General features: G+C 34.0%; 57 protein-coding genes and 1 tRNA gene (2 of these 58 only partly in view). 23 read left to right on the top strand and 35 right to left on the bottom strand.

Going from position 1 to position 57,671, the window contains the following annotated elements; all coding sequences use genetic code 11:
* The 6 genes from LPB248_RS09535 to LPB248_RS09510 all read left to right on the top strand — a co-directional run.
* Nucleotides 1–13, top strand: partial view of a TolC family protein gene (locus LPB248_RS09535; RefSeq protein ID WP_177211228.1) — the 3' end only. It extends 1,343 nt beyond the left edge of the window; 13 of the gene's 1,356 nt are visible here — the last part of the coding sequence; the start codon falls outside the window, past its left edge; its stop codon occupies nucleotides 11–13.
* Nucleotides 14–92: 79 nt separating this feature from the next.
* Entirely contained in the window at nucleotides 93–1,142 is a 1,050-nt protein-coding gene (locus LPB248_RS09530) for an HlyD family secretion protein (protein ID WP_073408093.1), read from the top strand.
* Between the two features lies 1 nt (nucleotide 1,143).
* Nucleotides 1,144–2,727: an MFS transporter gene (locus tag LPB248_RS09525; protein WP_177211227.1), complete on the top strand. Its 1,584-nt coding sequence runs from the start codon at nucleotides 1,144–1,146 to the stop codon at nucleotides 2,725–2,727.
* Nucleotides 2,728–2,994: 267 nt separating this feature from the next.
* Nucleotides 2,995–3,660: an HAD family hydrolase gene (locus tag LPB248_RS09520; protein ID WP_177211226.1), complete on the top strand. Its 666-nt coding sequence runs from the start codon at nucleotides 2,995–2,997 to the stop codon at nucleotides 3,658–3,660.
* 170 nt (nucleotides 3,661–3,830) lie between these two features.
* Nucleotides 3,831–4,421, top strand: coding sequence for a TetR/AcrR family transcriptional regulator (locus tag LPB248_RS09515; RefSeq protein WP_177211225.1), 591 nt, complete (start codon nucleotides 3,831–3,833; stop codon nucleotides 4,419–4,421).
* Between the two features lie 4 nt (nucleotides 4,422–4,425).
* Nucleotides 4,426–4,782 (top strand): GIY-YIG nuclease family protein, encoded by a 357-nt coding sequence (locus LPB248_RS09510; protein WP_177211224.1) that lies wholly within the window; start codon nucleotides 4,426–4,428, stop codon nucleotides 4,780–4,782.
* Between the two features lie 54 nt (nucleotides 4,783–4,836).
* On the opposite strand, the gene LPB248_RS09505 is transcribed toward LPB248_RS09510, so the two are convergent.
* Nucleotides 4,837–5,298 carry a YcxB family protein gene (locus LPB248_RS09505; protein WP_218279826.1) on the bottom strand — a complete coding sequence of 154 codons (462 nt, stop codon included), beginning with the start codon at nucleotides 5,296–5,298 and terminating at the stop codon, nucleotides 4,837–4,839.
* Nucleotides 5,299–5,368: 70 nt separating this feature from the next.
* Nucleotides 5,369–5,599, bottom strand: coding sequence for a helix-turn-helix domain-containing protein (locus tag LPB248_RS09500; RefSeq protein WP_177211222.1), 231 nt, complete (start codon nucleotides 5,597–5,599; stop codon nucleotides 5,369–5,371).
* Between the two features lie 87 nt (nucleotides 5,600–5,686).
* Here LPB248_RS09500 and LPB248_RS09495 point away from each other — a divergent pair, with 87 nt between their 5' ends.
* Nucleotides 5,687–5,926 (top strand): hypothetical protein, encoded by a 240-nt coding sequence (locus LPB248_RS09495; RefSeq protein ID WP_177211221.1) that lies wholly within the window; start codon nucleotides 5,687–5,689, stop codon nucleotides 5,924–5,926.
* A 322-nt stretch (nucleotides 5,927–6,248) separates the two neighbouring features.
* Here the strand turns inward: LPB248_RS09495 and LPB248_RS09490 are convergent, their stop codons facing one another.
* Both LPB248_RS09490 and LPB248_RS09485 read right to left on the bottom strand, forming a co-directional pair.
* Nucleotides 6,249–6,899 carry a hypothetical protein gene (locus tag LPB248_RS09490; protein ID WP_177211220.1) on the bottom strand — a complete coding sequence of 217 codons (651 nt, stop codon included), beginning with the start codon at nucleotides 6,897–6,899 and terminating at the stop codon, nucleotides 6,249–6,251.
* 144 nt (nucleotides 6,900–7,043) lie between these two features.
* Nucleotides 7,044–7,125: transfer RNA gene (locus LPB248_RS09485), tRNA-Leu, on the bottom strand.
* A 110-nt stretch (nucleotides 7,126–7,235) separates the two neighbouring features.
* On the opposite strand from LPB248_RS09485, the gene LPB248_RS09480 reads away from it, so the two are divergent.
* The 7 genes from LPB248_RS09480 (at nucleotide 7,236) to LPB248_RS09450 (ending at nucleotide 14,172) form a co-directional block, all read left to right on the top strand.
* Nucleotides 7,236–8,624: a dipeptidase gene (locus LPB248_RS09480; RefSeq protein WP_177211219.1), complete on the top strand. Its 1,389-nt coding sequence runs from the start codon at nucleotides 7,236–7,238 to the stop codon at nucleotides 8,622–8,624.
* A 219-nt stretch (nucleotides 8,625–8,843) separates the two neighbouring features.
* Nucleotides 8,844–9,275 carry a hypothetical protein gene (locus tag LPB248_RS09475; protein WP_177211218.1) on the top strand — a complete coding sequence of 144 codons (432 nt, stop codon included), beginning with the start codon at nucleotides 8,844–8,846 and terminating at the stop codon, nucleotides 9,273–9,275.
* A gap of 19 nt (nucleotides 9,276–9,294) precedes the next feature.
* On the top strand, nucleotides 9,295–10,260 hold the full coding sequence (locus LPB248_RS09470) for a DUF6624 domain-containing protein (protein ID WP_177211217.1): 966 nt from the start codon (nucleotides 9,295–9,297) through the stop codon (nucleotides 10,258–10,260).
* A gap of 115 nt (nucleotides 10,261–10,375) precedes the next feature.
* The gene (locus tag LPB248_RS09465; protein WP_177211216.1) at nucleotides 10,376–11,338 is read left to right on the top strand and encodes a DUF6624 domain-containing protein; all 963 of its coding nucleotides are present in this window, start codon (nucleotides 10,376–10,378) and stop codon (nucleotides 11,336–11,338) included.
* A complete protein-coding gene (locus LPB248_RS09460) occupies nucleotides 11,335–11,709 on the top strand; it encodes a BlaI/MecI/CopY family transcriptional regulator (RefSeq protein WP_111425991.1) in 375 nt (124 codons plus the stop codon). The genes LPB248_RS09465 and LPB248_RS09460 overlap by 4 nt, the downstream gene beginning before the upstream one ends.
* Nucleotides 11,706–12,905, top strand: a complete 1,200-nt coding sequence (locus tag LPB248_RS09455; protein WP_177211215.1) for a M56 family metallopeptidase — start codon at nucleotides 11,706–11,708, stop codon at nucleotides 12,903–12,905. Before LPB248_RS09460 ends, LPB248_RS09455 begins: the two co-directional genes overlap by 4 nt.
* A 52-nt stretch (nucleotides 12,906–12,957) precedes the next feature.
* Nucleotides 12,958–14,172 carry a M56 family metallopeptidase gene (locus LPB248_RS09450; protein WP_255462906.1) on the top strand — a complete coding sequence of 405 codons (1,215 nt, stop codon included), beginning with the start codon at nucleotides 12,958–12,960 and terminating at the stop codon, nucleotides 14,170–14,172.
* 166 nt (nucleotides 14,173–14,338) lie between these two features.
* On the opposite strand, the gene LPB248_RS09445 is transcribed toward LPB248_RS09450, so the two are convergent.
* Nucleotides 14,339–15,703 carry a saccharopine dehydrogenase family protein gene (locus LPB248_RS09445; protein WP_177211214.1) on the bottom strand — a complete coding sequence of 455 codons (1,365 nt, stop codon included), beginning with the start codon at nucleotides 15,701–15,703 and terminating at the stop codon, nucleotides 14,339–14,341.
* A gap of 187 nt (nucleotides 15,704–15,890) precedes the next feature.
* On the opposite strand from LPB248_RS09445, the gene LPB248_RS09440 reads away from it, so the two are divergent.
* A complete protein-coding gene (locus tag LPB248_RS09440) occupies nucleotides 15,891–16,277 on the top strand; it encodes a DUF423 domain-containing protein (RefSeq protein ID WP_177211213.1) in 387 nt (128 codons plus the stop codon).
* Between the two features lie 301 nt (nucleotides 16,278–16,578).
* Nucleotides 16,579–18,183, top strand: coding sequence for a phosphoenolpyruvate carboxykinase (ATP) (gene pckA, locus LPB248_RS09435; RefSeq protein ID WP_177211212.1), 1,605 nt, complete (start codon nucleotides 16,579–16,581; stop codon nucleotides 18,181–18,183).
* Between the two features lie 125 nt (nucleotides 18,184–18,308).
* Here the strand turns inward: pckA and LPB248_RS09430 are convergent, their stop codons facing one another.
* Together LPB248_RS09430 and LPB248_RS09425 are read right to left on the bottom strand one after the other, a co-directional pair.
* Nucleotides 18,309–19,367, bottom strand: coding sequence for a phytase (locus LPB248_RS09430; RefSeq protein WP_177211211.1), 1,059 nt, complete (start codon nucleotides 19,365–19,367; stop codon nucleotides 18,309–18,311).
* A 76-nt stretch (nucleotides 19,368–19,443) separates the two neighbouring features.
* On the bottom strand, nucleotides 19,444–22,254 hold the full coding sequence (locus LPB248_RS09425) for a TonB-dependent receptor (RefSeq protein WP_177211210.1): 2,811 nt from the start codon (nucleotides 22,252–22,254) through the stop codon (nucleotides 19,444–19,446).
* Between the two features lie 241 nt (nucleotides 22,255–22,495).
* Here LPB248_RS09425 and LPB248_RS09420 point away from each other — a divergent pair, with 241 nt between their 5' ends.
* Nucleotides 22,496–23,596, top strand: a complete 1,101-nt coding sequence (locus LPB248_RS09420) for a DUF4407 domain-containing protein (protein ID WP_177211209.1) — start codon at nucleotides 22,496–22,498, stop codon at nucleotides 23,594–23,596.
* A 135-nt stretch (nucleotides 23,597–23,731) separates the two neighbouring features.
* Here the strand turns inward: LPB248_RS09420 and LPB248_RS09415 are convergent, their stop codons facing one another.
* The 8 genes from LPB248_RS09415 to ruvC form a co-directional block, all read right to left on the bottom strand.
* On the bottom strand, nucleotides 23,732–24,445 hold the full coding sequence (locus LPB248_RS09415; RefSeq protein WP_177211208.1) for a PH domain-containing protein: 714 nt from the start codon (nucleotides 24,443–24,445) through the stop codon (nucleotides 23,732–23,734).
* A gap of 84 nt (nucleotides 24,446–24,529) precedes the next feature.
* Nucleotides 24,530–24,889 (bottom strand): MmcQ/YjbR family DNA-binding protein, encoded by a 360-nt coding sequence (locus LPB248_RS09410; RefSeq protein ID WP_177211207.1) that lies wholly within the window; start codon nucleotides 24,887–24,889, stop codon nucleotides 24,530–24,532.
* A gap of 6 nt (nucleotides 24,890–24,895) precedes the next feature.
* Nucleotides 24,896–25,246: a DUF4260 domain-containing protein gene (locus LPB248_RS09405; protein ID WP_177211206.1), complete on the bottom strand. Its 351-nt coding sequence runs from the start codon at nucleotides 25,244–25,246 to the stop codon at nucleotides 24,896–24,898.
* On the bottom strand, nucleotides 25,243–25,644 hold the full coding sequence (locus LPB248_RS09400; RefSeq protein ID WP_177211205.1) for a GNAT family N-acetyltransferase: 402 nt from the start codon (nucleotides 25,642–25,644) through the stop codon (nucleotides 25,243–25,245). The genes LPB248_RS09405 and LPB248_RS09400 overlap by 4 nt, the downstream gene beginning before the upstream one ends.
* Before the next feature lie 139 nt (nucleotides 25,645–25,783).
* Nucleotides 25,784–26,551, bottom strand: coding sequence for a cyclase family protein (locus LPB248_RS09395; RefSeq protein WP_177211204.1), 768 nt, complete (start codon nucleotides 26,549–26,551; stop codon nucleotides 25,784–25,786).
* A 51-nt stretch (nucleotides 26,552–26,602) separates the two neighbouring features.
* Entirely contained in the window at nucleotides 26,603–26,980 is a 378-nt protein-coding gene (locus LPB248_RS09390; protein WP_177211203.1) for a GxxExxY protein, read from the bottom strand.
* Nucleotides 26,981–27,099: 119 nt separating this feature from the next.
* Nucleotides 27,100–28,227, bottom strand: coding sequence for a radical SAM family heme chaperone HemW (gene hemW / locus LPB248_RS09385; RefSeq protein ID WP_177211202.1), 1,128 nt, complete (start codon nucleotides 28,225–28,227; stop codon nucleotides 27,100–27,102).
* A gap of 87 nt (nucleotides 28,228–28,314) precedes the next feature.
* A complete protein-coding gene (gene ruvC, locus LPB248_RS09380) occupies nucleotides 28,315–28,869 on the bottom strand; it encodes a crossover junction endodeoxyribonuclease RuvC (protein ID WP_111288456.1) in 555 nt (184 codons plus the stop codon).
* A 90-nt stretch (nucleotides 28,870–28,959) separates the two neighbouring features.
* Here ruvC and LPB248_RS09375 point away from each other — a divergent pair, with 90 nt between their 5' ends.
* Nucleotides 28,960–29,904, top strand: a complete 945-nt coding sequence (locus LPB248_RS09375; RefSeq protein ID WP_177211201.1) for a lysylphosphatidylglycerol synthase domain-containing protein — start codon at nucleotides 28,960–28,962, stop codon at nucleotides 29,902–29,904.
* Complete coding sequence (locus LPB248_RS09370) at nucleotides 29,901–31,004, top strand: glycosyltransferase family 2 protein (RefSeq protein ID WP_177211200.1); 1,104 nt, start codon at nucleotides 29,901–29,903, stop codon at nucleotides 31,002–31,004. The genes LPB248_RS09375 and LPB248_RS09370 overlap by 4 nt, the downstream gene beginning before the upstream one ends.
* A gap of 12 nt (nucleotides 31,005–31,016) precedes the next feature.
* Here LPB248_RS09370 and LPB248_RS09365 read toward each other — a convergent pair whose 3' ends face one another.
* Nucleotides 31,017–31,502: a hypothetical protein gene (locus LPB248_RS09365; protein WP_177211199.1), complete on the bottom strand. Its 486-nt coding sequence runs from the start codon at nucleotides 31,500–31,502 to the stop codon at nucleotides 31,017–31,019.
* Nucleotides 31,503–31,656: 154 nt separating this feature from the next.
* Between LPB248_RS09365 and LPB248_RS09360 the strand changes: the two genes are divergently transcribed.
* On the top strand, nucleotides 31,657–32,157 hold the full coding sequence (locus tag LPB248_RS09360) for a DUF456 domain-containing protein (protein ID WP_177211198.1): 501 nt from the start codon (nucleotides 31,657–31,659) through the stop codon (nucleotides 32,155–32,157).
* A gap of 283 nt (nucleotides 32,158–32,440) precedes the next feature.
* Complete coding sequence (locus LPB248_RS09355; RefSeq protein WP_008466405.1) at nucleotides 32,441–33,043, top strand: DUF937 domain-containing protein; 603 nt, start codon at nucleotides 32,441–32,443, stop codon at nucleotides 33,041–33,043.
* Nucleotides 33,044–33,107: 64 nt separating this feature from the next.
* Here LPB248_RS09355 and LPB248_RS09350 read toward each other — a convergent pair whose 3' ends face one another.
* The 5 genes from LPB248_RS09350 to LPB248_RS09330 form a co-directional block, all read right to left on the bottom strand.
* A complete protein-coding gene (locus LPB248_RS09350) occupies nucleotides 33,108–34,016 on the bottom strand; it encodes a pseudouridine synthase (RefSeq protein ID WP_177211197.1) in 909 nt (302 codons plus the stop codon).
* Nucleotides 34,017–34,217: 201 nt separating this feature from the next.
* Nucleotides 34,218–35,174 (bottom strand): geranylgeranylglycerol-phosphate geranylgeranyltransferase, encoded by a 957-nt coding sequence (locus LPB248_RS09345; protein WP_177211196.1) that lies wholly within the window; start codon nucleotides 35,172–35,174, stop codon nucleotides 34,218–34,220.
* Nucleotides 35,175–35,236: 62 nt separating this feature from the next.
* Complete coding sequence (locus LPB248_RS09340; protein WP_177211195.1) at nucleotides 35,237–35,827, bottom strand: DUF502 domain-containing protein; 591 nt, start codon at nucleotides 35,825–35,827, stop codon at nucleotides 35,237–35,239.
* 70 nt (nucleotides 35,828–35,897) lie between these two features.
* Entirely contained in the window at nucleotides 35,898–36,836 is a 939-nt protein-coding gene (locus LPB248_RS09335) for a mevalonate kinase (RefSeq protein WP_177211194.1), read from the bottom strand.
* Nucleotides 36,837–36,886: 50 nt separating this feature from the next.
* A complete protein-coding gene (locus tag LPB248_RS09330) occupies nucleotides 36,887–37,969 on the bottom strand; it encodes a diphosphomevalonate/mevalonate 3,5-bisphosphate decarboxylase family protein (RefSeq protein WP_177211193.1) in 1,083 nt (360 codons plus the stop codon).
* A 110-nt stretch (nucleotides 37,970–38,079) separates the two neighbouring features.
* On the opposite strand from LPB248_RS09330, the gene LPB248_RS09325 reads away from it, so the two are divergent.
* Nucleotides 38,080–38,556 carry a TspO/MBR family protein gene (locus LPB248_RS09325; RefSeq protein ID WP_177211192.1) on the top strand — a complete coding sequence of 159 codons (477 nt, stop codon included), beginning with the start codon at nucleotides 38,080–38,082 and terminating at the stop codon, nucleotides 38,554–38,556.
* Nucleotides 38,557–38,599: 43 nt separating this feature from the next.
* Here the strand turns inward: LPB248_RS09325 and LPB248_RS09320 are convergent, their stop codons facing one another.
* The 14 genes from LPB248_RS09320 to LPB248_RS09255 all read right to left on the bottom strand — a co-directional run bounded on the left by LPB248_RS09320 (nucleotide 38,600) and on the right by LPB248_RS09255 (nucleotide 55,734).
* Entirely contained in the window at nucleotides 38,600–39,322 is a 723-nt protein-coding gene (locus tag LPB248_RS09320) for a hypothetical protein (protein WP_177211191.1), read from the bottom strand.
* 10 nt (nucleotides 39,323–39,332) lie between these two features.
* Nucleotides 39,333–40,049: a hypothetical protein gene (locus LPB248_RS09315; protein ID WP_177211190.1), complete on the bottom strand. Its 717-nt coding sequence runs from the start codon at nucleotides 40,047–40,049 to the stop codon at nucleotides 39,333–39,335.
* Between the two features lie 85 nt (nucleotides 40,050–40,134).
* Nucleotides 40,135–40,800 (bottom strand): MBL fold metallo-hydrolase, encoded by a 666-nt coding sequence (locus LPB248_RS09310; protein WP_177211189.1) that lies wholly within the window; start codon nucleotides 40,798–40,800, stop codon nucleotides 40,135–40,137.
* A 61-nt stretch (nucleotides 40,801–40,861) separates the two neighbouring features.
* Nucleotides 40,862–41,434 carry a Crp/Fnr family transcriptional regulator gene (locus tag LPB248_RS09305; RefSeq protein WP_177211188.1) on the bottom strand — a complete coding sequence of 191 codons (573 nt, stop codon included), beginning with the start codon at nucleotides 41,432–41,434 and terminating at the stop codon, nucleotides 40,862–40,864.
* A gap of 3 nt (nucleotides 41,435–41,437) precedes the next feature.
* Nucleotides 41,438–42,085 carry an HAD family hydrolase gene (locus LPB248_RS09300; protein ID WP_177211187.1) on the bottom strand — a complete coding sequence of 216 codons (648 nt, stop codon included), beginning with the start codon at nucleotides 42,083–42,085 and terminating at the stop codon, nucleotides 41,438–41,440.
* A 6-nt stretch (nucleotides 42,086–42,091) separates the two neighbouring features.
* On the bottom strand, nucleotides 42,092–43,300 hold the full coding sequence (locus LPB248_RS09295) for an NAD(P)/FAD-dependent oxidoreductase (RefSeq protein WP_177211186.1): 1,209 nt from the start codon (nucleotides 43,298–43,300) through the stop codon (nucleotides 42,092–42,094).
* A gap of 77 nt (nucleotides 43,301–43,377) precedes the next feature.
* Entirely contained in the window at nucleotides 43,378–44,061 is a 684-nt protein-coding gene (locus tag LPB248_RS09290) for a glycerophosphodiester phosphodiesterase (protein WP_177211185.1), read from the bottom strand.
* Between the two features lie 183 nt (nucleotides 44,062–44,244).
* Nucleotides 44,245–45,906 (bottom strand): alpha-amylase family glycosyl hydrolase, encoded by a 1,662-nt coding sequence (locus LPB248_RS09285; protein WP_177211184.1) that lies wholly within the window; start codon nucleotides 45,904–45,906, stop codon nucleotides 44,245–44,247.
* Between the two features lie 126 nt (nucleotides 45,907–46,032).
* Nucleotides 46,033–47,898: a glycoside hydrolase family 13 protein gene (locus LPB248_RS09280; protein WP_255462904.1), complete on the bottom strand. Its 1,866-nt coding sequence runs from the start codon at nucleotides 47,896–47,898 to the stop codon at nucleotides 46,033–46,035.
* Between the two features lie 106 nt (nucleotides 47,899–48,004).
* Complete coding sequence (locus tag LPB248_RS09275; protein ID WP_177211183.1) at nucleotides 48,005–50,119, bottom strand: glycoside hydrolase family 97 protein; 2,115 nt, start codon at nucleotides 50,117–50,119, stop codon at nucleotides 48,005–48,007.
* Between the two features lie 26 nt (nucleotides 50,120–50,145).
* The gene (locus tag LPB248_RS09270; protein ID WP_177211182.1) at nucleotides 50,146–52,449 is read right to left on the bottom strand and encodes a glycoside hydrolase family 65 protein; all 2,304 of its coding nucleotides are present in this window, start codon (nucleotides 52,447–52,449) and stop codon (nucleotides 50,146–50,148) included.
* Nucleotides 52,450–52,494: 45 nt separating this feature from the next.
* Nucleotides 52,495–53,151 carry a beta-phosphoglucomutase gene (pgmB, locus tag LPB248_RS09265; RefSeq protein WP_177211181.1) on the bottom strand — a complete coding sequence of 219 codons (657 nt, stop codon included), beginning with the start codon at nucleotides 53,149–53,151 and terminating at the stop codon, nucleotides 52,495–52,497.
* 18 nt (nucleotides 53,152–53,169) lie between these two features.
* Nucleotides 53,170–54,525: an MFS transporter gene (locus LPB248_RS09260; protein ID WP_177211180.1), complete on the bottom strand. Its 1,356-nt coding sequence runs from the start codon at nucleotides 54,523–54,525 to the stop codon at nucleotides 53,170–53,172.
* Between the two features lie 177 nt (nucleotides 54,526–54,702).
* A complete protein-coding gene (locus LPB248_RS09255) occupies nucleotides 54,703–55,734 on the bottom strand; it encodes a LacI family DNA-binding transcriptional regulator (protein WP_177211179.1) in 1,032 nt (343 codons plus the stop codon).
* A gap of 236 nt (nucleotides 55,735–55,970) precedes the next feature.
* Between LPB248_RS09255 and LPB248_RS09250 the strand changes: the two genes are divergently transcribed.
* On the top strand, nucleotides 55,971–57,671 hold the 5' portion of the coding sequence (locus tag LPB248_RS09250) for a SusC/RagA family TonB-linked outer membrane protein (protein WP_177211178.1). It continues 1,269 nt past the right edge of the window; the window shows 1,701 of its 2,970 coding nt (coding positions 1–1,701); its start codon is at nucleotides 55,971–55,973; its stop codon lies beyond the right edge, outside the window.

Raw genomic sequence — 57,671 nt, 5'->3', positions numbered from 1 at the left:
TCCGCAGAGCTAGATGGTGAGAGATTAGGCTAAAGCCTTAGAAGAAAGATTAAAGAAGAAAGATTTTTAGAAAAGAACTAAGTTAAAGAGATATGGTTAAGATAAAAAATGAAACTAGAAGAAATAAAACGTTTCATATACTAATAACAATTATTGCGTGTGTGCTTGTTATAAGCGGTGTTATTTTAGGAATTTGGTTTTATGTGTTCAACAGAAATCACGAAGAAACCAATGACGCGCAAGTCGAACAATATGTAACGCCAATTATGTCGCGTATTACGGGTTATGTGCAGGAAGTTCGTTTTAACGAAAATCAGTTTGTGCATAAAGGAGATACTTTGGTTGTAATTGACAATCGTGAATATAAATCAAAATTGAATGTGGCTCTTGCCGATGTTCAAAACGCACAGCAAAACAGCGTTGTGGCGCAGAAAAATGCTATAAATACGGCAAGTGCAACAGCGATTAACGAAGCACAATTAGAAGCTGCAAAATCGAATCTTTGGAAAACTAAATTAGAATACGAAAGATACAAAGCTTTGGTAAGCGAAGAAGCAGCTACTTCTCAGCAATTAGAGAAAGTAAAAGCAGATTACGAATCGGCTCAGGCGCATTTTCAGGAAATGAAAAATAGAATTCATTCATCTGCTTTGAGTACTTCTGTTGCCGAAGCAAATGTGCCGACAACGCAAACCAATATTGCATCCAAACAAGCTGTTGCCGATAATGCTGCTTTATTTCTTTCGTACACCATAATTACAGCGCCTTATGACGGCTGGGTTGGAAAACGAACTTTACAGCCAGGACAATTAGTAAAAGAAGGTCAGTCTTTATTGTCAATTGTAAGTAAAGAAAAATGGATTACGGCCAATTTTAAAGAAACGCAATTGCAATATTTAACCGTTGGGCAAGATGTTGAAATTAAAGCCGATGCTTTAAGCGATAAAACTTTTGTAGGCACAATTGCATCTTTATCACCAGCGAGCGGGGCAAGATTTTCATTGCTTCCTCCAGATAATGCAACGGGTAACTTCGTAAAAATCGAACAAAGAATTCCGGTTAGAATTCAGTTGAAAGACAGCGACAAACAAGCCGACTTTTTAAGAGCGGGAATGAATATTACTGTGATCGCAGCACACTAAAATGGAAGATAAAAGTATTTTTAAATCATGGGTTCCAAAATGGGCAATCATTACGATTTTGTTTGTTTGTCTCTTGCATTCCATGATTTTATTGGGAGTTTATACGTCAAACGTAACGTATGCGGCAAGTTTTCTGGACATTGAGCCCGAAGATTTGCAGTACGCGATGTGCGTTACGTACGGAACTCTGCTGGCTACAATTCTTATAGAAAGCCGATTTTCGAGTTTTTTTCCTGCCAAAAATTACCTCATGGGCGTTTATTCCTTAATTGGAGTTACGATTGTGACGTCGGGTTATGTCGATAATTTTGCGGTTTTTCTATTACTGAGAGTTGCCGAAGGAATTTTAATGGCGCTTCCTGCCATTACCATCAGACAATTGCTCATTGAGCAGTTTGATTCTAAAAACGCCATCATAATTGGTTTTTCCTTTTATTATGGTTCTCTACTGCTGTCAACGCCTTTTATTATGAATATTGCGGTTTGGTTTCTGGATCATTATGATTGGAAATACATGCTGTATGTTTCGGGCGGACTGCAGGTTTTAAATGTCTTTTTAATCTTGGTTACTTTTCGTGGGCACCGAACAACAAAGAAAATCCCGTTGTATCAAATCGACTGGATGAGCTATTTTTTGGTTTTAACAGCTATTCTTTGCGGTGCCTACTTTTTTGTGTATGCCGAGAAAAAATATTGGTTCGAATCTTCTCAAATGGTTTTAATGCTTATTACGGCACTTATTACGGGAGGTTTGTTCATCTTCAAAGAGCTTTTGGTTAAAAGGCCAACTTTTAATTTTGAAGTTTTTAAATACGCCAATCTTCGAATTGGGTTTTTATTGTTTTTCCTGTTTTACATCAGCAGAGCAACGTTGAGTCTTTGCCATTCGGCGATGTATTCGATTTGGAATTGGGATCCGTCTCGAGTTGCGGGTGTGCAATACATTAACGGACTCGGAAATATTATCGGATTGGTTTTGGCGGCTTTTTTCTTGATGAAATCGCTTTCAACAAAAATCATTTTTCTGATTGGTTTTTCGCTAATTGCGTTGTATCACTTTTGGTTTACGTTTCTATTTGTGCCCGATGTGGCTTTGTCAGATATTATTGTTCCGTACTTTTTGCAGGGCATCGGAGTTGGATTGTTATTTGTTCCGTTGATTTTATTTACTACTTCTTCGGTTCCTGCAAATATGGCGGTTTCTTCTGGAATTGTCGGCGTTTCTGGACGTTTCTGGGGAAGTACGATTGGTTTTTGTGTCATGCAGAATGCAACCGTATTTTTAAACAAAAAACACTTTTTAAAACTAAGTCAGTTTGTAACTGGCGAAAATCCCGAAGCGCAGCAAAACATTGCAAACGCTACGCAGAGTTTTATTGCCAAAGGATATTCGGCAGATAATGCGAATGTTTTAGCCATGAAAAAGATTTTTGGAAGTATTGCCAAACAGTCGACTTTATTGGCAGATATGGAGATTTACACCATTGTAGGTTACGGTTTATTGGTTTTGATAATTCTTATTGCATGCAATCAGCATTTGAGACAGACGATGACTTTGGTTAAAAGTAAAATTTGGATTGGGTAAAGGTTTTGTTTCAGGTTTAATGTTTCAAGTTTTTGCCAATCTTTGTCATCCTGAGGAACGAAGGATCACACGCGGGATTCTGCAAAGATTGGCAACTTGCTTTAGGGAATTACTTTGTGGAGCTTCTAGTGTGATCCTTCGTTCCTCAGGATGACAAACAGTAACTTGAAAAACTCTGAGAATCTCTGTGAAAATCCTTTGCGAATCTCTGTGTAATAACCGCTTTATTGTCCTAACTTGCATCCGTTAAAAACAACAAACAAAATTATGAGCCAGCAATGTGTAATTTTTGATATGGATGGCGTGATTTCGCATACAAATCCGCATCATGTAATCGCTTTTGAAAAGTTTTTCGATAAATATAATATTCCGTACACGAAAGAAGAATTTGAAGAACATATGTACGGAAAACACAATAGTTATATCATGACGCATTTCTTCAAACGTCCGATTGCGGGAGAAGAACTGATAAAATTAGAAGACGAAAAAGAAGGAATGTTTCGTGAGATCTACAAAGACAAAGTCGAAGCGATTCCGCATTATATGGACTTTCTAAACGAATTAAAATCTCGTGGTTTCAAAACAGCCGTTGCAACATCGGCGCCTCGTGCGAACTTGGATTTGATTGCAAACGCTTTGAAGCTGGGTGAAAAAATGGATTCGATGATGTCTTCAGAAGACGTTACATTTCATAAACCAAATCCTGAAGTATATCTAAAATCGGCAGAAAGAGTTGGAGTTTCTCCGTCTGATTGTGTGGTTTTCGAAGATTCTTTTTCGGGAATTACTGCAGGATTAAATGCCGGAATGAAAGTCGTAGGCGTCTTGAGCACGCATACAAAAGAAGAACTTCCGCCATGCGATTTTTATATTAATGATTATAGTGAGATTAATGTCGATAAGATAATTGAGATATTAAATTCCAAAAAATAAATTCCTCCCGATAGCTATCGGGACCAAAAATACCATACGCGAAACCTTTGTCGAAGTTTTAAACTTTGACAAAGGTTTTTTTTATGGTAAAAACATTGCAATTGTGCCAATTATTTTTACTTTTGTTCAAAATATGAACACTGTTCATATTTTATAATTATGTTTACAATATGAGCAGAAAAGAAATACAAGAGCAGAGAATGAAAGATTATTTCATTCAGGCTACAAAAGAAATTTTAAAAGGAGAAGGCATTCAGGCTTTAAGTGTAAGAAGTATAGCCGAAAAGGCGGGATATTCGTTTGCTACACTTTACAATTATTTTAAAGATGTAAAAGAACTTATTTTTTTTTGTGTGAAAGATTTTCAGCAGGAATGCCAGGAATATGTTGAAGATAAAACTAAAGATACAGAAAGAGGCGAAAAGAAAATTATTGCGACTGCGATTTCTTACGCCGATTATTTTGTACAATATCCAAGTGTTTTTGAAATCTTTTTTATCGAAAAACTTCCTAATTCGGCTGAAAATGCCAGAATATCAGAATTAATTTCCTCTTTTCTCGAAAAACTCTGTCAAGAAGAATTTCAATATTGCATTGATCAAAAGAGTTTTACAGCCGAAGAAGTTCAGGAAATAGTAAAAGAACTTAATGGTTTAATTACGGGGATTTTACTGCTGTATTTAAACCGAAATTATCCGTCTGATTATGGTGATTTTACTAAAAATTTAAAATCGCAAATAGAAAAAACAATGAAAAAATAAGCGCATGAAAACCAAAAAAGAACTTAGAGACGAATACAAGGAAATGAAGTTCAAAAAAGGTGTTTTTCAAATACGAAATACCGTAAACAAAAAAGTATATATAGACAGCAGTGCTGATCTTGATGCTATTTTTAAACGCCAAAAATTTCAGCTTAACTGCGGGAATCATCCTGTGGCAGAACTTCAAAAAGACTGGAAAGAACTTGGAGAGGGCAAATTCGAATTTGAAATCCTGAGTGAAATAAAAGAAAATGATACGGCTGTAAAATCTGACCCAAAAGATTTGAAACTTTTAGAGCAAATGTTTTTGGATGAAATAATGCCTTTTGATGAAAAAGGATATAACAAAAAGAAAAAATAGCCTATTAAGGCATTAGGTTTTATGAATTGCCTCCTGCTTTAGCTGGAGGTTTTTTTATGTTTGAGAGGGAAGGGCTTTAGCCGAAATCTGTTTGTTTTTAATCTTCAAAAAAACTTCATTTCTAAACCAATTTTCATCTTCTTGAGTTTCAAAAATTCGTTTTGGAAGGAAGATTGCTTGTCCTTTGGTGTAGTATAAAAGATAGAGGTCATTTAGTTCGAAAACTTTTACAAAATTTTGCATAGGAACTGTACTATTAGATATTTCCCCCATTCCAGAAATAATTCTATCTGAGAATATTTCATGTTGTCTTTCGTAGAAAATAATCTTATTGTCTTTTGAATTTGCAAAAATCCAATATTTATAAATCGTAAGAACAGGATACATAAAACCAACGACTATAATAAAAATGCTAAAAGAATCTTTCTTTCCAGTAAAAAGAACGAAAGTAGAAAAGATCCACATAAAAAGAAATAACCATCCTCGTCTTTTTAATTCAAGTCTAACGAGGAACATGAAATATTCTTTTTTTGTAAGTTGAAATTTTTTGGTTTTAATCATTGAGACTAAGGAAAATTTTAAGGTTTTATTTCAAAGGAAAATCAAACAATTCTTTAGGTTTGATATCCAAAGCATTGGCGATTTTTATAAGAGTTTTTACAGTCGTATTTATTTCAGCTCTTTCTATTCTGCCTATCTGATTTTTTTTGATATCACAATCATCAGCCAAAGCTTGTTGTGATAAGCCTTTTTTTTCACGCAATTGTCTTATGTGAGTCCCAAGATTTGCAATAAAGGTTTCTTCTGAAATATCCATATTTCAAAATTCTTAAGATTTATTTTTGTCTTGGTTACATTTATGTGTTCAAAAGTATTATATTTACCACATTTAAAAAATAAGACAATGGCTACAAACGATCTTTCGAAAGAAACAGAAAAAAGACTCTTAGATTTTTTTAGTAATGTTATTGATGCTAAAGATTTGGCAAAAGCAATTCGGCAATTAAATTATGCAATTGCGTTAGTTGTTATGAAAGATGATGAAAGAGGATATGCTTATGCCCAAAGAGAAAACCTAGAAAAAGGTTTTTATTGGCTGAATGAATTAGCCGAAATTTTGCATCCGTATCTGGAAGTTGAATAAGAGAAAATAACGTTTTAAAAATATCTTCATTTCGACGAAAGGAGAAACCAAAAGCAAAACCGACAAAAAATTCCAGAGTGATTTCCGCAATTTTTTCATAGTTTGACAACCTGTTGGTGATGCTGAAAAGCTCCTTTCGTCAAGATGATTTGATAAAGATGAATTCCGACGTAGTTTGTCATTTCGAGGAACGAGAAATCACACTAGAAACTCCGCAAATAAAATCGCCAATCTTTGTAGATATACGCGTGTGATTGCTTCGCCAATTCGCTATCGCTCGTGTCCTCGTTCCTCGGAATGACAAAACTAGACGGATTTGGGATTAATTATTGATGAAACTAATGCATTTATTTTCTCTATTGCCAAGATAATCTTGATAACCTTCTATTGTTAATAATGGGATGTCATTCTTGTCCAATGCATCATTTGAGCCTTTTAGCCAAAAATAAACAAACCCATTGTCCCATTCAATCTTTATCTGATATCGAAAGTCTCTCACTTTTTGAGGTAGTTCTGTTTTGTAGAATTCGGTATATCCATTTTGTGCGGGCAAATTTCCTATTGTTTTGTTGCGTTCAGCACCTTCTGGATCAGCATATGGCTTTGTTCTAGATGTAAAGGAATTAGGATTATTTCCATCTTCATGGTATACAATACTTTCATTTAAAACTGAATGATATGGATCCCATATCAATGCTTTAGCTCCTCTTATGGGTGTATTTCCTCTATTGGTTATTTGAAAAGAAAAAAGATAATATTCTATGGTTTGGTCAGTTTTTCCGCTTTTGCCTTTACCAATAATTATTAGCGGCAAATTTTTATCTCCTATTAGATTTTTTTGGATTTGTTCCTGTTGTTCCGCATTTTGATTGCCAGAAATTGCACTATCCCAATATTGATAGGCAGCAACAAATGTTGTTACAAGACCTCCAAATATAATTAATCCTAATATTATTGTTTGCCAAAAGGTCATTCTCATTTTTTTTGAATTTAAAAAACATTTTTAACTTTGGCTGGCTAATATAATTAATTAAAAGAGGTTAAAAATTCTAGAGATCAAAAAAAAATGCACCAAAAACAAAAAAGCTTCTGAAAAATCTTCAGAAGCTTCTTTTAGTGCGGATAATAGGACTCGAACCTACACGCCTTGCGGCACCAGATCCTAAGTCTGGCACGTCTACCAATTTCGCCATATCCGCGGTAATTGTGGGTGCAAAGATAGGCATACTTTTGAATTATCAAAGCATTTTTTGAAAATTTTTTTTAATTCTCTTTTTTGTACTTTTGGGTTTCTATAAAAATAATTTAAATGGAAAATATTAAGTCCTACGTTCAACAACATAAAGATCGGTTTATCAATGAATTGATCGAATTATTGAAGATTCCGTCGGTTTCTGCCGACACTGCATATTCTCAAGATGTTATTGACACAGCAGAGGCTGTAAAAGAAAGTTTATCAAAAGCAGGATGCGATTATGTCGAAACTTGCGACACTCCAGGTTACCCAATTATCTACGGAGAGAAAATTATAGATCCAAATCTTCCAACGGTTTTAGTTTACGGCCACTACGACGTACAACCGCCAGATCCATTAGAATTATGGACTTCACCACCTTTTGAACCGGTTATTAAAACTACAGATATTCACCCAGAAGGCGCAATCTTCGCTCGTGGAGCATGTGACGACAAAGGTCAGATGTACATGCACGTAAAAGCGCTTGAGCTAATGGTACAAAGCAATACATTGCCTTGTAACGTAAAATTCATGATCGAAGGCGAGGAAGAAGTAGGTTCTGCAAGTTTGGCTTGGTTCGTAGAGCGCAATCAGGAAAAACTGAAAAACGACGTAATCTTGATTTCAGATACAGGAATGATCTCTAACCAACAGCCGTCTATCACGACAGGTTTAAGAGGTTTGAGCTATGTTGAAGTAGAAGTTACAGGTCCAAACCGCGATTTGCATTCAGGTTTATACGGTGGAGCTGTGGCGAACCCAATTAATATTTTGGCAAAAATGATTGCTTCGCTTCACGACGAAAACAATCATATTACAATTCCAGGTTTCTACGATAAAGTAGAAGAATTATCTGCAGAAGAAAGAGCAGAAATGGCAAAAGCGCCTTTTAGCTTAGAAAAATATAAAAATGCTTTAAACATTGCCGATGTTTATGGCGAAAAAGGATATGTAACCAACGAGCGCAACTCAATCCGTCCGACATTAGACGTAAACGGAATCTGGGGCGGTTATACTGGCGAAGGTGCTAAAACGGTTATTGCGAGTAAAGCTTTCGCTAAAATCTCGATGCGTTTGGTTCCAAATCAGGAATGGGAAGAGATTACAGAACTTTTCACAAAACATTTTACAAGTCTTGCTCCAGCTGGAGTTACAGTAAAAGTAACGCCTCACCACGGTGGTCAAGGTTATGTTACGCCAATTGACAGCATCGGATATCAGGCAGCAAATAAAGCGTATACAGAAACGTTTGGAGTTCCTGCAATTCCGGTTCGTTCTGGAGGAAGTATTCCGATTGTGGCTTTGTTTGAAAAAGAATTAAAAAGTAAAACCATCTTAATGGGATTTGGTTTAGACAGCGATGCTATTCACTCACCAAATGAACATTTCGGAATCTTTAATTACTTGAAAGGTATTGAGACTATTCCGTTGTTTTACAAGTATTTTGTGGAATTAAGTAAGTAAAAAAGGGACAAAGGTTCAAAGGCACAGAGGTGCAAAGTTTTATATAAATCCGTTCAGAAATGAGCGGATTTTTTTTGTTTAAAATGGTTTTAAGATTCAAAAGGAAAACCTTTGCCACTTTGCATCTCTGAACCTTTGCTTCTAAAAAAAGAAACTTTTTTCTTGCACATTTAAAATTTAACTCTACATTTGTAGAAACGAATCTATAATTGTAGAGCAATGGTAAATTTGAAAAATATCTTTTTGTTATTTCTTTTGGGTTCAATGCTTTTGAGCTGTAAAAGCAAACCGATCAATCAGAAAATTGACAAGAAAAAAGAAGGCGTTTGGATTGATAATTATACGCAGGATGGTACAAATTATAAATCGTATGAATATTATAAAAACGATCTTCCGATAAAAAAATGGAAATCGTACATTAACGGAAAAATCTATAAAACAGAGAAATATAAAAACAGAATCTGTATCGTAAAAAGCTATTACGAAAACGGAAAACTGGAATCGAAAGGGAAAACAAAATTAGAAACGAATTCGGTTGAAACGCATTGGTTTTATTTTGGAGAATGGAAGTTTTATTCGGATAAAGGAAAATTAAAAGGAATTAAGAATTACGATAAAGGAGAATTGATTTCGGAACAAAATATTAAATAGACAAACTAACCTCTAAACCATGAAAAAATTAATCACGCTTTCTTTTCTTTTAATGAACTGCCTTTTCTTGCAAGCCCAAACGTATAAAGAATGGGTTCGTAAAGCAGATTCTTGCTACACGGCGAAAAACTATGAATTGTCTGTTTCGTATTATGAAAAAGCTTTTAAAATAGAGCAGAAAGATTATAGGAATTTATATGATGCAGGATGTTCTGCTTCTATGGCAAGGCAGCATAAAAAAGCATTTAAGTGGCTCAATTTAGCAATTGATAAAGGATATGAAGAAATAGCTCATATGAAAAAAGATGATGATTTAAAATCTTTGTATTCTGATAAAGATTGGAAAAAAATGATCGATAAATTTCAAAAGCAAAGAGATATTGTTGAAGTTAACTATGATAAACCGTTACAGAAAGAACTTTTGGATATTTATGCAGAAGATCAGGATATTCGTGGTGCGGCCATGAAAATTATTAAAACAGATGGTCGTGGAAGCAAAGCATTGGACAGTATTGGCAAAATTATGAGTTATAAAGACAGTATAAATTTAATTAGAGTTATCAAAATATTGGACGAAAAAGGTTGGGTCGGAAAGGATGTTGTGGGCTCTCAGGCTAGTCAGGCTTTGTTTTTGGTGATTCAGCATGCCGATTTGAAATATCAGCAAAAGTATTTGCCTATGATGAGAGAGGCAGTTAAAAATGGTAATGCGAATCCAGGAAATTTAGCGTATTTAGAAGACAGGGTAGCTTTACGTGCAGGAGGAAAGCAAATTTATGGAAGTCAGGTAATGAATCATCCGGTTACAAAGAAACCTTTTGTTTCTCCACTTGAAGATCCTGATAATGTAGATGTAAGAAGAGCATCAGTAGGACTGGGAACTTTATCGGATTATCTTAAATATTGGAATACAACTTGGGATGTTGAAGCTTATAAAAAAGAACTGCTAGAACTGGAGAAAATCATTCGTCAAAAAAAAGGTTAAGTAGGAATGATTATTATAAATGAGTTATTGAAAAACGAAATAATAAAAATAAATTCATGACAAAAGATAATTAATCTGAGAATATATTAATTTAATAAAAGACTAAATTTAACTTATGAAAAAATCGATTGTTTTTGTTTTAATTGTAATCAACTTTGGCTTTTTAAATGCTCAAACGTATAAAGAATGGGTTCATAAAGCAGATTCTTGTTATACGGCAAAAAACTATGGGTTGTCTGTTTCGTATTATGAGAAAGCTTTTAAAATAGAACAGAAAGACAATCGAGATTTATACAATGCAGGCTGTTCTGCTTCTATGGCAAAAAGGAATAAAAAAGCATTTAAATGGCTGAATATTTCTATCGATAACGGATACGAAAATATGTCGCATATTAAAATTGACAATGATTTAAAACCTTTGTACTCAGAAAAAGAATGGAATAAAACAATTGACAAACTGCAGAAGAAATTAGACGTTATTGGAGCAAATTACGATAAGGTGCTAGAAAAACAACTTGCAGAAATTTATACCGAAGATCAGGAAATTCGCGGAGAATTTATGAATGTTTATAGAGCCTCAAAACCTGATAAAAAGAAAATTGACAGCATTGGTAAAATCATGCAGAGAAAAGACAGTATTAACCTTATTAAGGTGATGAAAATATTGGACGAAAAAGGCTGGTTAGGGAAAAGTGTTGTTGGCTCTCAGGGAAATCAGACTTTGTTTCTGGTGATTCAGCATGCCGATTTAGAATATCAGCAAAAATATCTGCCTATGATGAGAGAGGCGGTTAAAAACGGTAATGCCAATCCAGGAAATCTGGCTTATTTAGAAGATAGAGTTGCTTTGAGAGAAGGAAGGCCGCAAATTTATGGAAGTCAGGCTGCCAAGAATAAAAAGACTAATAAAATGTATATATCGCCAATGATAGATCCAGATAATGTAGATAAAAGACGTGCTGAGGTTGGACTTGGTACAATGGCGGACTATGCGGTAAAATTAAACATTGATTGGAATTTAGAAGAGTATAAAAAAGAATTGCCAGAAATAGAAAAACTTGAAAATATCAAACCATGATACAATTATCAAATGCAGAAGAACAGTTAATGGAGCATTTATGGAAGCTTGAAAAGGCTTTTATGAAAGATTTGCTGGAAGCGTATCCGGAACCAAAACCGGCAACAACAACCGTGGCAACGCTTTTAAAACGAATGATCGATAAGAAGTTTGTAGCGTATAACGAATTTGGGAATTCGAGAGAATATTATCCGCTGGTAAAGAAAACAGACTATTTTGCAAAACACGTAAAAGGACTAATTAGTAATTTCTTTAATAATTCGGCTTCGCAATTTGCTTCGTTTTTTACGACCGAAACCAATTTATCGTCTTCGGAATTGGAAGATCTTAAAAAAATAATCGATTCAGAAATTCAAAAAAAGAAAAAATGATAGCTTTTATTGTAAAATCGACAGTCGCTTTATGTGTTTTTCTAGCTTTTTATCATTTGATATTAGAGCGAGAAAAAATGCATCAGTTTAATAGATTCTTTTTGCTTTTTGTAATTGTGATTTCCTTTGCAATTCCGTTTATTTCATTTGAAACTATCAAAGAAATTCCTGTAGATTTTTCAAGACAAGTTGCTATTAGTCATTATGCACTAAATACGTCGATTCATCAAACAGCAGAAAAAGTAGATTATAAATTCATTCTTTTATGGACTTTATACGCAATCGTAACGCTGTTGATGGCAATAAGGTTTGGAAGAAACATTTGGAAGATTTTTTCCAGAATTGGCAATTCTCCAAATGTAGAATTTGAGAATTCAAAATTGGTTTTGGTAAAAGAAAAAATAGTGCCACATACTTTTTTGCATTACATTTTTATCAATTTAGAAGATTATAAAAAGCAAAATATTGAAGCCGAATTGTACACGCACGAATTGGTTCATGTGCATCAAAAACATACTTTGGATATTCTCTTTATAGAGTTTTTAAAAGTTGTTTTTTGGTTTAACCCGATCTTTTTGTTTTATAAAAAAGCAATACAACTCAATCACGAATTTCTTGCCGATCAGGAAATTGTGAAAACTTATAATAATGTTCCGTTTTACCAAAATTTACTTTTAACAAAAGGAAGCGAGAAACAAACGATTTACTTGGCCAGTAATTTGAATTATTTAGTAACAAAAAAACGATTAATAATGATGAAAAAAAGAACATCAAAAAACACAGCGTTTTTAAAGAAAATTGCTGTAGTGCCTCTAGTCACGATTTTAATGTTGCTGTTATGCATGAAAACAGTTGCGCAAGAAGTGAAAACAGAAGTAAAAAGTAGTGCAAGTAAAAATTCTTCTAATGAGAAAACAGTTGTTTCAAAAGATAAACAAAACGTGGTTGTAAAGGAAAAATCTGTTAAGTTAACAGACAAGAAGAAAGCCAAAGTTTCGTCTCGGCCAGCAGTTGCTTCAAAAAAAACGCAGGATGTAAAAGAGAATGAAGCTTTAAATAAAAAACAAGAATCTGGCTCTGAGGTGAGTGCTATAATTAGTGAAAGTGAAGGAAGAGTAAAAGAACGAAGAAAATCTTATGGTTATCAAGATATGAAGTTTGATACTACAATGTTTAGAAGACCACAAAATCATTGAGAATAAAATATTCTTAAAAAAGGTAAATAATCGATTCAGAAAAAAATAAAAAATGATAACATATCTTTTAAAATCAGGTTTATTGCTTGCTGTTTTTTATGCAGTATATAAATTGTTGTTAGAAAACGAAAAAATGTTTCGCTTTAATCGTGCTTATCTTCTCGGAAGTTTGATTTTTAGCTTGGTTATTCCGCTGCAATTGTTTTCGATTGCATCATTTTTTCCGTCAAAAATTAAAACAATTCAGCTGGATGAAATAATGATTGTGTCTAATCAATCAATCTTAAATGAAGTGTCATACAATGAAATCCTATATTTCTTTTTAGGTGCAATTTATGTTCTTATTGCAACAATTTTACTGATTCGATTTGCTATAAATGTTTCTTCTTTTTTCTTGAAAATGAAAAAGAATTCGGTACAATTTATAGACAATCAGAAACTTGTTTTAATGAAAGAATCGATTTTGCCACACTCTTTCTGGAATGCTATTTTTATTAGCAAAGAAGATTTTGCAAATGGAAAAATTCCATCAGAATTAATCGCTCATGAAAAAGCACATTTAGAGCAAAAACATACTTTGGATATTCTTTTTGTTGAGGTTTTGCAAATCGTATTTTGGTTTAATCCGATGTTTGTTTTGTTTGAAAAAGCCATAAAGCTCAATCATGAATTTTTGGCCGATGAAGCCGTAAACAAACAATTTGATGAAGTTAAAAGCTATCAGAACTTATTGTTGCAATTTGCTTCAAATAAACATACTGTCGTTTTGGCAAGTACTCTCAATTATCAAATAACCAAAAAACGTTTGCTTATGATGACAAAAGAAAAATCGCCAATTGCAATGGTTTTAAAAGTGACTTCTGTAACTGTTGTTTCTTTTTTATTGTTAATTGCTTTTAATTCGGAAGCTACTGCGCAAACCAGTTTTAATGGAAAAAACAGTCTTGGTGTTAATGAAAAGGCAGATGTTAAACAACCACAATTTCCTGGCGGAATAGAAAAGTTCTATATGTTTGTGGGGCAAAATTTTAAAATGCCAGAAGAATTTTCGAAACAAAAAAAGGATGGCAAAATTTTTATTGAGTTTATGGTCGAAAAAGATGGAAGTCTGTCTGAGTTTAATGTCGTAAAAGATTTAGGTTATGGAGTATCAGATGAAGCAATAAGAGTTTTGAAACTTTCACCAAAATGGATTCCTGCAACTGAAAATGGTCAGGCTGTTCGAGTGCTGTATTCATTGCCTATAACGCTTCAAAGTGAGAAATAGAGGTTCAGAGTAGCAAAGGTTCAAAGGTTCAAAGGTTTTTCTCTGTGCCTTTGAACCTTTGCCTCTTTGCACCTCAAAATAAAAAAATCCGCTTCTTGATGGGAGAAGCGGATAAAATTAAAAACTAATTAAAAAAAAAATTCTAAAAATAAACATGCAATCTAGACTAAAACAAGTCTGGATTGTATCCAAAATAAGGTACATTTTGTTCGTTAAAAATGACCCCGTATTCTTCTAACTCCTTCAAAATAGGTTCGTAAACTTCCTTTTTAATTGGAAGCTGAACGCCTGGAGTTGTAATTTTCCCGTTTAAGATTAATAAAGTGGCAATTGCAACCGGAAGTCCGACTGTTTTTGCCATTGCAGTATAAGTTTGGTCTTCGCCAATACAAACCATTTTAGAATCGATTTGTTTCTTCTTTCCATTCAGTTCGTAACCAAATTTATGATACATCACAATCATATCTTTGTCATCTGGTTCAAGAGCCCAGCTTTCAGATAGGATCTTCTCTAAAATTTGAGCAGGAGTGGCATTTGGCAGATTTACTTTTTTGTTTGGGTTAAATAAATCCAGTTCCAAAAGTTTATCCCACATAATATCGTCCTGATCGATTTTTAGAATCAATCGAGTTTTAATTTCGACAGAATCTGTTGGGTGATACGGAAGAAAAGAATTGATGAACTGACGATAACTCATATTTTCTGACCCCTCTAAAACATAGCTATCATCAGTCATCCCGAGCTGTACAAACATATTCCAAGCGCGAGAATATCCCACTCTTCTGATTGTACCTCTATATAAGGTAAGAATATCATCTAAACCGTAAACTGATCTGTATTTAAGCGAATCGCGATTAGAATAAGCTTCAAATTTCCCGTAGCCTTCTACTTCCAGAAATTCAGTTCTTCTAAACAAAGCGCTATACGGAATGTATTTATAAGTTCCTTCCTGAATAAACTTTGCGGCACCGCCTTGTCCCGCCAAAACAACATTTCTTGGCGCCCAAGTAAATTTGTAGTTCCATAAATTATTGTCAGATTCGGGAGCTACAAGTCCGCCGCAGAAAGATTCAAACAAAAGCATTTTACCGCCTTTTGATCTAATTTCGTCAAGAACTTTCATGGCGCTCATATGATCAATTCCTGGATCAAGACCAATTTCATTCATAAAAATCAAATTGTTTTTGATCGCTTCTTCGTTTAAAGCCTGCATGGCATCACTGATATAAGAAGCTGTAACAAGATGTTTTTTGAATTCAAGGCAGTCTTTTGCAATTTCGATATGCAGATGTGCGGGAAGCATTGAAATTACGATTGACGCATTTGCAATAGCTTTTTTTCTTTCGTCGGCATTAAAAATATCTAAGGCAAGCGGAGTGGCATTTGGGTGATTTTGTGTTTTTGCTTTCGCAAGATGCAATGAAAGGTCAGCTACCGTTAAATGCAGCTTTTCTTCATTAGATTTTGATAGTAAATATCGAATCAAAGAAGATGCAGATCTTCCCGCTCCAAATATTAAAATGTTTCTCATGTCTTAAATATTTAACACAAATATATTTAAATGTTATAAATATAACAATTCAAATTAAAGAAAATAAAATTATTTTTTTCGCAAAACCCCAAAAATAATTTGATTTTGTTCTAAATAATCTAGGAACAAAGGCGGTTTTTCAGTTCGTTTGAAGTATTTTTGTTTGAAATTTCAAAAGAGATATATTATGAAAAGAAGAATCGTTTTAACTGGAGCTTTTACTGGTATGTTAGCTATTATTTTGGGCGCTTTTGGTGCTCATTTATTGAAAAAATATCTTTCGGTTGACCAATTAAATACTTTTGAAGTTGGTGTTCGCTACCAAATGTATCATGCTCTTTTTCTTCTATTTTTATCTACCCAAAAAGATATCGCAGAGAAGACCTTAAAAACGATCTATAATTTAGTCGTTGCAGGCGTTTTGCTTTTCAGTGGTTCGATCTATTTATTGGCAACAAAAGACTATACACTTTTTGAATCTAAAATTATCGTATTCGCAACACCTTTGGGTGGTTTCTTATTAATTATTGCTTGGGCGCTATTATTCTTTACGATTTTGAAGAGAAAATCATAAAATCCCGAAAAAAAAATTCTGTCTAAGAATTAATCTTTAATTTTGTCACATAAATAACATATAACTTTATTTGTGTGACTTTTTTGTATTTTCTGTTGTCAAACAAAAATAATATAACAAATTCGCGTATAAGGTTGTAAATAAACAAATTAGAGGCGGTTATTTTTTTCTTTTTATAATTTTTAAAGTGAAATTTCTCTTTTTTCATATAAATTAAAGTGAAATTTAAGTATTTTAAAAGAAATAAAAATAAATCTGTAATTTTGCTTTAAACAAAAAATCACACACAACTTAAAAACTTATGGACACTAATACAGTTTTCGCGCAATCGATTTCGTTAAAAGAGTTAGGAATTGAAAATGCAAAAGTTCGTTATCAACTATCTGCAGATGAATTACATGCGATTACTTTGCAGTCAGGTCAAGGTGTTGAAAATTCTACTGGAGCGTTAGCAATTAATACAGGTGAATTTACAGGCCGTTCTCCACAAGATCGTTTTATCGTAAAAGATGATATTACAAAAGATCAAGTTTGGTGGGGAAATGTAAATATCCCATTTGAGCCCCAAGCTTTTGAAAAGCTTTATAATAAGGTAACAGCATTTTTATCAGACAAAGAAGTTTTTGTTCGCGATTCTTATGTTTGTTCTGATCCAAATTATAGATTGAATGTACGTGTTGTAACAGAAACTGCTTGGTCAAACTTGTTTTGCTACAATATGTTCTTAAGACCAGAAGATTCAGAACTGGCTAATTTTACTCCAGAATGGACCGTAGTTTGTGCTCCAAGCTTTATGGCAGATCCTGCTGTAGACGGAACACGCCAGTCTAATTTTGCTATTTTAGATTTTACTAAAAAAATTGCTTTAATTGGTGGAACAGGTTATACAGGAGAAATGAAGAAAGGAATTTTCTCTGCATTAAACTTTATTCTTCCAGTTTTCAAAAATACACTTCCAATGCACTGTAGCGCCAATGTTGGTGAGGCAGGAGATACAGCAATCTTCTTCGGATTGTCTGGTACTGGTAAAACAACTTTATCTGCAGATCCAGAGCGTAAATTAATCGGTGACGATGAGCATGGATGGACAAACGAAAACACTGTTTTCAATTTTGAAGGCGGATGTTATGCAAAAGTGATTAATTTAACGGAAGAAAATGAACCAGACATTTTTAGAGCAATCAAAAAAGGAGCGCTTTTAGAAAATGTGGTTTTCAAAGCAGGAACAAACGTAGTTGACTTTGACGATGTTTCTATTACACAAAATACACGTGTAAGTTACCCAATTACACATATTGATAATGTACAGCCAGGTTTGATTGGACACAATCCAAAAAATATATTTTTCTTAACAGCCGATTCTTTCGGAATTCTGCCTCCAATCTCAAGATTGACTCCAGGTCAGGCAGCGTATCACTTTATTTCTGGTTATACAGCAAAAGTTGCTGGAACAGAAGCGGGTGTAACAGAGCCGCAACCTAATTTCTCTGCTTGTTTTGGAGCGCCATTTATGCCTTTGCACCCAACGCGTTATGCTGAAATGTTGAGCAAAAAAATGAAAGATGCAGACGTAAAAGTTTGGTTAATCAATACAGGATGGACTGGAGGAGCTTACGGAACAGGAAGCCGTATGAAGCTTAAATATACTCGTGCTATGATTACTGCTGCATTAAAAGGAGAATTAAACGATGTAGCGTTTAAAAATCATGAAGTATTTGGAATTGAAATTCCTCAAGATTGTCCAAATGTGCCAAACGAGATTTTAAATCCTAGAAATACTTGGGAACATAAAGATTTATACGATAAAAAAGCGTTAGAATTAGCACATAAATTCAAAGCTAATTTTGCCAAATTTGAAGAGTTTGCAAATGCTGAAATCTTAGCAGGTGCACCGATTACAGAATAAAAGGAATTATTTAATTCAAAATAAAAAAGCTGTTCAGAAATGAACAGCTTTTTTTAGTTGGTTTCCAATCGCAGTAAAAAAAAATAGACACTGAACACGGGACTGCGACCGAAAACCTTGAATCTTTATTTCTTAGCTTCGTCAATGCGTTTTTGAATCAAATCCCAAGTATAATAGTGGAAAGTCATTCCGTTACTCATCGCTACAAAAAGTCCGTTTTTGAATTTTGGGTCTAAATTTACACTAGTAGCATCAGCACCATCACATTCGATTGTAGAAGTTGGAACTTCAGCTAATAACGGATGATTGTTTGGATTTCCGTTGGCGCCTTCTCTTGGATAAACCATAAAAGAATTTGCCTGCTGGTTAGATACTAAAATATATCCTGTAGAATCTGTTTTTTTGTAAATCGCGATTCCTTCGTGGTCTGCTTTGAAATCTTTCTGACCAAAGAAAGCCAATTCTTTATTATCGTTTAAAGCTGGATCTGCTTTGTATTTTCTAATTCCGGCTTGTTCATCACAATAGTACACAAAGCCTAATTCGTTGTCTACTGCAATAGCCTCAATTTCTTTTTTACCGCTATATGTTCCGAATTTACGAACCACTTTTGCTGTCGCGAATTTTCCGTTTCCAGAAAGTTCATATTGCCATAAATAACTTCCAGAAGGCCCCGTTTTTCTTCCTACAATGGCAAAAATCTTTCCATCGCTTGGGCGAGTGTATAATGAAACTCCCATTGGATCGCGTTGCGTTTCTCCTTCAAAAACAGGAATTCCGCCGTTATCAATTGGCTCTAAATCTGGTAAACTGAAAATTCTGATTTTGTTTTCTTCGCGTTCAGTTGTTACGGCAACATCTACTTTTTTCCCGTCAATAATCAATCCGTAAGCGATATCAACATTATTAGGACGTTTTAACGGAATTGATTTTTTAAGGATTTTTCCATTCAAATCAAAAGCATACAAACCTCCGTCTGTATCTTTATCTGTTCCAACAATAATACTCTTTGAAGCATCTGTTGGATTGATCCAGATTGAAGGGTCATCTGTATCGTGAGGTAGTGCTTCTGTAACAATTGTTGGTTTTACTGCGTTTGGCTGAACTGGCGCTAATTTATCGTTTTTGCAAGCTGTAAAGGCTAAGCTTAAAAGTAAAAAAGCGACTAAAGATTTATTTTTCATTTGTATAGTATATTTTAATGCAATTAGACAGAGCATTAAACTCTGTCTAATTTAAGAATTTTATAAAAGTGCAGCATTACAAGTCTAATTTCAATCCGAAATTGTAACGTGGCTGGTAGTATTCTGCTTGTTTTGTATGAGCCGCAACTCCTTGGTAGTAACGTAACGGCTGGTTTGTTAAGTTATTTGCTTCAGCAAAAACACGTAATTGCTTTGTGATCTTATAAGAAGCATTTGCATCTAAGAAAAACTGTTTGTCATAGTAACTGTCTTTGTAAGACTCAGAACCTAATTCATCTAAATAATCAGAAGTAAAGTTGGTTGAGATTCTAGCAGAGAAACGTTTGTTTTCCCAAGATAAAGATCCGTTAAACATGTGAGGCGTTGTTCCAGGAAGACTAATGTTGTTTCTTTCATTTCCATCTTCGTCAGCAATTCCGCTTGCTTTAGATTTTGTATAAGTATAGTTTAAGTAGATACCAAAACCTTTTAAGAACTTACCAGGCAAGAAATCTAACTGACGCTGAATAGCAACTTCAAATCCGTAAACATCAACATTTTCTCCGTTTCTTGATTGTAAAAATGACCAGTTTTCTCCCGCTGGAATTGGATTTGCCTGATTTGGAAAATCGGCAGCAAATTTTTCAGCAGTATATTGGTTGTCACTGTAGTTGTAAATGAAATCATTTAATCTTTTGTAGAAAACACCTCCAGAAATTAAACCAACAGATTTGAAATAGTTCTCTGCCATGAAATCATAATTGTATGAATATGTAGCATTAAGATCTGGATTTCCAGCTGTGATTTCTTTATCGGCCGCAATGTTATTTACATAAGGAGCCAATGCGTAGTAGTTTGGTCTAGCCAATGCTGTTGTAGCAGCAGCTCTTAAAACTAGATCTTTTGTTGCGTTGTATTGTAATGAAATACTTGGCAATAAATTAGTGTAAGAGTTAGTGTTGTTGATTTTGCTTTCTAATTCTTCTTCATCTAATACACGGTTTCCTGTATAATCGATATGCGTATTTTCAACACGGAAACCTAAAACCATAGAAAGTTTATCGTTAAAATCCTGATCCCATCTTACGTAGGCAGCAGTAATTCTTTCTTTAGCATTATAGTTTACCGCTAAATATTCTGCTGGATCTGCTTCTTTTTCGAATAGAGAAGCATTGTTCAAATCTAAACTTCCTAAGAAAGAAGCTGAAGCGAAAGTTCCCGGCACATATTTATTTCCTGGATTAAAATCTTTTCCATCGTAATAACTTGTTGGAACTTGCGATAACAATTCCATATCGTCGTTTAGCGGAGTATAAGAATAGAACATATTGTTTCTTTCTTTTTCTTTTAAACGAAGTCTAAGACCAGTTCTCAATCTTCCTTTTTCTCCTGCAATTACAGAGAATGGGAAACGGATATTTACTTTAGCGCCAAACTCGCTTTCGCTTGTTTCGTCTGTGTTTTCAGTAACAGAATCAAATTTAAATTTGTCAACAGATTCTCCAACAGTTGTCATTAGAGGAAATCTGATATCTGATAAATCTTCAAACATTTCTAAACCTTTTTGACGGTATTCGATATAACGCTCACCTGGACGGTATTCTCTAGCTTTTGCATAGTTAGCAGACCAATCTAAATCTAATGTAGAATTGATTAAGTGCTCTCCACGAATAGAATAGTTTTGTACTCTTTGGTCTTCTAATCTTCTGTTTTTATTTCTGCTGTTGTCTAAACCACCTTTTGTCTGACGTTTTACACGGCCTTCAAAACCAACAATTTCTTCACCATTATAAAGTGGCTCAATATCATCGTAAGTAGTTCTGAAACGGTTTTCTCTATCATCTCTCCAGTTATAGATTGCATTGGCAAAAATGGTATTGTTCTCGTTGAATTTATAATCTAAAGCAACAGATCCGCTTCGACGAATACGTTGTACATCGTATTTTCTAATTTCAGATGCTTGTAAATACTCATTTCCAAAATCATCTTTAACCCATTCGTTTTCGATGTTATCAGAACCGTAATCCACATTATTGTATGATCCGCTAAAAACTACTCCTAATTTATCGTTAGCAAAACGGTTACCGTAAACCAATCCAGCTGTATAAGAGGCGTGATCGCGAATTGGTAAATATCCTCCAGCAAGAGTTGCAGAAATTCTTTCTCCGTTTGGAGTTGCTCTTGTAATTAAGTTTACAGAACCTCCAATTGCGTCAGCATCCATATCTGATGTAAGCGTTTTGTTTACTTCGATTGTAGAAATCATGTCAGATGGAATTAAGTCCATTTGTACGTTTCTGTTATCTCCTTCTGCAGATGGAATTCTGTCACCATTTAAAGTTACAGAGTTCAAAGACGGAGCCAAACCTCTAATAATAATGTTACGCGCTTCACCTTGGTCATTCTGCATGGTAATACCAGGAACACGTTTTAAAGCGTCTCCAACGTTAGCATCAGGAAAACGTCCCATTTGATCAGAAGAGATTACGTTTCCGATGTTTTTGTTGTTCTTTTGTTGGTTCAACGCTTTTGCTTGACCTTTTAAGATGTCTCCAACAACAACTTCTTTCAATTCATTTTCAGAAGCTTTAAGTGCAAAGTCGATTACATTGTTTCTTCCTTGCTCCACTTTTATTTCTTGTGTTAAAGTAGTATATCCAATATACTTTACTTCAACTTTGTAAGTTCCTTCATTAATATTTAATAATTCGAAACGACCGTTATAATCAGAAACGGTGTATTTTTTCTCGCCTACAATTTGAACCATAGCTCCAGGAAGAGGCAGTTTGTCATCAGCATCCAATATCTTTCCAGATATAATCGCTTTCTGAGCAAAACCTGTAAAGGCGAATAAAAAGAATGCGGTTAATAGATAAAATTTTTTCATTGTGTGTGTTTAGTTTGATTTTCGATTGCGAAACTAAGGCCTGCGTATTACTAAAGCCTTGAAAAAAAATTAACATAGTGTTATGATTCCTAGTCAACATTAGAAATAGATTAATGTTAAAATAACATTTAATAAAAAAAGGAATTTTATAGAGTCAAGTAAAAACAAATCAACTATTTACCTGAGAATTAAATTTTTGGCGCTAAATTTGCCGTATCATCTTAATCAAAAATCATCAATCATGTTAAAACAATTTTTCATCCTATGTTCAGGAGCCGACCGTGATCTCTTGAAAGACTGCTCAGAAGGCGAACAAACCAAATATGTTGGTATTGGCGCCACTGTATTTTTTACAGCAGTTATGGCTTTTCTAGCCAGTGCTTATGCGCTTTTTACCGTTTTCGATTCTATTTATCCAGCTTTAATTTTTGGATTTGTTTGGAGTTTACTAATCTTCAATTTAGACCGATTTATCGTTTCTACTATTAAGAAAAGAGATCGTTTTTTAGATGAATTTCTGCAAGCAACTCCGCGTATTGCTTTGGCTATTATTATTGCTATTGTAATTTCGAAACCTTTGGAGATTAAAATTTTCGAAAAAGAAATCAATACCGTTTTGCTGAAAGAGAAAAACGAAATGGAATTGGCCAACAAAAAACAAATCGGAACGTATTTCAAAACAGACTTAGATAAGAATAAAGCTGAGATTGCGGCATTAAAAGCTGATATTGTAAAGAAAGAAAAAGAAGTAAACGATCTGTATTCGGTTTATATTACCGAAGCCGAAGGAACAGCCGGAACTAAAAAGTTAGGCAAAGGGCCAGTTTATAAAGAGAAACGCGAAAAACACGATGCTGCTCTAAAAGAATTCGAAACGCTGAAAAAGACCAACGAAGCTAAAATTGCCGAAAAAGAAAAAGCAGGCGTACAGCTTCAAGCCGATTTAGATAAAAAGGTTTCGCAAACACAGCCAATCATTGAAGGTTTCGACGGACTAATGGCGCGTATTAATGCATTGAACAAACTGCCTTGGCTGCCGTCATTTTTCATTATGCTTTTGTTTCTGGCAATTGAAACATCGCCTATTATTGCTAAATTATTAGCTCCAAAAGGGGAATTCGATTTTAAGCAAGAAGAAGCTGAAACAGCAATGAAAGCGACTTTAGCTCAAAACAAATACCAACGTGAGTTATTAGTTAAAACCAGCGCTGAAATGCATGATAAAGTTTACGCTGATATCGCAGAAGATAAAGGTCTGTTTGATCTGCAGCGAAAAAATGCAAAAGAGTTACTAGAACTGCAATCGCACAAATTTGTAGAAAAGCAGAAAGCGACTTTATAAGTGCAAAGTGCAAAGTTTCTAAGTACAAAGTTATAAAAATGCAAAGCCCGAAATAGAATCTCTATTTCGGGCTTTTTTATTTTAGACAAAGTCAATAATCTTTGTACTTTGTACTCAGAACTTTGTACTTTAAAATTACATATAGCTTAATATCTCTTTTTTGTATGCGTCATATTCTCCTTGCATGATTAAACCATTATCAAGAAGTTTTTTGTAATTCTGTAATTTATCAAAAAGCTCTTCTTTAGATAAATCGCTTAATTTACGTTCTCCTGTTGGTTGAGCTGGTTGAGTTGGAAGCGGTTCGTAAGTTTCTGTAACAGCAGGAGCAGCTGGTAAAATTTCAGCAAAGCTTGTTACTTCTTCTGTTTCTACTTCTTCGATTTCTTCCTCTGCTTCTTCTTCAAAAACAGGTTCAGCAGTTTCTTGAATTGGAGCTGCCGTTTGAACCGGATTTTTTAATAAATCTAATTGTTCTTTAGCGTAAGTATAAATTTTTCTAGCCTGAATTTTTGGAATATAATCAATAGAAACGGCTAAATCTGTTTTAGTGCCAAATGAAAATTCAGAACCTAAAATGTTTTCTTTTACAAAAGTACTTGCAATATCATCCCAAGTATAATCTGTAAAATCCATAGAAAGACCTAGATTTTTAGGTTTGCAGATAATGATACGTTTGTTTGTTAATACAATACTATCAGGAAAAACAGTGATTGCAGGTTTTTTTTGCACTGCAATGTATCCAACTTCTTCGCCTTTCATCAATAAATCTGTGAGTTTCGAAGTGATTTTTTCAATCGCTTTTGGATCTTGTTCTTCGTTTAGAAATTTTTTAAATTGTTCTTTCATGATGCTATAAAATGCTAATTTGCAAACTGATTCGGGTTGTTAAGTTTTGATCTCACCCTGCAAATGTAATGCCTAATTTTTTAATTAGATAATTTCGTTCTGAATTTTCTTTGTCAAACTTTTGAAAACCAAATCATACGAATGGTCTATCAATTCTTTGACTAATCTGTCTGGAAGATTTCCGTTTAAAGCGATCGTATTCCAATGGACTTTGCTCATATGATAACCCGGTTGAATTTCGTCATATTCGGCTCTGAGTTCTTGTGCGCGGTCTGGATCGCATTTTAAATTGACAGATTGCTCGTTTTTTTCCCATTGAGAAAGAGAAGATAAAGCAAACATTTTTCCGCCCACTTTAAAAACCAAAGTGTTTTCATCAAAAGGGAAATGCTCGCTTACACCTTTTTTAGAAAGACAATATTCGTAAAACGTTTCTAAATTCATAATTGTTTATTTTCCAATTTCACCTAAATGTGTGTATTTAAAACCTTTTTCATATTTCAGTCCATATCTAAAAATACGATCCATTGCTGAATGTGAAAATAATATAATTCCAGCTAATTGAATACTCTCAATGCTTAAATAACATCCTAAAGCATAAATTAAAAGCGCAATTCCTTTATGATGAAATAAATTATAAGCAAATGCACCTGCTTTGTTTCCAAAAGCATATCCAATCATAGATAAATCGGGAGTCAAAATTAAAGCCAAAAACCACCACCATTCATAGTTTAAACGGTTAAAAAGGAAAATTCCGAGAATAAATAAAGCGACTTCTTCTAGTTTTAAGACTGTTTTCATTTCACTATTTTTTCCATCATCTTTTCGGGATGATTCAGTTTTGTAAATCCGAATTTTTCGTATAAAAAGTGAGCATCGGTTGTGGCTAATCTCCAAATTTTAACTTCTTGCAATTGAGGTTCATTCATCATGGCATCAATTAAAATGGATGAATAACCTTTTCCACGATATGCTTCATCAATAAAAACATCCATTAAATAAGCAAAAACGACATAATCGGTTATCACACGTGCGAAACCAATTTGTTTGCCATCTAAATAAATTCCAAAACAAACCGAAGCATCAATTGTTCGTTGCACTTCTTCTATAGTTCGTCCCGCAGCCCAGTAAATGTCTTTCAGGAAGTTTTGTATAAACGGAACGTCAAGTTTGGTCTTATCTGTAGATACTGTTATCATTGGAGTTGTTTTTTTTGCCACGAATTGCTTGAATTCGCACTAATTTTTTTGCCACAGATTAAATCATTTTTAATCCTTTAATCTGTGGCAAAACAAAAAAAAGAAATTAGCGAAAATTAGTGTAATTTGTGGCAACTTTTTAAATCTTATATAAAATTGGTTTGCTTGGACTTGCATCATTTTCAAACGAAGCGATTTGAAGATTTAGTATATAATTTCCATCTTCAATTTCGTCCGAAACGTAAATCATTTCGGTAATTGTGGCATTAAATCTTGCATCTGGATTAACATTATGCGTGTCTTTTACATTCCAAAACGCTTTGTGAGCCAATAATTTCCCTTCATCATGTTCTTTATCTACACTTGGCAAATCGATCAATAAATGCTGAGTTTCGCTTTCACGAATGAAAATCGCAGCCTCTTCAGACAAATATGGTGGATTTGTATTAGAGTATTTTCTTGATTTCTTTTCTTTTTGATTTGGAACTGTTCTTATAATTAAAGCCTCATTTGTCACGCTGAGCGAAGTCGAAGCGCTTAAAGCTTTTTGAACCTGTTCTTTCGTAATCACAAAATCATCTCCATTTTTTTCAGGTTCAACTGTAATCAGTTTAGCAAAAAAGAAAAACTGTTTCAGCGATTGATTAATGCTATAAAAATCATTCGTAATATGACCTAAACATTCCGTATGCGTTCCATGTCCATGCGGATTGAAGAAAATATTATTGAAATTAGTAGATGATTTTCCTTCAGAAACTTTCCCAATCCAATCGCCAAAAACTACTGGTTCAATGACTGGTTTTTCAATATACCAAGCAATCGGATTTTCATCTGTATTGGTTAATGGAATAGAAATATCAATGGGTTTTGATAAGTCAATTTCGAAGTTGTGGATTTTTGCTATCATAATTTAACCGCAAGGTTCGCTAAGGTTTACGCAAAGGTCGCTAGGATTTTATTAAAGATTGTTTGCTATTCTTTTAACTCCATGTTTTAGTAATGCAACATTAAAATTTATTAATAAGCCTAGTTTGCAATTTGTTAATTTTAAGTAAGTCAATAGTTGAACAAAATGAACTTCACTTAAGCAATCTACAGACTTTATTTCCAAAATTAGTTTATTTTCTACTAAAATATCTAATCGATAACCAACATCTAATTTTACATCTTCGTAAATTAATGGTAGAGCCTTTTGTTTTTCAACTGTCAAGTTAAATTTTTTTAACTCATAAAATAGACATTCTTCATAAGCGCTTTCTAAAAGTCCAGGTCCTAAAGTTTGATGAACCTTCAAAGCTGAATGAAACACAATTCGTGACAAATCATTTTCTGACATAAAATCAATATTTAAAGCTTCAAATATAATACTTGCGTCTTAAAGATATAGATTTATTCCTACAAAAAAAAAACAGATTGCGTTCTTTGCGTAAACCTTAGCGAACTTTGCGGTTAAACTTAACTTTCAACATAAAACAAATCTGAAGCAATTCCATCCGTTAAAAATTTTCCTTTTGGAGTTGGTTTTAAAATATTATTTTCGATCGAAAGTAAATCGTCGTTTAAGAACTTTTGAGATTGTTCTAGTAAATAATTTAAATATTCTGCTCCGAATTCCTTTTCAATTCTTTCTAAAGAAACGCCCCAAATGGTTCGTAAACCTGTCATAATATATTCATTATAACGATCTGAAATGGTTAATGTTTCCGTTTCAATAGGAAGTTCGTCGTTTTGAATCGCTTTTAAATACAATGAATTATTGGCAATATTCCAGCCTCTTTTTTCACCATCATAACTATGTGCCGAAGGACCAATTCCGATATATTTTTTGCCTAGCCAATAAGCCGAATTGTTTTTGGAGAAATAATTCTCCTTTCCAAAATTGGATAATTCGTAATGAATAAAACCATTCTTTTGCAGCATTTCGACCAAAATCATAAAATGGTTGGAAGCGACTTCGTCTTGCGGTTCAGCAATTTTACCAGTTTGAATTAATTTACTTAAAGCTGTTTTAGGCTCAACCGTCAAAGCATAACTTGAAATATGCGGAATGCCAAAATCCAAAGCAGTCTGAATATTCTGTCTCCACATTTCGTCACTCATTCCTGGAATTCCGTAAATTAAATCCAGGGAAATATTGTCAAAATATTTGGTCGCTTCTTCAAGACATTTTTTGGCTTCCGCCGAATTATGAGCGCGATTCATCATCTTCAAATCTTCTTCGTAAAAAGACTGAATTCCGATGCTTAGCCTATTTATTGGGCTTTTAGATAATTCTAAAATTCTTTCAGCAGACAAATCGTCTGGATTGGCTTCAAGCGTAATTTCCGGGTTTTCGACAACTTTATAATTATTGTAAATTTCAGAAATTAAAAAATTGATTTCCTCATTTGATAAAACGGAAGGGGTTCCGCCGCCAAAGTAAATAGTTTCAATTTCACCATCACTTTCGGTTTTGCGCATAGCAATTTCTTTAGCCAAAGCCAAAACCATATCGTCTTTCTTTTTCATCGAAGTTGAGAAATGAAAGTCGCAGTAATGGCAAGCCTGCTTGCAAAAGGGAATATGGATGTAGATACCGCTCATTTTTTAATTAGATAATTAGAGAATATGTCAATTAGATAATTTATGGTTGTCTACAGAATTGTCTAATTATCAAATTGGTACATTAACTCATTTCTTAACTCGATCCTCGTTTTGTTTCACAAAAGCATCCCAACCCGAATAGCTTTTTCCTGCAACAACTTTTCCAGAATTAAAGTGATGACAAACCGCAGCTGCCAAACCATCTGTTGAATCGAGATTTTTTGGTAATTCTTTTAAGCCTAAAAGCTGTTGCAGCATTTTGGCAACTTGTTCTTTGCTGGCATTTCCATTTCCGGTAATTGCCATTTTTATCTTTTTAGGTTCGTATTCCGTAATCGGAATTCCTCTCGAAAGCCCTGCTGCCATTGCAACGCCTTGTGCGCGTCCTAGTTTCAGCATTGATTGCACGTTTTTGCCAAAGAAAGGTGCTTCAATTGCAATTTCGTCGGGACAATGTGTTTCAATTAATTCGATGGTTCGTTCAAAAATGATTCTTAGTTTTTGGTAATGATTATCGTATTTGGACAATTGCAATTCGTTTAATTGCAGAAATTCCATTTTTTTATTGATTACTTTAATCAATCCAAACCCCATAATCGTGGTTCCAGGGTCAATACCTAATATGATGCGTTCTTGTGTCAAGAGATTGTGGTTTCAAGTTTAAGGTTTCAAGTTTAGAAAATTGACTCATTTTCTCACTTCCTAATTGCCACATTTGATTACTTTTGCGGCATGATTTCAATTCCTCACAAAGCTAAGCAATTCCTAGTTCTTCTGGCCAAACTTTTAATTGTTGGCGGTGCATTTTATTTTATTTACAATCAGTTGGCTAACAACGACAAATTGGACTGGCAGAAGTTTATTGTTTTGTTCAAGAAAAACCAATCGGTTTTAGGGATTTCGGTTATCTTGCTTTTGAGTGTTTTGAACCGTTATTTTGAGATTTTGAAATGGCAGAATCTGGCTCAAGTAATTCATAAAATATCGGTTTACGAAGCTACAAAACAAGTTTTGGCTGCTTTGACGGCTGGAATTTTTACGCCAAACGGAGTAGGAGAGTATGCTGGAAAAGCGTTGTATTATCCAAAATCTGAAGCCAAAAGAGTGGTTTTCTTAAACCTAATTTGCAATGGAATCCAGATGATTTTAACCATCATTTTTGGAATCTTCGGACTGTTGTATTTTAATGCTGAATTTAATGTAATTACAACTAAAACGGTTCTGATTCTTTTTGGCGGATTTGCACTACTTTTAATTCTATTATTCTCCATTAAAAAGATAAAAGTAAAAGGATATTCAATCGAAAAACTGATTCATAAAATCAATGAAATTCCGAAATCGGTTCATCAGAAAAATATTTTTTTAGGAATCTGCCGTTACTTGGTTTTCTCGCATCAATATTATTTTTTGTTTTTAGGTTTTGATGTCGATCTGCCTTATTTGACTTTAATGGCGGCAATAACATCGGTTTACTTTTTGGCTTCTTCGCTACCAACATTTCAGTTTTTGGATTTTGCGGTAAAAGGAAGTGTTGCGATATATTTCTTCGGAATTTTAGGTGTAAACGAATGGATTGTAATTTTCATCAGCACCTTAATGTGGTTTCTGAATGTCGTTTTACCAGTTGTTTTAGGAAGTTATTTTGTACTGAATTTTAAAACCAAAACAGCTGCATGATTTTCGGATTGTTTGCCATATTAGCCATTTATATTGTTAGCATTTTTTTGCTGATTTATGGTTTTTTCAAAGTGCAGCAATATCAGAAAAGAGATTTAAAGCCGAAGACTAGTTTTACGATTATAGTTCCGTTTCGGAATGAAGAAGAAAATCTACCCAATCTTTTAAAAAGCATTTCTAAACTTAATTATCCCAAGGATTTATTTGAAGTGATTTTGGTTGATGACGCTTCAATTGAAAAGTTTCAGGTTTCAAGTTTTAGGTTCCAAGTTTCAATAATTGATAACATTAGAATTTCCAGTTCTCCCAAAAAGGACGCCATTACAACGGCAATGCAGCGTGTAAAAACCGATTGGGTTATTACAACCGATGCCGATTGTATTGTTCCTGAAAACTGGCTTTTAACGTTTGATAATTATATTCAGGAAAATAAAGTTTCGATGTTGGCAGGAGCAGTTTCGTACAAATGTGAGAGTTCTTTTTTAGATCATTTTCAGCAATTGGATTTAACCAGTTTGCAAGGTGCTACAATTGGGAGTTTTGGTTTAAAAAAAGGTTTTATGTGTAATGGAGCCAATTTTGCGTATACAAAATCATTGTTTGAAGAGCTGAATGGCTTTGAAGGAAATGACAAAATTGCCAGTGGAGATGATGTGTTTTTACTTCAGAAAGCAGTCGAAAAATTTCCGGATGAAGTTCATTATTTAAAAGCTCAAGAAGCAATTGTAGTTACAAAACCAACTGAAAATTGGAAAGGATTATTTCATCAGAGAGTGCGTTGGGCGGCGAAAACTAGTTCGTACAGGAGTTCTTTTGGAAAACTATTAGGCTTAATTGTTTTCTTTGGAAATTTGAGTTTTGTAATTGGATTTTTCTTTGTGGTTTTAGGAAATTGGTATTATCCCATTTTTGTGATTTTTGCTTTTTCTAAGTTTGCAATCGATTATGTTTTGCTTTTTATAACGAATCAATTTTTGACAAAAGCCAGGATTAAAAGCCTTTTGTTGAGTAGTCTGCTGTATCCGTTTTTTAGTTCTACGGTTGCGTTATACAGTTTGTTTGGTCCTTATAAATGGAAAGATCGCCAATTTAGAAAATAGCTACTTATATAACTACTTCTCGTCTTTTGCTTTTATGATAACAGGCAGAATAAATTGCGTTTTTACTGGAATACCTCTTTTTATAGCTGGATTTACTTTCGGGAAATCGACTAGACGAGCATGCAGAATACTGTCTATTTTTATGGTATCGTAAGCTACAGAATCTTTAGGGAACTGAGGCTCAAACTTCATGGTTGAGTTTGGAAAAACGGTTACTTTGACTTCGATTGTGTCCAACTCTGGATACATTATAGACAAAGTATCGATGTTTAGTTTTTCTTGAATAAGACCCGACATGACTTCAAAAAAACACTGCTGACGTAGTTTTTTATTAGCGATTTTATCACAATTAGGAACAGAAGGATATTCGTCTACTTCCTTCCAGTTGATCGATTTTAACTCTTTTTGAAGTAACTCTTTTTCAGACGGAACCTGCTTCTCAAAATATTGACAAGAATTAAAAAGAATACATATAAAAAAAGGGAAAAACTGCCTCAAAGTTTTAAAATTGAATGAATGAACAAAAATACGGATTATTTTTTTGTGAAGCTTTTAGATGCTTACGAATCTTCATATTTTAAAGATACATATTTTAACGTTTGTACGGAAAAAAATAAAGTAGTAATTTGTAAAAACAAATTTACAAAATGATATGGATTTACTTTTAGTACTGCTGGGATTTATATGTGTAATCGTTGGTGTTTTTGGGAGTTTTCTCCCTGTTTTGCCTGGATTGTCAAGCTGTTGGGTAGGACTACTGTTGCTATATCTGACTAAGGCCGTAGAAAACAATTATTGGGTTCTTGGGATTACTTTTGTTGTAATGGTAATTATCACAGTTTTAGATTACATCATTCCATCAAAAGGGACTAAAAAATTTGGAGGAAGTTCTTACGGAGTCTGGGGAACTAATATTGGTTTAATTGTGGGAATTCTTGCGCCAATTCCGTTTGGAGTTATTATAGGGCCGTTTGCTGGTGCGCTAATTGGCGAGCTATTATACGATTCTCAAAATCACAAACGCGCTTTGAAAGCAGCTACTGGCTCAGTTCTTGGATTCTTAGCTTCGAGTTTTGTGAACTTCTTTTTTTCAGTAATTTATCTCGGGATTTTTCTCACTATCCTTTGGCAAAATAGGCAGCTTATTTTCTAAATGGTAATTTTGACTTTAAGCTTTTTCTTATATTTTTGATTTTTTGAAAAAAACTCTTAAAATTTTAAATATAATTTTCGTATCTTATAACTACGCCAAGCTTTATATTTCCTCATTTCCTTATTTTTTAGCGCTAAATGCTTGAAAATCGACCACCTAAATTTTTAACTTAATTTTTGGAAATGTTAAAATATTTTATATTTTTATCTCGATAATCGATGAAAAGCCTCACTTTATCGGTTATTTTAAATAAGTATAAATAATCATTTTTTAAGTTATGAGTATGACCCCAAACCTACAAATTGAACTTAGACGCTTTATTTCTTCTAATGTTGTCTCCAAGTTAAACAAGTTTTATTTTGAGAATGATGCACTTTTAATTAAGGGAATAGACGTCTCGATCGGCACAATTTTGATGGGACTCTACAACAAAGCCGAAGAATCTGATTTTTATTCCGAAATTGTTTCCCTTATCCAAGAAGATTCCACTTTTTACCAAGAAGTAGATTTTAATGCAGGCAGAATTTTATCAGTCGACGACTGCTACCGTTTAGAAGGAAATGTATTGCTGAAAGAATTGTTCTCTAACAAGAAAGGCAGAATTTCAGAAATGGTTTCTAACGAAGTTGGCATCAAAAGCGAAACAGCCAGAGAAATACTTAACTTTTCAGCATTACTTGTAATGTCTTATTTAAGATACAATCTTCAATTAATAGAAAGTTTAAAACTCCTTTTAGAAGATCAAAAAAGAGATATTTTAAACAGCATTCCGCCCGGAATCAAAATCATCCTAGGTTTTTCAAATTACGAAACAGTAGAAGACAAAAACCAATCTATCGGAAGATCTATTTTTACCCTTTTCGGACATAATTTCTTTAGTTTTTAAAAATAAAAAATCCCATTTTCAATAAGAAAACAGGATTTATTTATGACTTAAATTTGAAAAACGCTTATACGTTTTTCAAATTGATAACTTCTTGATCGGTCAAAAAGCGCCAGTTTCCGCGAGGAAGATTCTTTTTGGTCAATCCAGCAAATGAAACACGGTCAATTCTAAGAACATTATATTCAAAGGATTCAAAAATAGAACGCACCACTTTTACGTTAGCAGTACGCAACTTAAGACCAACTTCACTTTTTGGTTCGTTATCAATATAGCTTACTTCTTCAACAAAAACACGGTGTCCGTCAAGAACTAAACCTTTGCTGATTTTTTCTAAATCTTCAAATTTTAAGTTTTTGTCTAAAGAAACCTGATAAATCTTAGACGATTTCTGATTCGGCAATGTAAATTTACGAATCATATCAGTGTCGTTAGTAAACAATAATAAACCAGTTGTATTCTTGTCCATTCTTCCTACAGCAGCAATTTTTGCATTTGTAGCACCACGAACAAGTTCTAGAACGTTACGATATTCCTGGCCTTCATCAAAGGCAGTTGTAAAGTTTTTAGGTTTGTTTAATAAAATATATTCTTTCTTTTCAGGAGTTAATGTCACACCGTCAAAGTTTACAACATCATTCAGTTTTACCAAATAACCCATTTCTGTAACCACAGTACCGTTAACTTTAACGTTTCCAGACTGAATATAAATGTCGGCGTCACGACGAGAACAAACACCAGAATTAGAGATGTACTTGTTCAGACGAATTTCATCTGAAGCCTTTTGTCTCTTAGCTGGCTGATTTTGTTTTCTAAATTTTTCAGCAGCAGCTTCCTGAGCAGCTTTAACTTCAGGTTTTACTTTTTTAGGCCCTTGCGCGCGCTTAGCCATAGGAGGTTTTGGCTTGTTAGAGTTTGGTCTTGAGCTGTTTGGTCTCGATCCGCCTCTTTTATTGTTGCCTTCCTTGTTGTTCATAGAATCATTAATTTGTGCAAAGATAGTTTTTTCCTGCTAATAAATCTTAAGTTCAATGTTCTTAGATTAATAGCGGTTTATTTTAAGATGTTTAGGAGCAATGTAATTGGCTTTTTAAAATAGATTATTGCGCAAAGATTCACAAAGAATTTCACGGAGTTACACAAAAATACTTTGCGAATCTCTGTGAAAGAGAAAAACTTAATAATTAGAAATCAATTCGCGACCATGCCATAAGACGCTTGGATTAATCAGAACAATGCAGCAAACGCCAGATACAATTAGGAACTTAAGAACATTATGAAGTTTTAGATATTGTTCTTTAGAATCAGATTTCCATAAATAAATCAGGAAGAAAAGTAAAACGCCAAAACAGACGTAAAAATAAATGTCCATATAGCCCACATCATAGATGTTAACCAATACATAAACTGGTAAAACGGTAAGCAAAGTTAAAACCGTTATAATTTGCTTAGAAATTTTTTCTCCGTATAAAACCGGAATTGTTCTGTATTCACTTACCAAATCACCTTTTAGATTTTCAAGATCTTTTATCATTTCGCGAATCAATAAAAGAAGGAATAAGAAAACCGCATGTGCCGAAATCACCACAAAATGACTCATGTGATTCTCAATTTCTTCAAACGAAATCTTATTATAGAAATAAAGTAAAATGGCAAAAAACGGCGTCACAGCAAGCAACGCAGACATTAAATTTCCAATAATTGGATACTTTTTAATTTTATGCGAATAGAACCAAATCATAAAAATATAGCCCGAAAAGAACAAAAAAGCTCTCCACGAAACTATAAAAGCCATTAGAACCGCAAGAAAATTCAAACTGAAATAAACATTCAGTTTAGTTTTCTGACTTACCAAACGATCCAGCATTGATTTATTCGGACGATTAATCAAATCTTTCTGATTATCGTAAAAATTATTGATGATATATCCTGAAGCAATTGTAATAGCGGAAGCAAAGACAATTAAAAACAAATGAAAATCAAGCAAGATATCTAGTGCTCTAATTTCTGGAGCAAGTATAAAAATTGCTGATAAATATTGTGCTAAAACAATGATAGGAATATTGTAACCTCGAACTACAGAGAACAGACTAACAATTTTCATTACTAAAAGTTTTTGTTGTCTGCTTAACATAGATGATACAGTGGTATTGATTTAATTTAGGGAAGTTAAAGTATATTTTTTGATTCTGAAAACTAGAGCTTGTTTTTTAACAATTCTTCAGATCCATAACCTAATTTTCGAATGCAGGCTAGAGCTTGTTTTTGTGTAATATCGATTTCTGTAATATCTTTTTTATCTACAAAAACTACCGATCCGCTCCACGGATTTGGAGCATCTGGTATAAAAACTGTAAATTTCTCATCGCTGACTTGCTCTATTAAAAAAGCAAATTGCAAACCAGCATCTGTAGGAACTAAAATTACTTTTAAATCGTCTTTAGATTCTAAACCTAATATATTTTCATTCATGCTTTTCATAAATGAATAGCCAGGAACAAAACTTAAAATCCCATCTTCTAATTTCTGAACTAATTTTTCAGCGGCTGCAGTTCTTGCCAGTAATCCAGCAATAAAACAAATTAGAATTATAATTAATATTCCAACAAGCTCCTGAATTGCAAGGCCTAAAACGCTTACTTTTGGTAAAGTGCTTACAAGTGGCAGTGTAGTTTTTTGTACAAGACCATATCCTTTTTCTAAAACGATTAATAGTACAACGAGCGGTACTAAGAACAGAATTCCTCCTAAAAAAGTTGCTTTGAGAATCTTTAAAATACTTTTCATAGGCAATAATTTTTTAAGATTAAATGTTTAGGAAATGGTATTCAATAGCAATATTTTAAGAGGTTTAACTTTAAAACTGATAAACTACTTCTAATTTATAGTCTTTCAAGGACGCTTTGGCTCTTTCTAAATCTTCCGTAAAACCTAGAATATAACCTCCACCACCAGAACCGCAAAGTTTTAGGTAATAATCGTTTGTATCAATTCCGTGTTGCCAGATTCCGTGAAATTGTTCTGGAATCATTGGTTTAAAATGATTTAAAACAACTTTAGAAAGCTTTTTAGTATTAGTAAACAAAGACTTCATATCACCGTGCAGGAAGTTTTCTACACAGGCATCTGTATATTTCACAAACTGGTTTTTAAGCATGGCACGGAAACCTTTATCTTTTAGGTTTTCCATAAAAATGCTAACCATAGGAGCAGTTTCGCCTACAATTCCTGAATCTAACAAAAAGACAGCACCTTTTCCGTCAAAACTCTGAGTCGGAATTCCAGTTGCTTCAATGTTATCTTTAGAATTAATCAGGATCGGAATACTCAAATAGCTGTTTAACGGATCTAAACCTGAACTTTTTCCGTGGAAAAAGCTTTCCATTTGAGAAAATATATTCTTTAAGTGTAATAATTTTTCACGAGTCAGATTCTCCAGAACAGTGATTTTGTTTGTAGCATATTTATCGTAAATAGCCGCAACAAGCGCACCGCTGCTTCCAACACCGTACCCTTGAGGAATACTAGAGTCGAAATACATTCCAGTTTCAACATCATTTTTTAAAGTTTCTAAATCGAAAGTAACCAATTCTGGTTGCTGAGTATGTAGCACTTCAAGATAAGAAGCAAAACTTCTTAAGCTTCTGTTTGATGAAATTGCTTCTTCTGTAGGCTCTTCAGATTTTTTTAAAGCGCCATTGTAAAAGTTATAAGGGATAGAAAGTCCTTTAGAGTCGCGGATAATTCCGTATTCTCCAAATAGTAATATTTTTGAGTAAAATAGTGGTCCTTTCATGATTTATTTTATGTCTTTCTAATAAAAAATTTAACTAAAGATACGGAAAATTATAATGCAATTGCACCGCTCCCAATTTTGTCGCAAATGTATTGACTATTCTGACAAAATACAACTAATTCGTCCTGAATAAATTGAAGTACTTTTTCGCTAACGTTTTCAGGATACAAAACATGTACATTGGCACCAGCATCAAGCGTAAAACATACGGGAATCTTGGTTTCATTTCTGAATTTCCAGATTGCATTTATGATTTGAAGCGTATTTGGTTTCATTAAAATAAAATACGGCATCGATGTCATCATCATAGCATGAAGAGTCAATGCTTCACTTTCTACAACTTTGATGAATTCATCTAAGTTTCCACTTTCAAAAATGGCAATCAATTTATCTAGATTTTCGTGTGCTTGTGTAAAACGTCTTTCTGCATACGGATGATTGTGCATTAAATCGTGCCCAATGGTGCTGGAAACTTGTTTTTCGCCTTTGTCAACCAATAAAATAGTATCTTGATAATTCTTGAAGTTCTCGTGAATTGTATACGGAAATTCAACTCCAAATAAATCTGTACTTCCTTCAATATTTTCCTGATTTCCCCAAACTACCACATTTCCTTTTACACTTCGGCAAGCACTTCCAGAACCTAAACGAGCTAGAAATGAGGCTTTTCGATAGAAATATTCGTCAGTCATTTCAGGATTTAGTTTCCTTTCTAAACTCATAAAATTCATTGCCAATGCAGCCATTCCAGAAGCTGATGATGCAATTCCTGAACTATGCGGAAAAGTATTCTGCGTATCAATTGTAAAATGATACTCTTTCAAAAACGGCAGATAAACTTCAACTCTTTCTAAAAACTTCTGAATTTTCGGTTTGAAATCTTCTTTTGGTTTTCCTTCAAAAAGTAAATCAAAAGAAAAGTTTTCTTGAGCCTCTTTTTTAGAAAAGGCAAGTTTTGTTATTGTTTTACAGTTATTTAAAGTAAAACTAACAGAAGGATTTGCTGGAATCTGGTTGTCTTTTTTTCCCCAGTATTTCACCAATGCAATGTTGCTTGGAGCGCTCCATTCAAAGTTTCCGTTTTCGATTGTTGAAGTATATGGATTTGGTATAAAATCGGCTGCTGTTAACATGAATTACAAAATTTTGGCAAAGATAGTTTTTTCGCCATAAAGGGATAATTTTTTATCCATAATGGTTTAAACTTTTCTTTTGACTATTTTTGAATTCAAAATTAGAATTCATGAATAAGTTCGTAAAAATCGCTATAGCTTTAGTAATTTGTTTAACAGTAGGTTATTCTGCCGGAGTGGTTACAAAACCAAGTATCGAAACTTGGTATGTAATGCTGGAAAAACCAGTTTTTAATCCGCCGAATTGGATTTTTATGCCAGTTTGGACTGTGATCTATATTTTAATGGCAATTGCAGCTGCGTTGGTTTGGGACAGAATAAAAGAAAATACAGAAGAAGTTAAAAAAGCATTGTTGTTCTTTATCATTCAATTGATTTTAAACTCAATTTGGTCTTATTTATTCTTCGGACTAAAAAATCCGATGTTGGCTTTAATCGAAATCGTGCTTTTATGGCTGATGATTTATGAAACCTATTTGAAATTCATCAAAATCAATAAAATTTCAGGTTATTTATTAATTCCATATTTGGCTTGGGTCGGATTTGCGACAGTTTTGAATGCTAGTATTTGGTGGCTAAATAAGTAAAATTTAGTTTCAAGTTTCAGGTTTTTCTTTGTTTCAGGTTAAGCTACTTCAACTTCTTAAACTCTTCATTTTTAGAATATAGAAAGTCTATTAATTCTAAATCATTTGATTTTTCTAAAAGAGTTTTAGATTTTGGGTCTTCAATACAAAATTTTAAGAAAATCTCTTTCTCTTCGGGTTTTATCTTCAAATTTTCGATGAAAAAATCAGGAGAGCAAGAAGCAATAACAAGTTTCTTAAAACGGTCATCACGTGGCTCAATTTTTTTCTTCGGTTTATCAAAAATGGAGTAACTAAAATCTAGTCCATTTTTGATCCTCCCGTCATAAACATTCACTTTTGAAGTTACTTCATCAAATTGTTTTCGATTTTTAATCTTATTTATTTCTTCCTTATTATTGCCGATTTTTTTAATATCAGCTTTATTAAAAACAGATCTTGAAACTATAACATTCTCCAATTCTTCAGCTTTTGGAGTCATTTCAACAATAAGATAGTTTTTTTCTAAATCTTTCAAAGTTAATTTCAATCTTGTAAATAAGTGATCCTTTATAAAAAACAATAAACTGTCCTGCTCCTTTACTAAAATTGAAAACTCTCCAAATTCATTTGTTCGGCTGCTTATTTTGGCTGTTTTATTGATGACTTCGACATTTTTTAAAATTAAATTTTGAGAAACAACTTTCCCATGAAGTAATTTTTCGGTTTGAGAAATACTAAGCTGATAGGTTAAAAAAGAAATTGTAGTAAGTAATTTTACTTTCATGTAATGACTTTTAGTTTTTAATTCCTGAATTTAATTTTTGAAACTCTTTGTTTTTAGTATGCAGAAAATCCATTGTGTAAAGTAAATTTTTCTGCTGTACAAGAACTTTAGCCTGCGGATCAGCATCACAAAATTGTAAAAACAGTTCTTTTTCTTCTGGCTTTATTTTCAAATCATTTGTAAAGAAATCTAATGGAACAGTTGCTTCGGCTAATTTTTTAAAATCCAATTCTTTGAACTTAAATTGCTCTTTTTTTCTTTTTCCTCTAAACAAATTGAAAATAGCAATTAAATCCATTCCATTTGGGATAGTTCCGTTGTACACTCCTGTAGATATCGGTCCCACTGGCACAACAGTAGAATTCTCGTCTGCTGGACCGACTTTTGGAAATTTTATGTTTGTAATTAGGATTTCATCTAGTTCTTCAGGCTTCAAAATCATATTTACAACCATGTTGTTTTGGTCTATGTTTTCCTGAGAAATTTTAAATCTTTTAAAGAAATAGTCTTTGGAGTAAAAGAGAAGGCTGTCTTGTGGACGAACTAAAATTGAAAACTCACCTAGTTCATTTGTTCTGGTGCTAGTTTTAGCTGTTTTGTTAATCACCTCTACTTTATTAAGCGGAATGTTTTGCGCAAGAACTTTTCCGTTTAATACTTTTTCTGTTTGAGAAACGCTGAGTTGATAAGTAAAAATAGAAATTGTGGTAAGTAATTTTACTCTCATATAGGATTAATTAGTTGAGAGTAAAATTATTAGAATAGTCTTAATGAAAACTTACGGAATATGTAAATTCTTGTTAATAAAGCCATCACATGTTTTGAACAAATTTTTCCAGTTCTCCATTATTAAATAAAACAGGTCCGTGACCAAAACAAAGTATTTTTGGTTTTAGCGAAGCCAATTTTAGAATCGATTTTCTATTGGTTTCTTTATCAGTGGTAAATAAATGGGGAGGTTCATGCAAGCCCACTTTTGTTGTCAATAAATTCATATTGGTCATCACATCACCTACTATTAAGATCCCGTCTTTTTCTCTGAAAAAAGAGATATGTCCGCTTGAATGTCCTGGAGTTTCAATAACTGTGAATCCCCCAATTTGATCGCCTTCTTTTAATGTTTGAGAAACTGGATGTCCTTTTCCTGCCCAAAAGTTTTTCTGAAACTTCGAAATAATATGATTTGGATTTGGGTATTCTGTAATTACATTTCCATTTTCTGTAAATTCTTTTTCAAGTTCACTGCATAAAAGAGGAATGTTCAAGGTTTCGCAGATTGTTTTGCTACTTCCTTGATGATCGGCGTGGGCGTGCGTTAAGACATGTTTGGTTACCGTTTTGTCTTTTAAAGCTTTTAAAATTGTATTTGCTGAACTTCGAATTCCTGCATCAATTAAAACATTTTCAAGCAAATAACAATTGATAGCATTTCTTGGAAATAATGAAATTTGGTAAACGTCTTTGGTAATATTCTTCATCTTTTTCAAATTTTATTTTGACAAAGATTCGAATTCCGTTTTTCAATACACTTGATAAATGTTAAGAAATGTCCTGACGGATTCTGCTTAAAGATTCGGGCGTAATTCCGAGAAAAGAAGCGATGTAAATTAAAGGTGTTCGCTGCATTATTTTGGCTGGAGCCGAAGCTAAAAAAGTCTGGTATTTTTCTTTAGCTGGAATCATTTGTAGCTTTAAAACGCGATCTGCCATGCAAAGATAATTTTGTTCTGCTAAGATTCTTCCGACACGTTCCCAATTCGGAATTTTGTTATACAAAAACTGCATTTTTTCGAAAGTAATCGAAAGCACATCGCAATCTTCAATACATTGAATATTTTCAAAAGAAGGAGATTGATTTATGAAGCTAGAATATGAAGCAATAAAACCTTCATCACAACTTAAATAAGTGGTAATTTCTTTTCCGTCTTTTAAGTAATAAACACGAGCCAGACCTTCAACAATAAAAAAGATTTTACTGCTGGTTTTTCCCATTGAAGAAAGAAATTCTTTAGCCGTAAATCTTTCATATTCAAAACAAGAATCAATTGTCCTGATTTCATTTTCAGAAAAAGAGGCAATCGATAATATTTGTTTTTGTAATGAAGGGTTCACGATTTAAAGTATCTCAATTAATTCTGAAGCATTATTAATAACCACTTTTGCCCCGCTAGATTTCAATTCATCTTCCGTTCTATAACCCCAAGTTACGCCAACAGGAAACATATTGGCGTTTACAGCCGTTTTCATATCAATATCAGAATCGCCCACGAAAAGAATTTCTTCTGGTTTTAAATTCCATTTTTTACTGATTTCAATCGCTTCAAACGGATTTGGTTTTTTAAGTGCTTCCGTACTTAATCCAATCGCTGTGTCGAATTGCTTTGGAAATAATTCGTAGGCTATTTTCTTCGTTAATTCATCGGCTTTGTTGGAGAAAACCGCCATTTTGATGTTTTGAGAAGTCAGTTTTTCAAGCAGTTCAACAATTCCGTCATACGGTTTTGTTTTGAGTGTACAGATTTTAGTATATTCATCAACCATACATTCAAAACAACTTTCGATTTCATCATCAGAATTGTTTGTGGTTGGCAATGCTTTGCTTACCAAATTTCGTAAACCACTTCCGATAAAATATTGGTAAGTATCGTAATCATGCGTTGGGTAACTTAGAGCGGTAAGTACTTTATTCATCGCATCTGAAATATCGTGTAATGAATCGACTAGCGTTCCATCTAAATCAAAAATAATTCCTTTAAATTTCATTTTGTATTAAATATTTTGAGCCAGAATAAACCCGCTTGTCCAGGCATTCTGAAAATTAAATCCGCCTGTAATAGCGTCGATATTTACAATTTCGCCAGCAAAATAAAGGTTTTCGTGAATTTTACTTTCCATGGTTTTAAAGTTGATTTCCTTTAAATCGATTCCGCCAGCCGTTACAAATTCTTCTTTAAAAGTACTTTTTCCGTTTACTTTAAATTCAGCTTTTGTTAGTTGTGAAGCTAGATTTTGCAATTGAATTTTAGATAAATCTGCCCATTTCGTTTCAGAATCAATTCCTGAAGCGAGAACGAGACTTTCCCATAAACGATTCGGAAAGTCAAAAGGAGATTTTTTAGAAACGGCTTTTTTAGCGTGTTCTTGTTTTAAGTCTTTTAGGATTTTTTCGGCATCTTCAAAATCAACATCATTTAACCAATTCACGAAAATGGTAAATTGATAATTTTTGTCGTGCAGAATGCGTGCGCCCCAAGCCGAAAGTTTTAAAATTGCTGGACCGCTCATTCCCCAATGCGTAATTAACAAAGGCCCTGTTGATTCCAGTTTTGTATCTTTTACGTTTACGGTAACTTGTGCGGCAACGCCTGGTAATTCTTTAATTCTGGAATCTTTGATATTGAAAGTAAATAGGGAAGGAACGGGGCTCACAATCGCATGGCCTTGTTCCTGAAGCATTTCCCAGATTTTAGGATTGCTTCCCGTTGCCATTACTAATTTTTCGGCAGCATAATTATCAGTTTGTGTATCAATTTTCCAATGATTTTCTTTTTTGAAAATGGATTGTACACTTTGTCCTGTCAAAACTTTTATGCCTAATTTTTCGGTTGCTTTTAAGAAACAATCGATAATCGTTTGTGATGAATTGGAAACAGGAAACATTCTTCCGTCTTCTTCAATTTTTAATTCTACGCCATGTTTCTCGAACCATTCAATTGTATCGCCCGAACAAAATTGGTGAAAGGGTCCACGAAGTTCTTTTTCGCCTCGCGGATAAAATTTAACCAATTCGTTGGGTTCAAAACAGGCGTGTGTTACATTGCATCTTCCGCCACCAGAAACACGGACTTTAGAAAGGACTTCTTTTCCTCTTTCTAAAATGGCAATTTTAAGTTTCGGATTTTTCTCTGCAATGTTAATTGCAGTAAAAAAACCAGCAGCGCCTCCGCCAACGATGATTATGTCGAAATTTTTGATCATATTTTTTTGTTAGCCACGAATTCACGAATTTTTTATTGAACTCTGATGAACTTTGACAAAGTTTCTCGTGACGTTTTTTATATTTTATCTGGATTATCAGAGATAATTCCGTTTACATTGTAACTTTTTACTTTTTGAATGTCTTCTTCTGAGTTTACTGTCCACGGCAAAACCAAAAATCCTTTTTCCTGCATTTGTTGAATATTTTCTTCATTCAATAAATTAAAATCAGGATGAATTGCTTTTGCTTTTATTTTTTCGGCGAAAGCCAAAGCAGTATCTATATTTTCTTCTGTTAAAACACCAATCAGAATGTTCGGGTTTAAGTTTGATGTTTCCTCCAACATATTCCAATCAAAACTTGAAATGATGAAATGATCGTATTTCCAGTTTTTCTCGGAGATATATTTCTCAATTAATGCAACAACTTTAGGCGCAGTTCCTAAACCCTTTAATTCGATATTGATTAAGCATCTTTTGTCAACCAAATCAAAAACTTCATTTAAAGTTGGGATTTGATATTTTCCATCAATTAAAAATGATTTTAATTCTGCTAAAGTAAAATCATTTACAAAACCTTTTCCGTTTGTGGTTCTGTCGATAGTTTCGTCGTGAATTACAATTAAATGTTCATCGGAACTCAAATGAACATCAAGTTCAATTCCGTCAGAATTTAGATCTAAGGCTTTTTGAAAAGCTTGTAAAGTATTTTCAGGTTCGTAGGCTTTGGCACCTCGATGTGCAATCTTTAAAACATTCATTTTATAAAGGTTCAGAGTTGCAAAGGTACAAAGGAGCAAAGGAAAAATAATAGCCACAGATTAAAAGGATTAAAGTGATTTTTAAATCCGTGATAAATTATGTCTCTCGCAGATTTTGCAGATTTTGCAGATTTTTCTTTTAATTATCTGCTCAATCTCCTAAATCTGCGAGAGAAAAAAACTTTAAATCTCTTCTAATAAAACAATATCAAAATCATTGTCTATAATCACTTTTCCATCAACAACCTCAACTTCTTGATTCGAATATGTATCTTTTAGTTTTGTTCCGTTTGGAAAGATTTCGCCAACTGGAAGTTCTTTTCTGCCTTTTGGTAAATCTACTCCCATCACCACTTTATCTGTAAAAGAACCTTTTGTAAACGTTCTGGAGAAAGTATAAGGATACGGATTAATCAGTTTGTGTATTCCAGCTCCAACAGCAGGATGATTTCGTCTAAACTGACCTAATTTCTGCCAGTGCAAAAGCGTTTTCTGTGTTTCTGGATTGTTCTGAATATCCTCCCAATTCATATTAGAACGTAATGTTGCATCACCTTGAGTCCCTTCAACAACTAAAGATCTTGCCGATTCATCTCCATAATAAACCTGAGACATTCCAGGAGAAAGCAATAGTTTGTTTGCTGTTTCAATGCTTTTTGTTCTGTTGGCATCAAAAGGCTGTCCATCGTCATGAGAAGACATATAATTAAGGACAGAATAGCCTTTTAAATCATTATTTAATGCATTGGAATATTTAGAAAATAAACCTTCATAATCGTTTTGAGCAGCATTCCATTTAAATTCAAAGTTGATCATGCTGTTGAAACCATTTTTAAAATAATTGACTTTTCGATCTCCAAAATCATAATCCTGACCGCCATTGATTCCGTAACCGTAAACTTCGGCAATGGTGTAAAACGGATTCTGATCTAGAACTTGCATCGGATGATGTTTTTTCCAAGTTTCAAAAGCGTACTCACATTCTTTTTTGAAATCCGCCCAAACGTTTTCATCAGTATGTTTTACAGTATCTCCTCTGTAACCGTCAACTCCAAATTCAAGAATGTAGTCTGTAAGCCATTTTATAATGTAATACTTTGGAGTTCTTGGATAACCTGTTCTTTTGAAAAATTCATCCAATGAGGCGGTTTCTTTTTCATAACGACCTTCTTTTTTCCATTTTTCAATTAAAAAAGGAGGGAGCGCTACTTCCTGAGTACTTTCTGTTCTAACATCTGGAAGATTATCAACCAAAGTACACATCGTTGTATTTTCGAACGATTTGTAATCGCAGACAACGCCAGTTCTAACCCAATCTGAAGGCCAAACAGGATCTTCTGGAGTTACTGGTCCAGTATGATTGATAACTCCGTCAAGAATGATTCTGATGCCTTTTTCGTGTGCTTTTTTTACCAGATTAGCTAAATCTTCTTTTGTTCCAAAGTTCGGATCTAAAGCAGTCCAGTCTTTTGCCCAATAGCCGTGAAAACCATAACTCAATCCAGTTCCTTCGTCAACTCCATCATGAATCTGTTCGACAATCGGCGTAAGCCAAATGGCATTGATTCCTAGTTTTTCAAAATATCCTGATTCGATTTTTTTAGTAATTCCGATAATGTCACCGCCTTCAAATCCACGAAGTTTTCCGGGAGTTTTAGTTCGGTTGAAATTGACGTCGTTTGAAGTATCTCCGTTGTAAAAACGATCTGTAAGTAAAAAATAAACATTTGCTCCTTCCCAAACGAAAGGTGTCTTTGAAGTATTATTCATTGTAACTGATTTTGAGCCAGAACAACTCATTATTAAGAATACTAAAGGTAAAAAAAGGAAAGTGTATTTTTTCATTATTTTAGAATATTTTAGGATGGATTGTGTTGAAAAAAATAGCCACGAATTCACGAATTTTTATTCTCAAAGATTGTAAAAAAATAATTCGTGAATTCGTGGCAGAAAAAAACTTTGCGTTTAATTTTACTCCAATTCTAAAACCAAAGCTGATTTTGGTTCTAAAGTAATTTCAGAGGCTAAATCGAATGTTTTTCCTGTAATAACATCTTTACCAGATTTGTAGTTTTTGATGCTTTCTTTAAAGCGGTTTGTTTTTACAACCTGTTCTTTTGCATTGTTATTGAAAACTACCATAACCGTTTTACTATCAGTATGTCTGAAATATACATAAGTGTTATTTTCAGGAATATAGTGCGTCATTTTTCCGAAATGAACTGCTTCGTTTGTTTTTCTCCAGTTGAATAATTTTGCACTGAAATCAAAGAACGCTGCTTGTTCTGCAGTTCTTCCTTCTTTGGTAAAAGCATTGTTTTTATCGCCAGCCCATCCGCCTGGGAAATCTTGACGAATATCGGCATCACCGCCTTTTCCTTTATCTCCGCCCATTCCGATTTCTGAACCGTAATAGATTTGGGGAATTCCACGAACTGTTGCCAATAAAGTCATTGCCAGTTTGTATTTTGGGAAATCATATTTAAAGTTATGATTCATACGATCTGTGTCATGATTTTCGGAAAAAACTAAGATATTATTGGTATTTGGATATAAGAAATCCATTGCAAAATTGTTGTAGAATTTAATCAATCCGCTGTCCCAGTTTGGTTCATCTTCACTGAAGGCAGAAGTAATCTGACTTTGAAGGGTAAAATCCATTACACTTGGAAGATTCGAATTGTAATTTTCGATAGCACCAATTTTACTGTCTTTCTGCCAAAAAGCTAAATTCGCCTGATTGTGCATCCAGATTTCGCCCACAATATTAAAGTTAGGATATTCAATTGTAATAGATTTTGCCCAATTTGCCATTGCCGTTTTATCTGAATAGTTGTAAGTATCTACTCTAAATCCGTCAAGATTAGCAAATTCAATCCACCAAATAGCGTTTTGAGTTAAGTATTTTGCAACCAAAGGATTTCTAAGATTCAAGTCTGGCATTGAAGGTACAAACCAGCCGTCCACACAAACTTCCTGATCTATTTTAGAAGCGTGAATATCGGTTATTACTTCACGTCTGTGGTGTGTTTGAGTGAAAGTTTCAAATTGATTGAACCATGTTTTAGTCGGAATATCTTTCATCATCCAATGCGTAATTCCCCAGTGATTGGTTACATAATCCATAACCAGTTTCATGTTCTTTTTGTGCATTTCTGCAGATAAACGAGCATAATCGTCATTAGTTCCGTAACGCGGATCGATTTTGTAAACATCAGATTGTCCGTAAGTATGATACGAATGTTGTTTGTCGTTGTCTTCGCATAAAGGCGTGCTCCAGATTGTAGTTGCGCCAAGAGACGAAATATAATCTAAGTTTTTGATGATTCCTTCGATATCTCCGCCGTGACGTCCGCTTGGATCTTGACGGTTTCCTTTTTCAGTTAAAGAAGCGTCGCTGTCGTTTTTCGGATTTCCGTTAGCAAAACGATCCGGCATGATTAGATAAATCAGGTCAGAGGCATCGTAGCTCTTTCTTTCTGCAGAATTGGCTCTTCTTTCTTTAAGAGCATATTTTTGAGTAAAAGCGACTTTATTTTTGTTTTTGAAAGAGAAAACCAATTCAGAAGCTTTTACGTCTTTCGTATCGATGGTTACGAAAAGATAGTTTGGATTTTCTGTTTTTTCTACATTTTTGATCGCAACATTGTTTGAAACCGAAGTTTCATATTGTGCAATATTTTTTCCGTAGAACATAATTTGCAGTTCCGGATTTTTCATTCCTGCGTACCAAAACGGCGGCTCTACTTTTTGGATTTGCGCTTTCGCGGAAGCGGAAAACAACAAAACCATTAAAACTATTTTATAGAATGTGTGGTTAATTTTTAGGTTATTCATAGTAAAGATGAATTTAAACCATATAAGAAATGTAAGAACATTTAAGACAAAAACTGGGGAGATTTCTATTTAAATGGACTTACATTTCTTATATGATTAATTAAAATTATTTGTTTTCAATAATGCTTATCGCATAACCTCCTCCTGGAGCAGAAAACTGAGATAATTTTGATTTATTGGTTACAGCAATTTTCTTGATGGTGTAAGCTTGCGGATTCGTTTTGTAATGCGCATCTTTTGCATCAGCATAAATTGTTGCTGTATATTTTTTACCTTTTTCAAGGAAACTGAAATCGATGTTTGACGTGCGAGGAGTTTCTCCGTTTACGTTTCCAACGAACCAGTTGTTTGTTCCTTTTGCTTTACGAGCAACAGTGATAAAATCTCCAGGCTCAGCCTCGATATATTTACTTTCTGACCAATCTACAGCCACATCTTTAATGAACTGGAATGCATCTGGGAAACGGTTGTAGTTTTCTGGAGTATCAGCAGCCATTTGTAACGGACTGTACATAGTAACATATAATGCCAATTGGTTTGCAATTGTACTGTTTACATGCGATTTGTTGTCAGGATTCATTTTACTGATATCCATTTCGAAGATTCCAGGAGTATAATCCATTGGACCACCAATTAAACGTGTAAATGGTAAAACTGTAACGTGATTTGGTTTAGAACCTCCAAAAGCTTGGTATTCTGTTCCTCTTGCTGCTTCGTTTCCAATTAAGTTTGGATACGTTCTTGCGATTCCTGTTGGGCGAACTGCTTCGTGAGCATTCACCATAATTTTATAATCAGCCGCTTTTTCGATAGCGTATTGATAGTGGTTTACAATCCATTGGCTGTAATGGTTTTCACCTCTTGGCAAAATATCACCTACGTAACCACTTTTTACAGCATCATATCCGTTATCGTTCATGAATTTGTAAGCTGCATCCATGTGGCGCTCGTAGTTACGAACAGATCCAGAAGTTTCGTGGTGCATGATGATTTTTACACCTTTAGATTTTGCGTATTCGTGTAAACCTTTTACATCAAAATCTGGGTAAGGAGTCAAGAAATCAAAAACATAATCTTTAGAATGTCCGAACCAGTCTTCCCAGCCTTCATTCCATCCTTCAACTAAAACGGCATCGAAACCATTTGCTGCAGCAAAATCAATGTATTTTTTTACGTTAGCGTTGTTTGCTCCGTGAGTTCCGTTTGGTTTTGCTTTTGAGAAATCAGAAACTCCTAACTGAACTGTTGGAAAATCGTTTGTGTATGACCAAGAGCTTTTTCCTGTAATCATTTCCCACCAAACACCAACATATTTTACTGGCTTAATCCAAGAAGTATCATCGATTTTTGATGGATCGTTTAAGTTATAAGTCATTTTTGAGGCTAAGATTTCTCTAGCGTCGTCGCTTACAATAATCGTTCTCCAAGGAGAATGATTTGGTGCTTGCATGTGACCTTTGTCTCCTTTTGCATCTGGCGTTAACCAAGATTCGAAAACTAAGTTTTTATCGTCTAAATTCAAGTGCATACAAGAATAGTCAATCAAAGCCGCTTCGTGTAAGTTGATGTAGATTCCGTCAGCAGTTTTTAACATCAAAGAAGTCTGAACTCCTGTTGGTGAAAAAGATCTTTGAGAAACGTTTGCTGTATACGCTTTTTCAGATAAACCTCTAATTTCAGATAATTTCGATTTTGTATAATCGTATTCCTGAGTGTCATAATCTCCTGGAATCCAGAAAGCAGTATGATCTCCAGTCATGGCAAATTGAGATCTTTCTTCTTTAATTACAAAGTAAGTAAGATTCTTTTGCGCTGGAAATTCATATCTGAATCCTAAACCGTCATCAAATAAACGGAAACGGATTACGATTTGTCTATCTGTTCCTTTTTGATTTAAAGTAACAGCCAATTCATTATAATGATTTCTGATGTGATCAACTTCTCCCCAAACTGGTTTCCAAGTTTCATCAAAAGTTGAAGTCTTAGTATCAGTGATTGTAAAGTCGTTCAACAAAGATTTTTTGTCATCTTTAAGTTCAAGACCCAATTTACTGGTTTTTACAACTTCTTTGTTTTTGTATTTTAAATTGTACGTTGGAGTTCCGTCGTTTTGAAGAGAAAATTCCATTACGAACTTGCCTTCGGGTGATTTTAATTGCTGCGCTTTTGCAACAGTGCTAAACGCAAACAAAATTAAACTTGCGAAAAATAAGTTTTTCATGTTTTTTGATTTTTAGAGTATTGTATTTAATTTATTTGTACAAATTTACTTGCAATTACAGGATTTCCATTTACGATAATTGTTAAATCTTGATCGCCGTCTACAGTAAAAGTTGTTTCGTTGTGATTTACAGCTACTTTTAAAATTTGGTTTCTGAAATTAATTTTAAAAGAGTAACCGTTCCATTCTTTTGGGATTTTTGGAGAGAAGTGTAATTGGTCATTTTTAACACGCATTCCTCCAAAGCCTTCCACGATACTCATCCAAGTTCCGGCCATTGACGTGATATGACAACCTTCTTCCACTTCTTTATTATAATCATCTAAATCTAAACGAGAAGTTCTTAAATAAAATGTATATGCCATGTCCATTTTATCTAAAGCTGCAGCCTGAATAGAGTGTACGCAAGGCGAAAGTGAACTTTCGTGAACTGTAAATGATTCGTAGAACTCGAAATTGCGTTTTAATTCTTCTTTAGAAAAATGATCTTCGAAGAAATAAAAACCTTGTAAAACGTCAGCTTGTTTGATGTATGGCGAACGCAACACGCGATCCCAAGACCATTTTTGGTTAATTGGACGTTGAGAACGATCTAAATCTTTTACCGGAACTAAATCTTTGTCTAAGAAACCATCTTGCTGTAAGTAGATTCCAAGTTCTTTTGAAATTGGAAAGTACATATCATCAGCTACTTTTTTCCATTCTTTAATTTCTTCAGATGAAAGATTTACTTTGTCTAAAATACGTTTGTGATCTGCAGGATATTCTGAAGCTACTTTTTCAATTTGTTCAGCAGCAAAATCAATACACCATTTTGCAATATAATTGGTATAGAAATTATTGTTGATGTTGTTTTCGTATTCGTTTGGTCCTGTAACTCCCAAAATCACATATTGATTTTTATCTTTTGAGAAAGAGGCTCTTTGATGCCAAAAACGCGCAATTCCAATTAAAACTTCTAAACCTTTTTCTGGAATATAAGAGTAATCTCCCGTGTAACGGTTGTAATTGTAAATCGCAAAAGCAATCGCTCCATTTCTGTGGATTTCTTCGTGAGTGATTTCCCATTCGTTATGGCATTCTTCACCATTCATGGTCACCATTGGGTACAATGCGGCACCGTTTTTGAAACCTAAATTGTCTTTAGCATTTTCAATCGCTTTGTCTAATTGATTGTAACGATACGTCAATAAGTTTCTTGCAACTTGTTGGTCCTTTGTCGCCATATAGAATGGAATACAATACGCCTCAGTATCCCAATAAGTTGATCCGCCGTATTTTTCTCCAGTGAAACCTTTTGGTCCAATGTTCAAACGAGAATCCTTTCCTGAATAGGTTTGGTTCAATTGGAAAATATTGAAACGAATTCCCTGTTGCGCTTTTACATCGCCTTCAATAGTAATGTCCGACATTTCCCAGATTTTTGCCCAAGCATCAATTTGATTTTGAAGCAATGTTTCGTACCCTAAAGCAACAGCAGATTTGATTACTTTTTCGGCTCCAGCCAAAGTATTTTCGTGGTTTAAAGAAACAGTATATCCACCAATTTTTTGAATTGATGAGGTTTGTCCTTTTGCAATTATAGTTCCGTAAGTATACTGAACTTTATCTACAGTTGAATCGATTGTCGATGGCGAAACATTGATGTTTTCTCCGTTTGCCAAAATCGTATTGTGCATGAAAGTTGTAACTTTAAAATGCGTTTTAAAGGTTTGTGCGGTTACAAAAGCTTCGTTTGTGCCTTTTTTAACTTCAAGCGGTTCCCAGAATTTTTCTTCCCAGTTCGCATCTTCGTTGGTTACACCAGCGTCAATATAAGGTTTGTAAACGATTTTTGCATCTTTGTTTAAAGGTGTAATATCGTATTTAATGATTCCGGCTTCGTCTAAATCTAATGAAAGAAAACGACGAACGTTCACTGCGATTTCAGTTCCGTTTTTTAAAACTGCTTCAAAAGAACGATTGTACCATCCTTCTTTCATATTCAATTCTCTGCGAAAGTTTCTTACTTCGGTACACGTATTTAAATCAAGATTTTCTTCGTTGATTTCAATGTCAATTCCAATCCAGTTTGGCGCGTTAAGTACTTTGGCAAAATATTTTGGGTAACCGTTTTTCCACCAGCCCACTTTTGTTTTGTCTGGATAATAGATTCCAGCAATATAACTTCCCTGAAAAGTTTCAGCTGAATAGGTTTCTTCAAAATTGGCGCGTTGCCCCATAGCGCCGTTCCCGATACTAAAAAGACTTTCAGAAGATTTTACTCTCTCGGCATCAAATCCTTCTTCTATTATAGACCAATTGTCTGGTTTTATATAATCTTGATTCATTTGTTTTTAAAGTGTTTTTCGTGATTGATTGATCTATGATTGATTTTATTTTGTGATTAATGATTCGATAAAGTTTTCGTCTATAAAAGCGAAATCTTTAAAAATGAAATCAGCCTCATGCAAAATTGTTTCCTCACCAATTCCCACACTTACCATTTCTGCAATATTTGCTGCCTGAATTCCGGCAACAGAATCTTCAAATACAATTGAATTTTTTGGATCAATGTTTAATAATTGAGCCGCTTTTAAGAATACTTCAGGGTCTGGTTTTGCATTGCTGACATCGTTTCCGTCAACAATAACGTCGAAGTAAGACAGAACCCCTGTTTTTTCTAAAATTGGTCTTGCATTTTTACTGGCAGAACCCAATGCAATTCCTTGGTTTTTATCTTTTAATAGTTTTAGAATTTTTAAAACTCCTGGAAGAACCTCACTTTCATCCATGTCAACTAAATAAGATAAATAATCTTCGTTTTTTTGAATTAACCATTTGTCTTTTTGTTCTTGAGTGGCCTGAACATTTCCTAACCCAAGTATAATGTCTAGCGAGCGAACGCGACTAACACCTTTTAGAAGTTCGTTGTCTTCATGTTTAAAATTGATATTTAACGATTTGGCAATTTTCTGCCAAGCCAAAAAGTGGTATTTAGCGGTATCAACGATCACTCCGTCAAGATCGAATATGAATGCTTTTTTGCTCATTGTATGGAAAATTCTTTATTATGATTTTTGAGTAAAGTCGTCTACGTCTTTTACTTTAGAAACTAAAGCAGCAGCAATTAGAAAACTAACTCCGCTTGTAACTAAGGCATAAATTGCGTCTCCATTGTAAAGGTATTTTACAATTGGACCACCGATTAGAGCATTTACAATTTGTGGAATAACAACAAAGAAGTTAAAGATTCCCATGTAAACCCCCATTTTTTTAGGTGTAATTGAACCTGCAAGAATAGCGTATGGCATTGCTAGGATACTCGCCCAAGCAACTCCGATTAAGATCATTGGTATTACAACCCAGTCTTCATTTGGCATGAAATAAATAGATATTAAACCTATTCCTCCAATTATTAGCGAAAGGGAGTGTGTTGCTTTTCGGCCAATTTTTTTAGCGATGTACGGAAGGAAAAACAATGCAACAATAGCAGAAACTAAGTTGTAAACACCAAATAGAATTCCAACCCAGTCTCCGGCATCTTGATATTGCTGGCTTGAAGTATCTTCTAATGGCAGACCGTAAATATGGTGCGCAATCGCAGGAGTTGTAAAAACCCACATTCCAAATAGTCCAAACCAAGAGAAAAATTGCACCCAGCTAAGCTGACGCATGGTAGTTGGCATTTTTGCAAAATCGGTAAAGATGTCTGTGATTTTTGATTTTTCTTCAGAATCAGAAATCGCATCACTTTGTGGATCTTCAAATTTTGCCAATTCTTCTGGCGAATATTCTTTGGTTGTAAATAAAGTTACTAAGATGGAACCGATTAAAACCGCCGCGCCAATGATGAATGACAGGGTTAAATTTAACGGTACACTTCCTGGAACTGTGCTATTTGGCACACCAAAATACTTGGTTAGAATGTATGGCAATGCAGAACCAATTACGGCTCCAAAACCAATTAAAGAAGTTTGAATGCTAAATCCAGCAGTACGCTGATCTGTTCTTAAATTGTCTCCAACAAGTGCTCTGAAAGGTTCCATTGCAATGTTGAAAGAAGCATCCATAATCATTAGCATTCCTGCTCCAACCCATAAAGCGGGTAACACGGAAATGAAAATGTTAGCTTGTGGCATTAAAATTAATCCCACAGAAGCTAGAACGGCTCCCACTAAAAAGAAAGGTTTTCGTCTGCCGAATTTTCCCCAAGTTTTGTCGCTGTAATGACCAATGATTGGCTGTACTATTAATCCCATTAGGGGAGCAATAATCCAGAACCACGAAAGTTCATGTACGTCGGCACCAAAGATTTGAAGAATTCTGCTGGCATTTGCATTTTGAAGTGCAAACCCCATTTGGATTCCTAAGAAACCGAAACTCATATTCCAGATTTCCCAGAAACTTAATTTACGCTTTTCCATTATCGTAATTTGTAAAAAATTATACGATAAGCGCTTTGCTTATCAAAACTTACTGTTTTTTCGAAGTAAAAGTAAAAGCCTTGACGGGCGTAAAATTATAAATTATTTTTTTATATATGCTAATAAAAAAGCCATAAATATTTTTTATGGCTTTAGAACGTACTGATTTTAAGAAAATTAGTCAGTAGATTCTCGTTCTATTAGATGAGTTTCGATAACTTCTGTAGTGTAATTTTCGGTGTGTTCTTCATCGTCATCATCTTCTGCTTCTAGTCTTTCAATAAGCATTTTAGCTGCTTTATTGCCCATTTTTTCACCGCTCTGGCTTACTGTTGTAATGGTTGGAGTAGAATACTTAGAGATAATTCCATCAGTAAATGCAATAACAGCTAAATCTTCGGGAACTTTTAATCCCATTTTGTTTGCTGTTTTAATAATTGTCACGGCAAAAAGTTCATTTACAGCAAAAACAGCATCGAAAGCTCTGGCATGTAGAAGCTCGGAAATAGTTATTTCGCAAGTATCTACATCTTCAATTTTTATGATTAAATCTTCATTAAATGGTAATCCGTTATCTAATAAAGCTTTTTCGTAGCCATCTGTTCTCAGTTTTCCGACGCTTACATAATCAACTGTAGTTACCAAAGCAATTTTTTTGCGGCCATTATCAATCAAGCTCTGGACAGCTTCATAAGCCGCCGCTTTATCATCTATGATTACTTTATCGCAAAGAATGTCATTGGTTACGCGATCAAACATAACTACAGGCATTCCTTGATTGATCACTTCGGTAATATGATGGAAGTCACCTTTAAACTGTGTTTCTTTAGAAAGCGACATGATGAAACCATCGATGCTTCCGTTTGCTAACATTTCCATGTTTAATACCTCTTTGTCAAAAGAATCATCTGATACACAGATTACTACGCTATATCCGTATTCATTTGCAACCTGTTCCACTCCGTTGATGACAGTAGAGAAAAAATAGTGTACAATTTCTGGAATAATGATACCTATACTCTTCGTTTTTCGGTTTTTTAAACTAAGGGCAATATTGTTGGGTTTGTAGTTGTAAAACTTTGCAAAAGCCTGCACTTTTAGACGTGTTTCTTCTCCAATTTCGAGACTGTTTCTGAGTGATTTTGAGACAGTTGAGATGGATACGTCAAGTTCCTTTGCAATCTGTTTGAGGGTTATTTTACGTTTCATGTAGTTAATCGAAAAAAATCTAATTAATAATAAAGGTGTATAATATTTTTGGTATTTGCAATTTTAACACTGAAAGATTACAAAAAATAGAAAGTTTTCAACACTACCACGTTTTCGTAAAGCAATAAAAAATGCCTTCCGTCGGGCATGTTAATAAATTCATAATTTTGAAATTCGAAGTAAAATTAAAAACTTAACTAACATTCAAAAACTCAAAACTAATTTAAACAAAAAGTATGAAAACAATTTACAAAAAGTTGTTATTTTTATTGCTGTTGTTGCCATTTAGTATGTTCGCTCAAAGCACACTAAGCGGAACTGTCGTTGAGAAATCAGGACAGCCAATACCAGGAGTAAATGTAAATGTACAAGGGACACCTGGAGGTGCCTCAACAGATTTCGATGGTAAGTTTCAGTTATCTAATGTGAAAAAAGGAGACAAAATTGTAGTTTCTTTTATCGGATACAAAACTTACTCGTTTATCTACGATGCTCAAAAAAACTTAAAAGTAACTCTAGAAGAAGATTCGAATGAACTTAAAGAAGTAGTGGTTCAAGTAGGTTATGGTTCTGCAAAGAAAAAGGACGTAACTGGAGCTGTTTCTAAGGTTACTGCAGAGAACCTAAATCAGGGAACTTTGGTTGATCCTATTCAAGGATTGCAAGGTAAAGCTGCCGGTGTTTCGATTACAAAACAAGGTGGTGACCCTAACAAAGGCTTCGATGTTCGTATTCGTGGAGCTGCAGGTTTTGCAGCTGGAGGAGCGCCTTTGTACGTTGTAGACGGAATTCGTGGTGTTGACCCTACAACGATTTCGCCTGATGACATTGTTTCTTATGATATCTTAAAAGATGCTGCATCAACCGCTATTTATGGAGCTGATGGAGCTAATGGAGTTGTTTTTATTACAACTAAAAAAGGAAAATCAGGAAAAACTACTATAGAATTTAATTCGTCAATTGCTACAGACCAAGCAATAGAACAAAAATTTATTTCTGCAGGTCAGTATAGAGATTATATAAAAGCACACCCAAGTATCGATTTTACAGATAATGGAGGAAGTGTTGATTGGCAAGATCAAATTTTTAGAACAGGTTTTACAAAAGTGAATAGCTTAGCTGTTTCTGGAGGAAATGAAACTAGTAATTATAGAGCCTCTATCTCAAACAGTGATTTTGAAGGAGTTATTAGAAATTCTGGAAAAAAGAGAACTGTTGGGCGATTAAATGTAACTCAAAAAGCATTTAATGATAAAATGATTATCGATATGGGGCTTTCTGCAACAATCGAGCACAATGATTATGTCAATTATGGTTCTGATGGAAAAGATCAAGTAATCTATCAAGCTTTCCAAAGGCTCCCAACCGATCCTGTTTATAGACCTGATGGAGCTTTATTTGAATCTCCAGGAACAAACAATTATTACAATCCTTTGCAATCTGTTAATAATATTCAGAACAATAGAGATGCTAAATTTTTGTCAGGTAATTTAGCAATGTCTTATGAATTAGCAAGAGGATTGACTGCTAAGGTTTCTGGAAGTTATTTAAGAAATGATAGTGAAAGCACTTACTTCGAGCCAACTTACAATTATATCTTTACAGGAACTACAGAAACACCTATATATTTAGGATACGGTAAAAGATCTTATGCTAACTGGGAGCAAGGTTTAATTGAAGCTACTTTGACTTATAAAAGAACTTTTGCAGAGTCTCATAATGTAACAATATTGGGAGGTTATTCATACAGAAAAACAGGTAGTGATGGTTTTGCCATGGAGGCAAATAATGCTACTTCTAATACATTGGGATCAAACAATTTCCAAAATTTCGAAACTATAGTTTTAGGGAATTTGACATCTTATAAAAATGAGCGTAAAGACATTGGTATGTTTGCAAGAGCAACTTACGATTTCGAATCTAAGTATTACGTTACG

Origin of the sequence: Flavobacterium sp. LPB0248 (assembly GCF_013388355.1) — a bacterium.
Lineage (GTDB): Bacteria > Bacteroidota > Bacteroidia > Flavobacteriales > Flavobacteriaceae > Flavobacterium.
The sequence above is the reverse complement of the archived record's forward strand: the minus strand, read 5'-3'. Positions and strand labels throughout refer to the sequence as shown.

Coding starts and splice junctions, on each gene's coding strand:
- LPB248_RS09530 (WP_073408093.1), top strand. CDS start 93: ATGGTTAAGATAAAAAATGAAACTAGAAGAAATAAAACGTTTCATATA.
- LPB248_RS09525 (WP_177211227.1), top strand. CDS start 1,144: ATGGAAGATAAAAGTATTTTTAAATCATGGGTTCCAAAATGGGCAATC.
- LPB248_RS09520 (WP_177211226.1), top strand. CDS start 2,995: ATGAGCCAGCAATGTGTAATTTTTGATATGGATGGCGTGATTTCGCAT.
- LPB248_RS09515 (WP_177211225.1), top strand. CDS start 3,831: ATGAGCAGAAAAGAAATACAAGAGCAGAGAATGAAAGATTATTTCATT.
- LPB248_RS09510 (WP_177211224.1), top strand. CDS start 4,426: ATGAAAACCAAAAAAGAACTTAGAGACGAATACAAGGAAATGAAGTTC.
- LPB248_RS09505 (WP_218279826.1), bottom strand. CDS start 5,298: ATGTTCCTCGTTAGACTTGAATTAAAAAGACGAGGATGGTTATTTCTT.
- LPB248_RS09500 (WP_177211222.1), bottom strand. CDS start 5,599: ATGGATATTTCAGAAGAAACCTTTATTGCAAATCTTGGGACTCACATA.
- LPB248_RS09495 (WP_177211221.1), top strand. CDS start 5,687: ATGGCTACAAACGATCTTTCGAAAGAAACAGAAAAAAGACTCTTAGAT.
- LPB248_RS09490 (WP_177211220.1), bottom strand. CDS start 6,899: ATGACCTTTTGGCAAACAATAATATTAGGATTAATTATATTTGGAGGT.
- LPB248_RS09480 (WP_177211219.1), top strand. CDS start 7,236: ATGGAAAATATTAAGTCCTACGTTCAACAACATAAAGATCGGTTTATC.
- LPB248_RS09475 (WP_177211218.1), top strand. CDS start 8,844: ATGGTAAATTTGAAAAATATCTTTTTGTTATTTCTTTTGGGTTCAATG.
- LPB248_RS09470 (WP_177211217.1), top strand. CDS start 9,295: ATGAAAAAATTAATCACGCTTTCTTTTCTTTTAATGAACTGCCTTTTC.
- LPB248_RS09465 (WP_177211216.1), top strand. CDS start 10,376: ATGAAAAAATCGATTGTTTTTGTTTTAATTGTAATCAACTTTGGCTTT.
- LPB248_RS09460 (WP_111425991.1), top strand. CDS start 11,335: ATGATACAATTATCAAATGCAGAAGAACAGTTAATGGAGCATTTATGG.
- LPB248_RS09455 (WP_177211215.1), top strand. CDS start 11,706: ATGATAGCTTTTATTGTAAAATCGACAGTCGCTTTATGTGTTTTTCTA.
- LPB248_RS09450 (WP_255462906.1), top strand. CDS start 12,958: ATGATAACATATCTTTTAAAATCAGGTTTATTGCTTGCTGTTTTTTAT.
- LPB248_RS09445 (WP_177211214.1), bottom strand. CDS start 15,703: ATGAGAAACATTTTAATATTTGGAGCGGGAAGATCTGCATCTTCTTTG.
- LPB248_RS09440 (WP_177211213.1), top strand. CDS start 15,891: ATGAAAAGAAGAATCGTTTTAACTGGAGCTTTTACTGGTATGTTAGCT.
- pckA (WP_177211212.1), top strand. CDS start 16,579: ATGGACACTAATACAGTTTTCGCGCAATCGATTTCGTTAAAAGAGTTA.
- LPB248_RS09430 (WP_177211211.1), bottom strand. CDS start 19,367: ATGAAAAATAAATCTTTAGTCGCTTTTTTACTTTTAAGCTTAGCCTTT.
- LPB248_RS09425 (WP_177211210.1), bottom strand. CDS start 22,254: ATGAAAAAATTTTATCTATTAACCGCATTCTTTTTATTCGCCTTTACA.
- LPB248_RS09420 (WP_177211209.1), top strand. CDS start 22,496: ATGTTAAAACAATTTTTCATCCTATGTTCAGGAGCCGACCGTGATCTC.
- LPB248_RS09415 (WP_177211208.1), bottom strand. CDS start 24,445: ATGAAAGAACAATTTAAAAAATTTCTAAACGAAGAACAAGATCCAAAA.
- LPB248_RS09410 (WP_177211207.1), bottom strand. CDS start 24,889: ATGAATTTAGAAACGTTTTACGAATATTGTCTTTCTAAAAAAGGTGTA.
- LPB248_RS09405 (WP_177211206.1), bottom strand. CDS start 25,246: ATGAAAACAGTCTTAAAACTAGAAGAAGTCGCTTTATTTATTCTCGGA.
- LPB248_RS09400 (WP_177211205.1), bottom strand. CDS start 25,644: ATGATAACAGTATCTACAGATAAGACCAAACTTGACGTTCCGTTTATA.
- LPB248_RS09395 (WP_177211204.1), bottom strand. CDS start 26,551: ATGATAGCAAAAATCCACAACTTCGAAATTGACTTATCAAAACCCATT.
- LPB248_RS09390 (WP_177211203.1), bottom strand. CDS start 26,980: ATGTCAGAAAATGATTTGTCACGAATTGTGTTTCATTCAGCTTTGAAG.
- hemW (WP_177211202.1), bottom strand. CDS start 28,227: ATGAGCGGTATCTACATCCATATTCCCTTTTGCAAGCAGGCTTGCCAT.
- LPB248_RS09375 (WP_177211201.1), top strand. CDS start 28,960: ATGATTTCAATTCCTCACAAAGCTAAGCAATTCCTAGTTCTTCTGGCC.
- LPB248_RS09370 (WP_177211200.1), top strand. CDS start 29,901: ATGATTTTCGGATTGTTTGCCATATTAGCCATTTATATTGTTAGCATT.
- LPB248_RS09360 (WP_177211198.1), top strand. CDS start 31,657: ATGGATTTACTTTTAGTACTGCTGGGATTTATATGTGTAATCGTTGGT.
- LPB248_RS09355 (WP_008466405.1), top strand. CDS start 32,441: ATGACCCCAAACCTACAAATTGAACTTAGACGCTTTATTTCTTCTAAT.
- LPB248_RS09350 (WP_177211197.1), bottom strand. CDS start 34,016: ATGAACAACAAGGAAGGCAACAATAAAAGAGGCGGATCGAGACCAAAC.
- LPB248_RS09345 (WP_177211196.1), bottom strand. CDS start 35,174: ATGTTAAGCAGACAACAAAAACTTTTAGTAATGAAAATTGTTAGTCTG.
- LPB248_RS09340 (WP_177211195.1), bottom strand. CDS start 35,827: ATGAAAAGTATTTTAAAGATTCTCAAAGCAACTTTTTTAGGAGGAATT.
- LPB248_RS09335 (WP_177211194.1), bottom strand. CDS start 36,836: ATGAAAGGACCACTATTTTACTCAAAAATATTACTATTTGGAGAATAC.
- LPB248_RS09330 (WP_177211193.1), bottom strand. CDS start 37,969: ATGTTAACAGCAGCCGATTTTATACCAAATCCATATACTTCAACAATC.
- LPB248_RS09325 (WP_177211192.1), top strand. CDS start 38,080: ATGAATAAGTTCGTAAAAATCGCTATAGCTTTAGTAATTTGTTTAACA.
- LPB248_RS09320 (WP_177211191.1), bottom strand. CDS start 39,322: ATGAAAGTAAAATTACTTACTACAATTTCTTTTTTAACCTATCAGCTT.
- LPB248_RS09315 (WP_177211190.1), bottom strand. CDS start 40,049: ATGAGAGTAAAATTACTTACCACAATTTCTATTTTTACTTATCAACTC.
- LPB248_RS09310 (WP_177211189.1), bottom strand. CDS start 40,800: ATGAAGAATATTACCAAAGACGTTTACCAAATTTCATTATTTCCAAGA.
- LPB248_RS09300 (WP_177211187.1), bottom strand. CDS start 42,085: ATGAAATTTAAAGGAATTATTTTTGATTTAGATGGAACGCTAGTCGAT.
- LPB248_RS09295 (WP_177211186.1), bottom strand. CDS start 43,300: ATGATCAAAAATTTCGACATAATCATCGTTGGCGGAGGCGCTGCTGGT.
- LPB248_RS09290 (WP_177211185.1), bottom strand. CDS start 44,061: ATGAATGTTTTAAAGATTGCACATCGAGGTGCCAAAGCCTACGAACCT.
- LPB248_RS09285 (WP_177211184.1), bottom strand. CDS start 45,906: ATGAAAAAATACACTTTCCTTTTTTTACCTTTAGTATTCTTAATAATG.
- LPB248_RS09280 (WP_255462904.1), bottom strand. CDS start 47,898: ATGAATAACCTAAAAATTAACCACACATTCTATAAAATAGTTTTAATG.
- LPB248_RS09275 (WP_177211183.1), bottom strand. CDS start 50,119: ATGAAAAACTTATTTTTCGCAAGTTTAATTTTGTTTGCGTTTAGCACT.
- LPB248_RS09270 (WP_177211182.1), bottom strand. CDS start 52,449: ATGAATCAAGATTATATAAAACCAGACAATTGGTCTATAATAGAAGAA.
- pgmB (WP_177211181.1), bottom strand. CDS start 53,151: ATGAGCAAAAAAGCATTCATATTCGATCTTGACGGAGTGATCGTTGAT.
- LPB248_RS09260 (WP_177211180.1), bottom strand. CDS start 54,525: ATGGAAAAGCGTAAATTAAGTTTCTGGGAAATCTGGAATATGAGTTTC.
- LPB248_RS09255 (WP_177211179.1), bottom strand. CDS start 55,734: ATGAAACGTAAAATAACCCTCAAACAGATTGCAAAGGAACTTGACGTA.